45 protein-coding genes, 1 riboswitch and 1 other annotated feature are annotated in these 48,176 nt (G+C 44.7%); of the genes, 2 read left to right on the forward strand and 43 right to left on the reverse strand.

The genetic code is table 11. The features are described from left to right. The 26 genes from K6C05_RS06120 to K6C05_RS06245 all read right to left on the reverse strand — a co-directional run. Positions 1-564 (reverse strand): TonB-dependent receptor plug domain-containing protein (locus K6C05_RS06120; protein WP_296732540.1); only part of this gene is annotated, 564 nt, incomplete at its 3' end. 17 nt (positions 565-581) lie between these two features. Next, positions 582-1,529, reverse strand: a complete 948-nt coding sequence (locus tag K6C05_RS06125) for an ABC transporter substrate-binding protein (protein ID WP_296732636.1) — start codon at positions 1,527-1,529, stop codon at positions 582-584. 166 nt (positions 1,530-1,695) lie between these two features. Further along, positions 1,696-1,887: riboswitch (cobalamin riboswitch) on the reverse strand. A 101-nt stretch (positions 1,888-1,988) separates the two neighbouring features. Then, on the reverse strand, positions 1,989-3,581 hold the full coding sequence (gene hutW / locus K6C05_RS06130) for a heme anaerobic degradation radical SAM methyltransferase ChuW/HutW (protein ID WP_296732542.1): 1,593 nt from the start codon (positions 3,579-3,581) through the stop codon (positions 1,989-1,991). Between the two features lie 137 nt (positions 3,582-3,718). Further along, positions 3,719-4,549 carry an energy transducer TonB gene (locus tag K6C05_RS06135; RefSeq protein WP_296732544.1) on the reverse strand — a complete coding sequence of 277 codons (831 nt, stop codon included), beginning with the start codon at positions 4,547-4,549 and terminating at the stop codon, positions 3,719-3,721. Positions 4,550-4,554: 5 nt separating this feature from the next. Beyond that, a complete protein-coding gene (locus tag K6C05_RS06140; RefSeq protein WP_296732546.1) occupies positions 4,555-4,965 on the reverse strand; it encodes a biopolymer transporter ExbD in 411 nt (136 codons plus the stop codon). After that, positions 4,949-5,557: a MotA/TolQ/ExbB proton channel family protein gene (locus K6C05_RS06145; protein WP_296732548.1), complete on the reverse strand. Its 609-nt coding sequence runs from the start codon at positions 5,555-5,557 to the stop codon at positions 4,949-4,951. The genes K6C05_RS06140 and K6C05_RS06145 overlap by 17 nt, the downstream gene beginning before the upstream one ends. A 59-nt stretch (positions 5,558-5,616) precedes the next feature. Further along, the gene (locus tag K6C05_RS06150) at positions 5,617-7,713 is read right to left on the reverse strand and encodes a TonB-dependent receptor (RefSeq protein WP_296732550.1); all 2,097 of its coding nucleotides are present in this window, start codon (positions 7,711-7,713) and stop codon (positions 5,617-5,619) included. A 226-nt stretch (positions 7,714-7,939) separates the two neighbouring features. Next, a complete protein-coding gene (locus K6C05_RS06155; protein ID WP_296732551.1) occupies positions 7,940-8,491 on the reverse strand; it encodes a nitroreductase family protein in 552 nt (183 codons plus the stop codon). Positions 8,492-8,514: 23 nt separating this feature from the next. After that, positions 8,515-9,012 (reverse strand): preQ(1) synthase, encoded by a 498-nt coding sequence (gene queF / locus K6C05_RS06160; protein WP_296732554.1) that lies wholly within the window; start codon positions 9,010-9,012, stop codon positions 8,515-8,517. An 8-nt stretch (positions 9,013-9,020) separates the two neighbouring features. Continuing rightward, positions 9,021-10,667, reverse strand: a complete 1,647-nt coding sequence (locus K6C05_RS06165) for a GGDEF and EAL domain-containing protein (protein ID WP_296732556.1) — start codon at positions 10,665-10,667, stop codon at positions 9,021-9,023. 371 nt (positions 10,668-11,038) lie between these two features. Beyond that, entirely contained in the window at positions 11,039-12,973 is a 1,935-nt protein-coding gene (locus K6C05_RS06170) for a TRAP transporter permease (RefSeq protein WP_296732558.1), read from the reverse strand. A 2-nt stretch (positions 12,974-12,975) separates the two neighbouring features. Continuing rightward, a complete protein-coding gene (locus tag K6C05_RS06175) occupies positions 12,976-13,470 on the reverse strand; it encodes a DUF1850 domain-containing protein (protein WP_296732560.1) in 495 nt (164 codons plus the stop codon). Positions 13,471-13,573: 103 nt separating this feature from the next. Further along, the gene (locus K6C05_RS06180) at positions 13,574-14,524 is read right to left on the reverse strand and encodes a TAXI family TRAP transporter solute-binding subunit (protein WP_296732562.1); all 951 of its coding nucleotides are present in this window, start codon (positions 14,522-14,524) and stop codon (positions 13,574-13,576) included. Positions 14,525-14,848: 324 nt separating this feature from the next. After that, positions 14,849-15,592 (reverse strand): tRNA threonylcarbamoyladenosine dehydratase, encoded by a 744-nt coding sequence (locus tag K6C05_RS06185; RefSeq protein WP_296732563.1) that lies wholly within the window; start codon positions 15,590-15,592, stop codon positions 14,849-14,851. Next, entirely contained in the window at positions 15,585-16,784 is a 1,200-nt protein-coding gene (locus K6C05_RS06190; RefSeq protein ID WP_296732565.1) for a cell division protein FtsZ, read from the reverse strand. The genes K6C05_RS06185 and K6C05_RS06190 overlap by 8 nt, the downstream gene beginning before the upstream one ends. Positions 16,785-17,009: 225 nt before the next feature. Beyond that, complete coding sequence (locus K6C05_RS06195; protein ID WP_296732567.1) at positions 17,010-17,906, reverse strand: DMT family transporter; 897 nt, start codon at positions 17,904-17,906, stop codon at positions 17,010-17,012. A 143-nt stretch (positions 17,907-18,049) separates the two neighbouring features. Then, positions 18,050-18,874 carry an HAD-IIA family hydrolase gene (locus K6C05_RS06200; RefSeq protein WP_296732569.1) on the reverse strand — a complete coding sequence of 275 codons (825 nt, stop codon included), beginning with the start codon at positions 18,872-18,874 and terminating at the stop codon, positions 18,050-18,052. A 41-nt stretch (positions 18,875-18,915) separates the two neighbouring features. Next, entirely contained in the window at positions 18,916-19,302 is a 387-nt protein-coding gene (gene dhaM, locus K6C05_RS06205; RefSeq protein ID WP_296732575.1) for a dihydroxyacetone kinase phosphoryl donor subunit DhaM, read from the reverse strand. Between the two features lie 72 nt (positions 19,303-19,374). After that, positions 19,375-19,980, reverse strand: a complete 606-nt coding sequence (gene dhaL / locus K6C05_RS06210) for a dihydroxyacetone kinase subunit DhaL (RefSeq protein ID WP_296732578.1) — start codon at positions 19,978-19,980, stop codon at positions 19,375-19,377. A gap of 41 nt (positions 19,981-20,021) precedes the next feature. Beyond that, complete coding sequence (dhaK, locus tag K6C05_RS06215) at positions 20,022-21,011, reverse strand: dihydroxyacetone kinase subunit DhaK (RefSeq protein ID WP_296732581.1); 990 nt, start codon at positions 21,009-21,011, stop codon at positions 20,022-20,024. A 110-nt stretch (positions 21,012-21,121) separates the two neighbouring features. Then, positions 21,122-21,850: an MIP/aquaporin family protein gene (locus K6C05_RS06220; RefSeq protein ID WP_296732584.1), complete on the reverse strand. Its 729-nt coding sequence runs from the start codon at positions 21,848-21,850 to the stop codon at positions 21,122-21,124. A gap of 127 nt (positions 21,851-21,977) precedes the next feature. Beyond that, positions 21,978-23,477, reverse strand: coding sequence for a glycerol kinase GlpK (gene glpK, locus K6C05_RS06225; protein ID WP_296732586.1), 1,500 nt, complete (start codon positions 23,475-23,477; stop codon positions 21,978-21,980). 513 nt (positions 23,478-23,990) lie between these two features. Beyond that, positions 23,991-27,767 carry a phosphoribosylformylglycinamidine synthase gene (locus K6C05_RS06230; RefSeq protein ID WP_296732587.1) on the reverse strand — a complete coding sequence of 1,259 codons (3,777 nt, stop codon included), beginning with the start codon at positions 27,765-27,767 and terminating at the stop codon, positions 23,991-23,993. A gap of 31 nt (positions 27,768-27,798) precedes the next feature. Continuing rightward, a complete protein-coding gene (locus tag K6C05_RS06235) occupies positions 27,799-28,272 on the reverse strand; it encodes a YhcH/YjgK/YiaL family protein (protein WP_296732638.1) in 474 nt (157 codons plus the stop codon). A 236-nt stretch (positions 28,273-28,508) separates the two neighbouring features. After that, entirely contained in the window at positions 28,509-28,883 is a 375-nt protein-coding gene (locus K6C05_RS06240) for a P-II family nitrogen regulator (RefSeq protein WP_296732589.1), read from the reverse strand. A gap of 35 nt (positions 28,884-28,918) precedes the next feature. Continuing rightward, positions 28,919-30,310: an ammonium transporter gene (locus K6C05_RS06245; protein ID WP_296732591.1), complete on the reverse strand. Its 1,392-nt coding sequence runs from the start codon at positions 30,308-30,310 to the stop codon at positions 28,919-28,921. 586 nt (positions 30,311-30,896) lie between these two features. Beyond that, positions 30,897-31,124, forward strand: a binding site (T-box leader). Between the two features lie 37 nt (positions 31,125-31,161). Here K6C05_RS06245 and K6C05_RS06250 point away from each other — a divergent pair. Then, entirely contained in the window at positions 31,162-31,641 is a 480-nt protein-coding gene (locus K6C05_RS06250) for an Lrp/AsnC family transcriptional regulator (protein ID WP_296732593.1), read from the forward strand. Beyond that, a complete protein-coding gene (locus K6C05_RS06255) occupies positions 31,638-32,807 on the forward strand; it encodes an aminotransferase class I/II-fold pyridoxal phosphate-dependent enzyme (RefSeq protein ID WP_296732595.1) in 1,170 nt (389 codons plus the stop codon). The genes K6C05_RS06250 and K6C05_RS06255 overlap by 4 nt, the downstream gene beginning before the upstream one ends. An 87-nt stretch (positions 32,808-32,894) precedes the next feature. Here K6C05_RS06255 and K6C05_RS06260 read toward each other — a convergent pair whose 3' ends face one another. From K6C05_RS06260 to cysS, 17 genes are all read right to left on the reverse strand, one after another. Beyond that, positions 32,895-34,343, reverse strand: a complete 1,449-nt coding sequence (locus tag K6C05_RS06260) for an NADH-quinone oxidoreductase subunit N (protein WP_296732597.1) — start codon at positions 34,341-34,343, stop codon at positions 32,895-32,897. After that, positions 34,343-35,878 carry an NADH-quinone oxidoreductase subunit M gene (locus K6C05_RS06265; RefSeq protein WP_296732599.1) on the reverse strand — a complete coding sequence of 512 codons (1,536 nt, stop codon included), beginning with the start codon at positions 35,876-35,878 and terminating at the stop codon, positions 34,343-34,345. Before K6C05_RS06265 ends, K6C05_RS06260 begins: the two co-directional genes overlap by 1 nt. Further along, positions 35,878-37,776, reverse strand: a complete 1,899-nt coding sequence (nuoL, locus tag K6C05_RS06270; RefSeq protein ID WP_296732601.1) for an NADH-quinone oxidoreductase subunit L — start codon at positions 37,774-37,776, stop codon at positions 35,878-35,880. The genes K6C05_RS06265 and nuoL overlap by 1 nt, the downstream gene beginning before the upstream one ends. Before the next feature lie 14 nt (positions 37,777-37,790). Beyond that, positions 37,791-38,102, reverse strand: coding sequence for an NADH-quinone oxidoreductase subunit NuoK (gene nuoK, locus K6C05_RS06275; RefSeq protein ID WP_296732603.1), 312 nt, complete (start codon positions 38,100-38,102; stop codon positions 37,791-37,793). Further along, entirely contained in the window at positions 38,099-38,602 is a 504-nt protein-coding gene (locus K6C05_RS06280) for an NADH-quinone oxidoreductase subunit J (RefSeq protein ID WP_296732605.1), read from the reverse strand. The genes nuoK and K6C05_RS06280 overlap by 4 nt, the downstream gene beginning before the upstream one ends. After that, a complete protein-coding gene (locus K6C05_RS06285) occupies positions 38,599-39,003 on the reverse strand; it encodes an NADH-quinone oxidoreductase subunit I (protein WP_296732607.1) in 405 nt (134 codons plus the stop codon). Before K6C05_RS06285 ends, K6C05_RS06280 begins: the two co-directional genes overlap by 4 nt. Before the next feature lie 15 nt (positions 39,004-39,018). Next, positions 39,019-40,056, reverse strand: a complete 1,038-nt coding sequence (gene nuoH / locus K6C05_RS06290; RefSeq protein WP_296732609.1) for an NADH-quinone oxidoreductase subunit NuoH — start codon at positions 40,054-40,056, stop codon at positions 39,019-39,021. Positions 40,057-40,077: 21 nt separating this feature from the next. Continuing rightward, positions 40,078-41,175, reverse strand: coding sequence for an NADH-quinone oxidoreductase subunit D (locus tag K6C05_RS06295; protein WP_296732611.1), 1,098 nt, complete (start codon positions 41,173-41,175; stop codon positions 40,078-40,080). Then, positions 41,148-41,648, reverse strand: coding sequence for an NADH-quinone oxidoreductase subunit C (locus tag K6C05_RS06300; RefSeq protein WP_296732613.1), 501 nt, complete (start codon positions 41,646-41,648; stop codon positions 41,148-41,150). Before K6C05_RS06300 ends, K6C05_RS06295 begins: the two co-directional genes overlap by 28 nt. Before the next feature lies 1 nt (position 41,649). Next, positions 41,650-42,222, reverse strand: a complete 573-nt coding sequence (locus K6C05_RS06305) for an NADH-quinone oxidoreductase subunit B (protein ID WP_296732616.1) — start codon at positions 42,220-42,222, stop codon at positions 41,650-41,652. Beyond that, positions 42,213-42,566, reverse strand: coding sequence for an NADH-quinone oxidoreductase subunit A (locus K6C05_RS06310; RefSeq protein WP_296732621.1), 354 nt, complete (start codon positions 42,564-42,566; stop codon positions 42,213-42,215). Before K6C05_RS06310 ends, K6C05_RS06305 begins: the two co-directional genes overlap by 10 nt. 485 nt (positions 42,567-43,051) lie before the next feature. Beyond that, positions 43,052-43,798, reverse strand: coding sequence for an RNA polymerase sporulation sigma factor SigH (gene sigH, locus K6C05_RS06315; RefSeq protein WP_296732624.1), 747 nt, complete (start codon positions 43,796-43,798; stop codon positions 43,052-43,054). A gap of 112 nt (positions 43,799-43,910) precedes the next feature. Beyond that, entirely contained in the window at positions 43,911-44,441 is a 531-nt protein-coding gene (locus tag K6C05_RS06320) for an NYN domain-containing protein (protein ID WP_296732627.1), read from the reverse strand. Between the two features lie 34 nt (positions 44,442-44,475). Beyond that, entirely contained in the window at positions 44,476-45,363 is an 888-nt protein-coding gene (rlmB, locus tag K6C05_RS06325; protein WP_296732629.1) for a 23S rRNA (guanosine(2251)-2'-O)-methyltransferase RlmB, read from the reverse strand. 1 nt (position 45,364) lies between these two features. Then, positions 45,365-46,054, reverse strand: coding sequence for an FAD-dependent thymidylate synthase (thyX, locus tag K6C05_RS06330; RefSeq protein ID WP_296732631.1), 690 nt, complete (start codon positions 46,052-46,054; stop codon positions 45,365-45,367). A 16-nt stretch (positions 46,055-46,070) separates the two neighbouring features. Further along, positions 46,071-46,556, reverse strand: coding sequence for a ribonuclease III domain-containing protein (locus K6C05_RS06335; RefSeq protein ID WP_296732641.1), 486 nt, complete (start codon positions 46,554-46,556; stop codon positions 46,071-46,073). Between the two features lie 2 nt (positions 46,557-46,558). Continuing rightward, a complete protein-coding gene (gene cysS, locus K6C05_RS06340) occupies positions 46,559-47,998 on the reverse strand; it encodes a cysteine--tRNA ligase (RefSeq protein ID WP_296732634.1) in 1,440 nt (479 codons plus the stop codon). Positions 47,999-48,176 lie beyond the last annotated feature (178 nt).

The raw sequence follows: 48,176 nt of genomic DNA on the forward strand, positions 1-48,176 counted from the left end.
GGTCAGTTCATAATTGTGACTGCCATAGGAACCAGTGTTAATATCCAAAGTAGTTTCATGCTTGCTGCCCTTTTTGGTGATGATATTAACCACACCACCAATGGCATCACTACCATAAAGAGCTGAGCCGGCACCCTTTACAACTTCAATGCGCTCAATATTCTTTACAGAAGGAACTATCCCCAGGCTGGCACCGGCCCGGGTCATGGAACCCTGGTCATTGTTCAGGCGCTGACCATCAACAAGCACTACTACACGAGTATCACCGTTGATGACAACCTCTTGATCACCATTGGCATCACCATTGGTTACTACTATACCATTAACCTGTTGCAAAGCCTCTGCCACATCACTGTAATGGTTGGCCTCAATCTGCTCAGCTGTAATTACAGTTACATCTGCAGGAGTGCTCATACGGGGAGATGGCATACGCTCCGCCGTTACTACCACCTCTACCAGATCATCATCCTGGACTGCAGTCTCTGCCTGGCAAACTGCTGAAGCTGAAAATAATGCTCCCATTGCCAAAGTTGCCAATACCTTGTTTTTCAAATTCCTTTGCATTTTAACTACTCCTCCATTTAATTATCAACTGCTGTAAGATGCTCCTGAGGGCCCTGCCTGAAACTGTCACCATAAACACGATAGGCTATTTCCTGCACCCCAAAAACAAAATCCTGTGAGCAATTATATATATATCCTTCATCCGGCTCAATCAACATGCCATTTTTAATGGCATTGAGACTTTGCAGGGATGGATCATCAACATATTCAGCACGAACACTGCCAATATCAAGATTGCCATGATTATTATAGGAAGGCAAAAACATAATGTCCGGATTGATTTCCACCAGCTTTTCCTTGGTCATGACCTCGCCGCTTTTCAACCCCACTGCGGCCTGACCATTAATAACCCCGGCCAGCTTACAGGCTTCATCAAAGGTACACCCTGCCCCGCCATAATTTTTCATCAGGGAAATCAGTACTACGCTGCGGCGCTGTGAAGCAGGTATTTGTTCTACCTTGGCTGTGATTTCAGCAAGCTTTGCATCCATCATTTTCAGCAGCTTATCACCACGCTCAGCTTCTCCTGCTGCCTGGGCCAGCAATGTGATGGTTTCCTTGATATCCTGGAGATTGCGTGGTCCCTTGCACACTACCACAGGTATCCCCAAATCACGAAGTACGGCTACCCTGGACAAATCCCCCCAGTCAGGAATAATCACCAGATCTGGTTGAAAGGCTGCTATCTCCTCGGCAGATGGATATCCTATTTTATTAGGCACTTTTTTCCCAAGCTCCACAACATTTGAGGTGGTCGGATCATCCAGCAGGTCATTCACTGCCACCATACGGTCTGTTTCAACCAGTCCCAGCATGATTTGATCAGTCCCCAGGGACATGGTCAGAATACGCTTGGGCTTGGCAGGAATTGTTACCTCAGTCCCCTGGGCATCAATCACTGTATAAGACCCCGGTGCTGCTTTTTTCCCTGCATCACGGGTACACCCACTGACACAGGCAAACATCAACAGCAATACCGTAATAAAGGTAAATCTAACAATTTTATACACGCTATTCCCTCCTATGGCCATAATAAAAGGCCATCCATGAAAGGATGGCCGGTTTCATCACTTCAGCATATCAACACAATACTGCTTGATTGTGAATCCCCTCCCCATCCCTCGTAGGTCAAACGGTGATTGTCAATCAGGCAGTTCTCCTGGCTCTGGATCATTGCTTATCTGTGCCTTCCCAGGTCTCCCCAGTGACATTTGGTGCTTCTGCACCAATACAAATTTGCTCCCCAATACAGTGGCGTGACCGCTCCGGCCTTAAACCGGCTTTTCTATTAAGTCTTACGACACCTGATCCTTATTTTTTTAATCTGTTTCTCATGATATCATCATACAAATTTAATGTCAATAATAGCAAGAAAATACTTCTGTACCCTTTGGCACAGAAGTATTTTTACATAAAAATGAAATTTATTCAAGGGATGATAACATCTTGTCCCGCATTGCTGCAGGCATGGATGCCAACATTGTCTTCAAGGTATCCTTACTGGATTTTCTCAGCATCATCCTGACGGCTACCGGCATTTTTTTCAATATATTTTCACGACTTTCAGCTGTGCTTTCCGGCATCATTTCAGCCAGTACCTCATCCAGGGCATCATTGGTTTTACCATTGATTTCCTCTACCGGCATATCGGCTTCATCCTCATCCCAAAGTACCTGGGCACATTCCACAAGACTCTGGCTGAGGCTGACATACCAAAATTCTCCTGCCTTGGTCAGACGATATACTCCAAGATCCGCCTGCATCAATCCACGGCTGCACCACAGGGACAACACCCTTTCCAGCTCTGTCATGCGATGATCCATAACCATCAGGCCCCTGTAATCAACAAAGCCTTTTTCCAGATCACTTATAATCTTATCACCAATCATTCCCAGCTTTGTTGCAGCCGAATGCCCGGCCATCATGATAGGCTTCAGGCCTTTTTCCTGCACAGCGTTATAATCAGCCAGACTGCGGTGATTCATCCAGACCACGCCACCGAAATGGCCTCCTGCACCACAGCCAAAGGCATAAACATCAGCCCCGGCTTTGGCCATGGTATTATATAGGCTGCGCTCCCGTTTTGAGCGCCGCCAATGGCAAAGACTCAACCTTTCAACACCCTGGTCCAGCAAATAGTCCCTGGAAGCAACATACATATCTGCCTGCCCGGCAATATCCGCACATGGTGGAACCGTACCATTTTCTACTGCCTTTGCCAAAGCCCCTCCTGGGAAGATATTCAGCTGATACAGATCCATGCCGTCTACATCGGCCTCGGCAAGAGTTTTCACATCTTCAAGCCACATCTCCCTGGTCTGTCCCGGCAGGCCGAAAATCAAATCAACAATAACGGTGACATCATAGGATTTCAACAGGGCCAACCTTTTCAGCACCTCTTCCCTGGTGTCAATACGGCCTATGCGTTGACGCAGCTTTGTATTAAAGGATTGAACTCCCAGGGAAATCCGATTGACACCATTGGCCAACCAGACATCAATTTTTTCAGGAACCAAATCGTGAATGCGCCCCTCCAGGGTAAATTCGCACCCGGCAGACAGGGTAAAGGATTCCTTTATGGTCCCTAAAAGCTTCCCCGCATTTTCCGGTGATAGGGATGTAGGCGTTCCGCCACCAAGAAATACACAATCAATGACAGTATCCTTTATCTGGCGGCTGGAAGTCTCCGCCTTGATTTCAGCAATCAACGCCTCGACATATTTATCTTCCACTTCCTGTTTGCTGGCATTTTGATAAAATCCACAATACAGACATTTGGTCTGACAAAAAGGAATGTGAATATATACCACATGCTGCCTCATCTGGTCAGCAGCTTTTTTCAATGCCAGTTCATAGCTCTCCTGTTGTTTTTCTCCCGCTATCGAGTCTCCCATAAGACCGGCATGAACCACCCTTTTATTGGTAAAGGCTCCATGCAATGCGTCACTTGTATCGTTCCCCAGCAATACATCTCGCTTTTCGGGAGATAATCCATTCAAATATTTTTCTAAGTTCATGGGCTCAATCTCCTGTTACTAATATTTCCGCATAAACAATATGTATTTTGTTACATACATATTCAATAATCTGTATGCATTTCCTTCATTGACATTTAAAACTTTCACCTCTGTATGGAGGTAATATCATTCAATGCCTATGGCTGAAAAATAACATGTTTTTCAAAAGGAACCCGGATATTTACCCCCTGATAATAAATAGGTGCAAACCGCATTCCATATAAGGCTTCGCTGGCAGCTTCGCTGAATCCCAGATTTGGTGGATCAGACAGGATTGTTACACTTTCCACATTACCATCCAACCCTACCATGATTCTGGCCACTACCTCCACCACATCGCCATAGCCAATGCTGCGGGCCTCATCAGGATATTCGACATCCACATCCCTAAGAATCTGATAGCTTATCCCGGCTGCACTTGATGCTGTATAGGTACCATCACCATTAGGTGAAAATCCTGCCCCCAGTCCTGTTGATGTACCAGTGCCGGAACCACCGGAGCCATTTCCGTTCCCGGAGGCTGCTCCGCTGCCACTGCCAGTTCCGGAACCACTACCACTGCCTGTGGTTCCGCCACCACTGCTGCTGCCACCTTCCATGGCATCCAATGCTGCTACAGCTTCTTCAAGAGCGGCTTCAGCTGCAGCATCAGATATTTCCTGCTGTGGTTTTGCCTCGGCTGTATCCGCATTTCGTCCACGAAGCGTCTGCAGTTTTTCCACCGCAGCCACTGAAGCAGTCTTAATGGCAGGACCAACACTTTCCTGCTTGGAGCCACCACCGGCTGCTCCTGAGCCTCCGGCCATTTGCTGAGCGGTACTTTCTGCTACAAAGCTTACCTCTATGGCCGGTTTATCCTCTTTTTCGCCGTGCATCCATTGTATCCCAGCCAATGCCAACACGACAAAAATCAGGATGTGTACTCCCAGTGCCATTCCAAAATACTTATTCCATCTTTTTTTCTTCATAACTATCATCCCTGGGTATCGGTAGCAATATAAACCTTATTGATGCCAAGGTTTTTAATCATATCCATTACCTGAACCACCTTGCCATAATCTGCCTGAGCATCTCCCCGGAGAATAACGGATAAATTGCCTGCCTTTTTCTTCTCCCACAAACGGGCCTCCAAATCGGCCAGTGTGATTTTTTCTTTTTCATAGTATACGCCACCATCAGCAGTGACAGTGATTGGGATATTTTCTTCCATGCTGACCTTTGAAGTTGCCGCATGAGGAAGGTTAAGGGGCATACTCTTCTGTACCACCATGGTCAGCATACTCATCATAAAAAATACCAACAGAAAGAATATTATGTCGATCATCGGTATAATCATAATCTGAGGTTTTTCCTCACGGGAAGTTAAATCAATGCGCATCATCATTGCCTCCCGCTGCCAAATACATTGTTGATGCGTATTCTACATCAGCGATAATGGAATTTGCCCTGTGGGAAAGCCATGCATAAAGACACAACGCCATGATGGCTACCAGCAATCCGGTAGCTGTTGCTATCAGAGCTTCACTGACACCACCGGTAATGGCAAATGGCTCTCCATCAGATACATTCAATACGGAAAAGGACTGTATCATACCTGTTACTGTTCCCAGCAGTCCCATTAATGGTGCACAGGTAACTATGACACTGAGATATTCCAAATACTTGCGAAGCTCCAGGGTTTTGCGTTTGGCCACAGCCAAAACTATCTCTTCCCTGCCACCGCAGCATTTTTCTTCCTCCATGGCAGTAAGGATGACCTCTCCGGGAGCACCTGCCTCCTTGCACAATGACACTACCTGGTCCCTGTCCCCCTGCTGCATGCACTGATTTACTTTACATGCAAACTCATCATCCTTAAGCCCCTGCTTGCGGTAATATGCTGACCGCTCAAAGGCTATTGTCAATGCCACCAGGGATGCCAGCAGTATTGGATACATTACCAGTCCACCCTTTTGAAATAATGCTACAAATTCCATAATATCTCTCCTTGTATATTGATTAATAAATTTTTTGCCCTGACATAATACAAATGGGCTTAGAAGCTGTATCTGAATCCACCAAAGAAGGTACGGGTATTTCCAGGTACCAATGTGGAATAGCCGCCACTGCCACTGGAATATTCATAATAGGTTCTGTCAAGCACATTAGTGACTCCGGCATACCATTCAAGGTCCTTGTTCTGCTTGAATTTAAAGCTGATGTCCAGCAGGCCATAGGAAGGAACCATGCCATCTTCCTCCCTGTCCTTATCCTCTATAAAGAGGTTGTACTTGCCAAAGAAGGTAAATTTCAGATTGGCACTCCACTTCTTATCAAACTTATAATCAGCTATAATGGCTGCCTTATGGGTAGGTACTGCCTTTAAGCCACTGTTGGTAAAGTCGTATTCATCCTCACCGTGCGCTGCCATAAAGGCACTGCCTTCGGCGGTATAACCCCGCTTTCCACGCAGGTAGGTATACCCTTCTGACAGGCTGAGCTTGCCCAATCTCTGCTGGAAGGACAGCTCAATACCACGGCGTCTGGTGTTATACATATTGTAGGTCTTGTATTCCCAACCGTAGGTGTTTTTGAAGTATGGCCGCACCAGCTCATTTTTGGTTTCTGTGGAGAATAATGTCAGATTTACAGTGGATATACCCCATTTATCTGATAATCCCAGCTCCCACATGTCATAGGTTTCTTCCTGGGCACTGGTTGCCGCATATACCTTTTTGCTGGCGTCTGAATATACCTCATCGCAAATCTGAAGTCCATCAGGGGAAGTAAAGCCCCTTTCGTATCTGAGGAAAACCTTGCCCAGCTTGCTGTAGTTATAGCTTACAGAGAGTTCCCCGGCCGTATTCCAACGGTTGGAGGAATCTGTCCCTCCAATAGGCCTGGTCTTGGTTCCGCCATCCTTATCAAAAGACCAGATCAGCTTCTCCCGGCGAATTCCCTGGGTAAAGGTGAAGCGACCCCGCTTCATCTTGTTTAGTAGGTAAATAGCCTCAGTTGTTTTTTCATAATTGAAATCCATCTTCTTGCTGGTTTTGGTAGTCTGATAGTTCAGGTGCGATTCCTGTCTAAAGAGATCCAGCCCTACCAAAAGGGAATTATCCTTCTGATATTCGTAATCAAAGCGCATCCTGGTACCAAAGGAGGAGGTATTCATCTTTCCATCTATGAATTTGGTATTCATGTAATACCCATCAGTATAGAAAAAATCCCCACTGTATTTTAACTTGCTGCCAATATTCTGGTTATAGGTCAGATTATATGTATTGAGCAGCCGGTCACCATTCAGGTAATCACTGGCTTTGGCCGGTGTATAATTTCTGCCGTAGGCCTCGATTTTGTATCGCTGTACATTCATCAGGAATTTACTTGTTTCATCCAGATGACTGTATCTGAAGGTTACTGAATGATCCTTGTCGGCATCATAGCGAATGGCTCCATAGGCATAAATGCTGTTACGGAAGGTATTGACGAAATACAAATCCCGCATTAATCTGGAATACCCTGCCTGAACGGATAATTTATCGCCGATTTTGCTGCCATAATTAAAGGTTGTCCTCCAACCATCGGAATTCCACTCCCCGGTAATACTGCTTTTCGGCTTGTTCATGCTGCGAAGGTTTGTGGTAATATTGATAATTCCTCCGGCAGCTCCGCTTCCATAGATGACTGAACCGCCTCCCGGAATAATCTCAATTTTTTCAATCTGCTCCACCGGGACATAATCGTAATTGTTTGGCAAAGGATGATTTACCATGGTAGTAACCGGGGCGCCATCAATCAATACCTGGATATTTCTGGTGGCCTGTTCACTTCCCTGGCCTCTTATATCAATCTGCCCCCACCCAGTGCTGCCCACATTGATACTTGGCTGGTCCTTCAATACATCAGAAATGGTTTTATATCCCTTTTCTTCCATATCTTTTTTAGTTATGACAATTATCTTCTTTGTATCCCTTAATTTTTCTACCTCAACATAATCCGGGCGTACATAGCTATCCTTAAGGCGAATGCTCTGCTGCGAAGTTGTTGCATCAGCAGCTTCTGCATGAAGTAAATCACCACATAACAACAGATTACTGCCTGTCATAATCCCCAAAACCACCAAACCGGCTATTTTCCTTTTCTTTCGCATTCTCCAATCATCCTTCCAAAAAGTGAATTCAATTCATAAATAATAATGATTATCATTTACGACTTGTTTATAGTAGCATTAATGATAATCATTGTCAACAATGAAAAAAAAATAAGTCTCACTTCAAGTGAGACTCATTCAACAAGAAATCGCTTTTCACAGGAGGAATCATATAAAAATGCAAAAAAGATATCCCGGCATATAGCCGAAATATCTTTTCATAACATCAACGAATTATTTTTGCAACGTTCCCCATATAGGTAACCTTGACGCCATCATCATCTATAGGATAGCCAAAGCCACCAACACAAAGAGGTGTATATTCATCCGGAATCTGCAACAATTCAGCAATAGCAGTGGCATTATCCTCCATCAGGGATGCCCTGGTTCCCAGCCAGCAGGATTTAACTCCATAGCTGTCTGCCGCCAGCATCATACTGCCAAAAAGTGTATTTGCCGCATCTTCAGTATATTTTATGTCCCCACTGCCGGATATCACCAACAATGTGGAAATATTATCCAGAATCTTAATGACACTTCTGTTGGCCAAAAAATCATCTGTGCCATTTTTTATGGCAAAGAATTCACTGATTTCTGCAAAGCTTTTCATAATGACCTTGTTCTGTATTGCTGTAAAATACCATGCCCCGTTGCTGGCTACATTTGACAGCTGTTTCCCTTCCTCGAGAATAGCCATTAAATCCTCCTCACGGAGCAAGTTTGCCGAAAAACTATATACACTGCGCTTTAACAATATATTACGCATTAAACTGTTCATACTACCATCACCTTTCTCCGCAATCAACGGTTGTCAACCTTATCCATAAATGCCAAATCATGTTGCTCAAATCTGTGCCAGGCCAGTTTTTCAAATACAGTGCCTGGTCGACCATAATTGGCATATGGATCGATTGATATGCCGCCACGAGGAAGGAATTTTCCCCAAACCTCAATATACTTGGGGTCCATCAATTTAATCAAATCCTTCATAATAATGTTCACTACATCTTCATGGAAATCTCCATGATTTCTAAAACTGAAAAGATACAGCTTCAAAGACTTGCTTTCCACCATCTTTTTGTCTGGGATATAGGATATATATACTGTGGCAAAATCCGGTTGTCCTGTTATGGGACATAAACTGGTAAACTCCGGACAATTAAACTTGACCCAATAATCATTATCAGGATGTTTATTATCAAAGGTCTCCAACACTGCAGGATCATAATCAAAACCATATTTTGTATCATGATTACCAAGCAATGTTACAGCCGGCATATCATTTTTATCTCTACTCATAAACCCCTCTATTCACGGTCCTCCATAAAGTATTTTGACTCAAAATCCTCTGGAGATTCCGGACGGCCAAATAAATACCCCTGAATAGTATCTGCATGACAGATATCCCTCAGTAATTTGTATTCATCCTCGGTCTCAACACCCTCTATACAGCATTTGATATTCACACTGTGACACAAATCCACCGTAATCCCTACCAGCTGGCGGTCAAAATGATTATCCTCCTCGGTGATATGGGTAACGAACAGCCTGTCAATCTTCACAATATCACAGGACAAATTTTTAAGGTACGCCAATGAGGAATAACCGGTACCAAAATCATCCATGGCTATCCGAATACCACAGCTTCTTAACTTATCAAACTGCTGATTTATATTGCTCCAGTCAGAAACAATTGTTGTTTCTGTAAGCTCCAGAACTATAAGCTCCGGATTAAGATCATACTTTTTAAGACACTCTACAACAAAATCCTTGAAGTAGGCTTCCTTGATCTGCTCGTAGGAAAGATTGATACTGATGGTCATACCCGGATTAAACTTCTGCCATTCCTTGCACTGTCTGACTGCAGTTTCAAAAATCCAACGGCCTACAGGAATAATCATCTTGGTGTCTTCCAAAATACGGATGAATTCCATAGGTGAAACCATCCGACCTTTTGGATTACGCCAACGCAAAAGGGCTTCCGCACCAATAATCTTATTATTCTGTGCAGACACCTGTGGCTGATAAAACAGGGAAAATCCCTCAAAATCACTCTCAATACTAAGGCGCAAATCATCCCGCATGCTCAATGACCGTTTCCAACGATTATAGCTTTCCTTGGAAAAAATAACATTCTTATTTTTCCCATCCCGTTTTGCCAAATCCAATGCAGCCTCTGCATGCTTGTGCAGGACAAGATAATCCTTGCCTGCCTGGGGATAAAGCACTGTTCCTGAAGAAATCGTACAGAAAATATGCTTTCCTTCAATACTGTGGGGCCGGGAAAATGCTTTCTGAACATTTTCAAAAACATCAATGGCACCCTCCTGGCTGAGTCCAGGGCAAACCACAGCAAACTCATCGCCATCCATTTTATAAAGCATCAGCCCTTCCGGCAACACATCAGAAATATGCCTTGCCGCCAGCTTTAACACTTCATCTCCATAATGGCGATTATATGTCTCATTGACAATTTTAAAATTATCAATTCCGAAAACCATCAATGCCCCGCCGACTCCGTCCACGCGATATCGGTTCAAGGCTACCTTGACAGCATTTTCAAATTGGTATTTGTTCAGTAATCCTGTTAGCTCATCTGCATGATTGCGCTGCCCCAGTTTCTTAACTGTCCCTGCAAAAAGGAACGGCTTCTCAGTACGATTATCAAAGGCAAACTGCCCACGACAACGGACCCAGATATAATCTCCCTTACGGGTTCTGAGACGATACTCGTAATCATGACCAATATTTAACTTTCTGGATTCAGGCATCTGAATTGATTCAACAAAGCCATCCAAATCATCAGGGTGTACCAGCTTCGTCCAATATTTGTTCATATCATAGAAGCATTCACTGGGCACTTCAAAATCATTGACCATATTGGCAGAAACAATAACCAAATTTTCCTGAAGATCAGTTGCAAAGTAATAATCATCGGATGTACGCTGTATCATTTTGAAAAACAGCAATATCCTTCTCAGAATTGAGCCTGGCGGAATATTAGCCCTATTATTCATGTGCATCACCATTTTTCGATGTATTTTTACACCTTTCCTACCTACAATAATATACAAATTATGGTTTTTATTCAATATAATTTTAGAAAAAATCAGCCTGCCACAGTCCGTCCTAATCCCTGGGATATCACTGAAAACAACCTGCTCAGTCCCGGCTTTGCAAAATGAAACCCCCCGGCTGAAAAACAGCCGGGGGCTTAAATAACAAAAACAAATCGTAGCCAAGGGTACATCCATACTAAGGCAGCCGATGTCAATATCACCCATAGTGTTATCAGGCAGCGGAAAGCCTCAGGCCATAAACAGCCTCACACTGCTGAAGCCCTTGCCTTACGGCGTTTTTTCTGTATTAACAATATCACTATTAATATAATGACTCCAGGTATATCTGTAACGATGCCCGGGATAATCATCATTATTCCACCGACAAACATAATGATGCGCTCCAATGGATTGCAATGATCAGCAAGATATCCAATCATTGAGGCGCTCACTCCTACCATTCCCAGAATTGCCGTTACCGTGGAAAGAACCAGTCCGAATGCCGTTGCATCTATCATTAACAGCATTGGGGACAATACAAATATGTACGGTATGATAAATGCAGCTATGGCAAGCTTCGAGGCATTTACCCCTGTCATCAGCGGTTTTCCTCCGCTGATTCCCGAGGCTGCATAGGCGGCCAGGGCTACCGGTGGAGTTACATCAGCAATTATTCCAAAATAGAATACAAACATATGGGCTGCCAATACAGGGACTCCCATCTGAATCAGTGCCGGTGCCGCAATAGTTGAAGTGATAACATAGTTTGCCGTTGTCGGAACACCCATGCCCAAAATCAAAGATGTGATCATGGTAAAGAACATGGTCGGGAGCATCATGCCACCGGACAGTGCCAACAACCCGGAAGCCAGCTTCAGTCCAATACCGGTTTTAGTGACAACACCGATAATAATACCGGCAGACGCACAGGCAATAACAACCCCCAGCACATTACGGGCACCATTCTCCAGTCCCCTGACAATTTCCACCGGCTTCATGCGGGTAGATTTCCTGAGGGAGGATGCAACAATGGAAAGTAATATGGCTACCAAAGCTGCACGCATAGGAGTATATCCTGTTACCAGCAGATATACGATAACCACCAATGGAATCGCCAAATGCCCCCGTTCCTTAAAAATAATCCAGGCCTTTGGCAGCTGATCTCTTGGAACCCCCTGAAGGTTGTTGCGTTTAGCTTCCAAATGAACTCCCAGCCATAATCCGGTAAAGTACAGAATAGCCGGTATCACAGCGGCAGCTACTATATCAATATATGGCAATCCTACAAACTCAGCCATCAGGAATGCCGCCGCCCCCATAACAGGTGGCATCAGCTGCCCACCTGTGGAAGAAGCCGCCTCAACTGCTCCGGCAAATTCCTTACGGTAGCCTAGTTTCTTCATCATCGGAATGGTGAAGCTGCCTGTACCGGCAACATTGGCCACAGAGCTTCCTGACACCGTACCCATAAGAGCACTGGAAAGCACTGCCACCTTCGCAGGGCCGCCACTGGCCCAGCCTGCAATAGCATTGGCTATATCAATAAAGAACTTGCCCAGCCCGGTGGATTCCAGATAGGCACCAAACAATATAAACAAAAATATGAAGGTGGATGACACCCCCAATGGTATTCCAAAAATACCCTCAGTGGTGAAGTACAGGTGCCCCACCAGCTGTTCTACAGACAACCCCCTATGAGCCAGTACTCCAGGCATATACGGTCCGGCAAAGGCATAGGTCAGAAAAACCAATACCACCAAAACCATCGGGATACCAACTACACGGCGGGTGGCCTCTACTACCAGCAGTAAACCAATTACGCCGATTATCATATCAGTGGAATTTACCATACCGGCACGCATTGCCAACTCCCTGTACATAATGCATATGTAGGCAGGAGCAGCGGCACCCAGTATGGCCAACAGCACATCCAGGGGATGAACCTTGGTCCGTGACCAGCTCTTTCTGGTAGGATAAAGCAAATATGACAATGCCAGGGCAAAGCCCAAATGAACTGCTCTTTGAAGGTGCGCATCCAATACGCCAAAAATAGCAGTATATAACTGAAACACCGAAAATGTGATTGCTATCGCTGATACAATCTTGGCCATAAGACCTGTATATAGCATGGTATCCGACTCTTTATCGTACTTTTTCAGCACTTCGGCAGCCAGTTCTTTTTCATCTTTTTCTTCTGCCATAACTATATAATTCCCCCCTTACCTAAAAAGGATTTATATCTAGGTTCTATAATAATATCTATTTTCTGCCCGGCCTCAAACATTTCATACAGCCTGAAGGTCTGTTCATCAATACGGACAGTCAGCTCCGTTCCTACCCCGGTCCGCAGGTTCAATTCCTTAAAATGGCGATTCATGTCATCCATCACAAAGGCATTTCCCTCCTGGCGAAATGCGCCATCTGATTCCATAAACGGAAGCCCTACGCCAAAGGAATGATATCTGGTAGAATGCAACACAAAACCATCAAGCTCATCATCAGGAGTAAGAAATTCCTCCACCAATGTTTTTTGCACTGAATGTATAAAACTAATGGCCAGCTCAGTGTCCGATGTAACCTCCATAACCGCGACCTGTTGTTTTTCATTACCATATATACTGAGCACCGGCCTCGTAAGGAACCAGCCTAGCCACAACAGGGCAGCTGCCAACACACTGGCAATAATCTTATTTTTCATAATTTAAAAAAGGGGAGCTGCGGCAGACGGGAGAAAACGACTCCCTTTTCCACCATTATCCATTAATGGCGTCTGTAACAGCTCCCGTAGCTTTCATATTCTTTTATTCTTTAAAGAATTTTTCTGCACCAGCATTTACAGGAATTGGCATACCCTTTGTTGCACCTTCCTTGGAAATGGCCTTTGCTGCAGCATGAGCTGCCTGGATACGATCAAGATGAGTAAATAAAGCCTTAGTTATCTCATAACCAAGGGCATCATCAATCTTGTCAGTGCATACCAGCATGGCCATAACGGAGATTGCCTCAACGGAATCAGTCATACCGTAAGTACCTGCAGGAATAGTAACCTTGGTATAGAATGGATATTTTGCAATCAAGGCATCAGCTTTTGCTGCTTCAACAGGAAGAAGCCTTACCTTGTTCTGGGAAGCAATATCCTGTACTGCAGCAGTAGGATAACCGGCAGTAAGGAAGGCAGCATCCACAAGATCATCCTTCAAGGCATTGGCAGCTTCGCTAAAGGAAAGGAACTGCTCGTCGATATCATCATAGGTAATACCATAAGCAGCCAAAATCTGACGGGCATTTGCTTCAGCACCACTACCCATGGCACCAACTGCTACTCTTTTGCCCTTCAGATCTGCAATGGATTTAATACCCTTACCATCCAATGTAACAATCTGACAGGTCTCAGGATAAAGTGTTGCAATACCTCTGATATTGTCAACCTTCTTGCCTTCGAACATTTCTACGCCATTAGCTGCATAGTAGGTTATATCATTCTGAACGATAGCCAGATCCACCTGACCCTCTTTTAACATGTTGATATTTGCTACAGTTGCACCAGTACTCTGGGCACTGGCATTCATGCCCTTAATTTCATTATTCAGGATTTCAGACATTGCACCACCGATTGGGTAATATGTACCGGCTGTGCCACCGGTAGCAATGTTCAGGAATTTTTTACCACTGTCACCACCGCATCCTGCTACAAGTGCGATCATGGTCACCAACATGATACTGAACAGAGAAAGTTTGCCAAACATTTTCATTTCACATTCCTCCTTATACCGCAGATGTTAACTTCTCTCCAGGAAATAGCTTCCCATGAGCAATCCCTAAAAGGGCTCGGCCCTGTACTCCATAAGGCTATAGATATGACTATATGGAGAGTTCATCCTTCCTGAACAAACAATAGCAGGAAAAATTTTCCCTTCAGTTATATATTTATACCCTTAGAGCACTATTAACTTTTTTATATATAACATATAATATTGTAGCATAATATTATAATGTTGTCATAGTAAAAACAGCCTTTTTTTGAAATATAATGTATACATAGCGCGGACATTTACCGAAATAATTCCCATGAATACCTATTCCATCCCATCACTGCAAAGATCCTTTATGACCTCCCCTGCAGCAATCAGGCCGGCAACTGATGGCACAAAAGATACACTTCCCGGAACAGACCTCCTGGTTATGGTCCCTGATTCCGATTGTGCAAAATCAGGAGCCGGTAACGGCCTGATGGGTTCTTCTGTAGAATACACTACCTTCAACCCCTTTACCCCCAATTGTCTTAACTTATGACGCATGACTCTCGCCAGGGGACACACACTGGTTTTATAAATATCAGTCACCTGAAATCCCGCAGGATTGAGTTTATTGCCTGCCCCCATACTGCTGATTATGGGAATGCCACGCCTCTCTGCCTGTACTGCCAAATCAATCTTTGCAGCGACAGTATCTACTGCATCCACAATATAATCAATGGAGCCGTCAAAGAATTCCCCACTATTCTCCGGTAAATAAAACTCTGCCCTGGTCTCCACCTCTGCGTCGGGATTAATGGCCTTGATCCGTTCTGCCATAACCTCTGTTTTTAAACGGCCTACAGTATCACACAATGCGTGCAGCTGACGGTTAATATTGCTAATACTTATCACATCATCATCCACAAGGAGAAAATGACCAATACCACATCTGGCCAGGGCTTCAACTGTATAAGAGCCTACCCCGCCAATACCAAAAACCGCTACCCGACTGTTATGTAATCTAGAGAGAGCTGCTTTTCCAATAAGCAGCTCTGTCCGTGAAAAAATATTCTCTTTATTCATCTTTATCTTCCGCAGCAGCTTTGTCTGCAACAGTCTCAGCCACCACAGGCTTCTTTGGCTGCATGAAGCCCATGAGCTCCGGTCCCTTGTCTGCAACATTGCCGGCATCCTCAGAAGCAGCCTCTGAAGATTGCTCTTTTTTATTTGTATACAAAGGTGGAATTGGATTTTTCAGTTCCTTGTTTCCAAATTGGATTGGCTTGATTTTGCTGTTCTTTTCCGCAACAACAGCAGGATCAAAATTAGTTGCAATAACAGTTGCCTTCACACGGCTCCCCATACTGTCATCAACCACCAAGCCTATGATGTTCTCCACCTCAGGGTGAGTATTGTCATAAAGGAACTCATTGGCCTCCTTGACATCATACAATGGCAGTTTAGAACTGCTGGTAAGGTTGACTATCAAGGCCCGGGCCCCTTTTACTGATGTCTCTATAAGAGGACTGCTTATAGCCGCCTGAACTGCGGACAAAGCATTGGTGCCGGTACCCATACCCATGATGACATCACAGTCCTCGCCACTTTTAAAAATAGTGGTGACATCGGCAAAATCAACATTGATAATACCGGTATTCTGAATCATTTCCACAATACTGCTGATGGACTGACGCAAAACATCATCCACCATACCAAAGGACTCCCCAACGGATTTTTGACGGAATTCAGGAAGCCGCTGTATATTGTCATTTTTGACCTCGACCAGGGCATCCATGTGTTCCCGAAGAAGCTTTACACCGTCGCGGGCAATCTCCATTCGGCGGCAGCCCTCATGGGAAAACGGCATCGTTACTACACCTACGGTAAGGATCCCCATATCATGAGCTATTTTTGCCACCACCGGAGCAACTCCGGTACCTACACCCTTACCCATGCCTGCTGTAATAAAAACGAGGTTCGCACCATTAATGGCATCAGCTATTCTTTCAGCATCAGCTATGGCAGCCCTCTGACCTTTTTCCGGATCACCGCCGGTACCACGGCCTTTCGTCATGGCACTGCCAATCAAAAGTGCCGGAATCCCAACTGCATCCACTTCCCTTAATTGATGAATATCCGTGTTGACAGCCACCAACTGATTCTTATCCAGACCACTATCAGCCAGGCGCATCAAAACATGATTACCGCCGCCACCAATACCAACAATTTTTATGGTAACAACAGCCTCTGTTATTGCCGAACTCGCCTCCATCATTTAACAATCCTCCTTGTAGCTTCCCCCGAAAATATTGTACTGCAGGTATCAAGACAATCCCTGCCAAATCATTCTCTAATGACTATGCATTGCAACTATTACTGCATTTGCATAAAATACGACTTATCGAAATGGATAATCATCCCATCTGAAAATAAGTCCTATACGGGCATCCTTCATGATGCCCAGTGCACTCATCCAAGACAGAAGTCCAGGCACGGTTCACTATCCTACGGTCCCGGAAGAATGCCAATTGTGCTTTAATATTATACGCCCCTGGGTAACAAGCATCCCCAAAAGCATTAATATACATCCAAATATTTCTATACTCATCATTTGCTCATTAATTATGAGCCAGCCACCTAATGCCCCGAATACTGATTCAAGACTCATTATGATAGCTGCATGGGCAGGCTCCGCATATTTTTGCCCTACAATCTGCAGTGTAAATGCTATGCCGGACGACATAACACCTGCGAAGACAATAGGAAACCAGGCATCCAAGATATCCTGAAAAACAACATTTTCTGTTGCAAAGGCAAATATTCCATTAAGTGCAGTACAAACAATAAGCTGCGCAGTGGAAATTTCCATATTGTCCTTTTGGGCTGCAAACCGACCGATATACATGATATGAATTGACCACAATATGGAACAGACAAAGGCCAGCACATCACCGTAGTTAAGGGAGAAATCCCCCTTTACTGAAAGGCAGTACAAGCCTGCCAATGCCAATATTGCACCCAACCAATTTTCTGTTCGGACAATCCTGCCAATAATAATCGATAAAATCGGAACAAAAATAATATATAAACAGGTTATAAATGCCGTCTTGCCTGCCGTGGTGTACTGCATGGCACACTGCTGAAAGGCTGACGCCGTAAACATGATAACACCTGCACCCATACCGGCTTTCCAGCCTGGTGAATACCTGCTGCTTGTCCTGTCCTGTCGCCGGTGAAAAAAATACCATACAGGAAGAATGGCCGCCACACCTACTGCAAAACGGGAAAACCCATAAGTAAAGGGGCCTATATTATCCATTCCCACCAACTGGGCCACAAAAGTAATGCCCCAGATAAAGGATGCCAATAACAGGCATAAACTGCCTTTTAATCCCAAAATATACTCCCCCTAACTACTTAATTATAGCATATTTGTAAACAAAAAAAAATTGCATTACCCATGTAATGCAATTTTTTTTGCCCGTTTTCCCTTAAGCAAAGATGATGAATATTGCCTGAATATATTTTCACTCCATAAAATCAGTTCACACCATCAATAACCTTCAAGGCATCCAGTATCTCACCTACATTTTCGGCAATAACGGTAGGCTTCACATCAGATTCTTCAACAGTCTGAAGAGTTGATTCTCCTGAAAGCACCAAAATCCCACAGATTCCGGCATTAACGCCAGTTTTTACATCTGTATAAACCCGGTCTCCAACCATGGCAAACTGCTTTTTCTCAAATTCATTGTTGAACTTTTTGAAGGCACTCTCGATAATTTCCTTGTTTGGTTTGCCAATTACCTTCGGGGATACACCAGTGGAAGCCTTCATCAATTCGATCATTGACCCGGTATCCGGGATATAAGTATTTTCCATAGGACAGTTGAAATCAGGATGTGTTGCAATAAATGGCACACCCTGTCTCAGGAATTCACAGCCTACTACCAATTTATGATATGTAAGGGTCTTATCAAAGCCTAAAACCACATACTCAGGATTTTCTTCTGTCAATTCAAAGCCCCAGCTCTTAAACTCTGATTCCAGCTCAGGGGTCCCCATGAGGTAAACCCTGCTGGCCCCAATTGATTTTAAATAAATGCAGGTTGCTTCTCCTGATGTCAGGATTTCATCAGGTTCAGCCTGCACACCCAATTTCTTGAGCTTTTCCACATAGCTTCCCTTATCCTTGGAGGAGTTATTCGTTAAAAAGATAAACCGCCTGCCGGAGGATCTGAGATAATCCAAGAAATCCTTGGCTCTTGGCAGTAATTTATCCCCCAAATAAATAGTTCCATCCATATCCAGGAGAAAAACCCTGATATCCTTTAACTTTGCAACCTTTTCTTCAAAGCTGTCCATAAAACACTTATACCTCCTATATTAAGATGACTATACTCATCTCATTTTTCAATTTTTTTAGTGTCCCTTGCTTCATCGACCTTTTCCTGCAGCTCCTCCAAAGGAGTTCCCAGAGAGGCTTCCAAAGCCACAACAACGCCGCCTTCCACAACCGGTCCGTCAAGCATCAGGATCTTACGGCCTTCCATTGACTCTATAACCATCTCGGTCGTCATGACAGCACTACCCATATCCATTAAAACGGCTACCCCGTCATCTGAATATACTTCATCTATCGCATTAGAAATCTTTTCAAAACTGGTGCCCAATCCACCATCATCCAGGCCACCTGCTGCCACAATATGCGCATCAGAAGCCATGAGCTTTGCCAGCTCCACAACACCTTCAGCCAAAGTCTGGCTGTGGGATACAATCACTACGCCAACCATTTCACAATCTCCCCATACCTAAACATATAGAACCTGGGGGCACTGCCCCCAGATTCAATATATTAAATGTGCTTAAATATTATCCAGCAATACCTGCAGTATGTATAATGCAGATGTTGCCCCCGGATCCTGATGACCTATACTGCGGTCGCCAATATAGCTGGCCCGTCCCTTGGTCGCCTTTATTGTTTTGGTGTACTCCACACCGGTTTCGGCTGCTTCAACAGCCTTGGTCAATGCGGTCTTCATATCTTCCCCGGCCTCTACGCCGCTTTTCAGGGCATCATAGGCAGGACAAAGTGAATCCAGCATGGTCTTTTCACCGGTTGTGGCCTTACCACGCATCTGAATACCACCAATAGCTGCTTCCATTGCAGCCACCAGATCCTTTTCATCCATCTCATTCTTGCCTGATAAAACGCTTCCGGCCTTCATATATGCTGTTCCATACAATGGACCGGCTGAGCCTCCTACAGTGGATACCAAGGTCATACCAGTAGTTTTGAGCAGGCTTCCAATATCCTTGCCGGACATTGCATCCAGCTTGGCAACAACTGCATTGAAGCCCTTTGCCATATTCACGCCATGGTCACCATCCGCTATCTCATTATCAAGCTCGGTAAGATAATCCTTTTCCTCATCTATCTTGGCAGCAGTAGCCTTCAAGATATCAATCATCTGATCATTCGTAATCGTTTCAAACAGCTCCTATCTAGTTATCAGCGCTTAAGGGCAGGGGTATCAGCCTTTGCATCATACAGTGATTTTAATTCATCATCAAGACGCAACAGGGTAATGGAGAAGCCTGCCATTTCAATGGAGGTCATATAATTCCCAACCATGGTATCGTAAATCTTGATACCCTTCTTGGTGAGATAATCATTTACATAATTATTAACTATATAGAGCTCCATCAAAGGAGTACCGCCCATACCATTTACAATGACAGCCACTTCCTTGCCTACATAATCGATATCATCCGTAATCTTGCCCAACAGCTCCTCACTGATATCATTTGCAGACTTCAGGGCTTCACGGCTTGTACCTGGCTCACCATGGATACCGATACCGATTTCCATCTCATTATCTGCCAGTTCAAAGCCAGGTTTACCGGCTGCAGGCATGGTGCAGGCAGTAATAGCCATGCCCATGGTACGAACATTTGCAATAACCTTTTCAGCAACGGCCTTAACTGCTTCCAGATCAGCACCTGTTTCAGCCAATGCACCGGCAATCTTGTGTACTAGAATGGTACCGGCTACGCCACGACGGCCAGTGGTATACAGACTGTCCTTAACTGCAACATCATCATTAACTACTACATAGTCAGCCTTGATGCCTTCGTCTTTGGCCATATCAATTGCCATTTCAAAGTTCATGATGTCGCCGGTGTAGTTTTTGACAATACACAGTACGCCCTTGTCAGTAGCTACAGCCTTAATAGCCTCATAAATCTGATCTGGGGTAGGAGAAGTAAATACAGCACCTGCTACAGCACCATCCAGCATGCCTTCCCCGACATACCCGCCGTGTGCTGGTTCATGGCCACTGCCACCACCGGAAACGAGAGCCACCTTACCTTCTTTCTTGTTAGCTCTTACCACAACATTACCGCAATCCAGCTTACGGAGTTTGTCCGGTGCAGACTTAACCAAACCAAGAATCATTTCTTCTTCGACATTTTCAACTGCATTAATAATCTTCTTCACAACAAAAACCTCCTGAAAAGTTGATAAATAATACTGCCTCTTTAATAAAATCATCCCCACCCATGCAGACACAAGTGGGGATGTTTTTTTGTAATCTTACATGAATGTTATCAGATTATACCAGTTGCACTTGCTACTACATAGGCCAATACACCACCGCAAAGTGGAGCAACTACAGGAACCCAAGCATAGCCCCAGTTGCCATCACCCTTGTCAGGAATAGGCAAGATTGCATGTGCAATTCTTGGACCAAGGTCACGAGCTGCGTTCATTGCATAACCGGTAGGACCACCAAGGGAAAGACCAAGTGCCCAGATCAGCATACCTACAAGATATGGGCCAAATCCAGGAGCAAGACCCATTTCTCCACCTACACCCTTGGAGAAGATACACCAGATACCGAACATCAGGAAGAACGTAGCGATAAGCTCGGCAATGAAACCGGTCATGTGGTTACCTGCTGCATTACCGGTGGAGAATACACCCAGCTTGCTGCCTTCAGTCTCAGCCCAATGTGGGAGATATGCGAGATACACAATGATTGCACCAACAACACCACCAAGAATCTGGATGATGGAGGTAGCACAGAACTGAGGCCAGGTATATACACCAGCCAAAGTCTTTGCAATGGTAACGGAAGGGTTCAGGTCAGCCTGAGGAGCACCCAAAGCTACAGAAGTGTAAACACCAAACAATACTGCGAAACACCATCCGGTGGTTGTGCAAATCCAGCCACCACCATGACCACAGGTCTTGGCCAATGTCATATTGGCATTAACACCGCAACCAAATACCATCAGAACCATAGTACCCACAAACTCGCCTAACAAATTGTCCATCTTTTCATCCCTCTTTCTAAAAAATAACATGAATTATTGCTATAATCCAAGCCTGGTACCGACAACCCCAAAACCGCCGGCACCAGACCATGAATCCAATACATAAAGACTTCAGCCTATGGCTTTATCAGTCCTCATCCAGCCAATGCATGGAATGCTTAACAGCCTTCTTCCAGCCCTTGTAGAGCTTGTCAGCATCTTCCTTAGGCATTACAGGCTCGAAACGAACATCCAGCTTCCAGGCAGTCTTCAGTTCTTCCTTGTTGCTCCATACGCCTACAGCAAGACCAGCAAGATATGCTGCACCCAGTGCAGTAGTCTCAATAATCTGTGGACGGTCTACAGGAACGCCGAGGATATCAGCCTGGAACTGCATCATCAGGTTATTGGCAACTGCACCGCCATCAACCTTCAGGGAAGCCAGCTTAATGTTGGAATCTGCTTCCATTGCCCCCAATACATCCTTGGTCTGATAAGCCAGGGATTCAAGAGTTGCACGAACGATATGAGCCTTGGTAGTACCACGGGTAATACCGATAATCATACCGCGGGCATTCTGATCCCAATATGGAGCACCGAGACCAACGAATGCAGGAACAAGGTATACACCTGCAGTATCGCGAACCTTCTTGGCAACCCACTCGGAGTCAGGAGCAGAATCAACCATGCGGACACCATCACGGAGCCACTGAATAGCAGAACCAGCAACAAAGATGGAACCTTCAAGAGCATACTCTACCTTACCATCAAGTCCCCAGGCGATGGTTGTAACCAAACCATTCTTGGAGTCATAGATGTCAGTACCGGTATTCATCAGCATGAAGCAGCCAGTACCGTAGGTGTTCTTAGCCATACCAGGTTCGAAGCAGTTCTGACCAAAGAGAGCAGCCTGCTGGTCACCGGCAGCACCGGCAACAGGAATAGCAGCACCCAAAATGGAAGGAATTGCCTCACCATATACCTCAGATGATGGATGAACCTCAGGAAGCATGCACTTAGGAACGCCAAGATATCCAAGGAGTGCATCATCCCACTTCAATTCCTTGATGTTATACATCAAGGTACGGGAAGCGTTGGAATAGTCGGTAACATGTGCCTTACCGCCAGTCAGCTTCCAAATAAGCCAGGTATCAATAGTACCAAAGAGCAACTCGCCTTTTTCCGCACGCTCACGAGTGCCTTCAACATTCTCAAAAATCCAGGTAATCTTGGTTCCTGAGAAATAAGCATCAATGGTAAGACCTGTCTTGGACTTAAATTCCTCAGTAAGTCCCTTGGCCTTGAGCCCATCAGCAATGCCTGCAGTCTGACGGGACTGCCAAACGATTGCGTTATAAACCGGACGGCCTGTATTCTTGTCCCAAACTACTGCCGTCTCACGCTGATTGGTGATACCAATTGCTGCAATGTCGCTGGCAACGAGACCACTCTGCTCAAGAGCTTCCTTCATAACTGTAGTCATTGTGCTCCAGATTTCATCAGCATCATGCTCAACCCAACCTGGCTGTGGGAAAATCTGAGTAAATTCTTTCTGGGAAACTCCTACAATCTTGGAATTCTCATCAAAAATGATTGCTCTGTTACTTGTAGTTCCAGCATCCAACGCCATTACATACTTCTTTGCCATTAATAAAATCCCCCTCTAATAAAAATCAATAAGCTGAATGAACCTCCTGATTCATCAGCAAACCCCTTGAGTCCCAAACGCATATCACAGCACACCGGCAATTACCGTACTGAATCAAACCATTTCGACCTATGATTCCAGCAACAGAGGCCTTATTCAGCTATATCCCCCCAGCTGACATGAACCGAAGCAATTTCCGGCAAAGCCTTATTAAAATGCCCCCACTGTGAAATGAACTGTAATTCTCCCTAATCATGACAGTCCTCGCGCTATCAACTCTTCCTTCGCGTATGATTCGCCACACTTATATATTTTTCCTTCTATTTTTTTCAAAATTTATAAATTATTTTCACAATTTTTCATATCCATAAATATATTAATTTGTTTTTTAATATTTCTTATAAAAATAAGGTTTTATACTGACTCGACACCCTTAAAGTTTAAAAAAAACATTACCCGAATTTCAAATCATAAAAAAAGTGGGAGCATAAAACTCCCACTGAAAAATGTATCTTATTTGTAATACTTGATTCCTGCCTCAAAAATCAACTGATTCTGATTGCCCGGAACATTGACAGCCACATTATCACCTATACGCTCAGAATGGCCCATTTTGCCCAGGACTCGTCCATCAGGACTGGTAATACCCTCTATGGCATTAATTGACCCGTTAGGATTAAATGGCACTTCTGCAGAAGGAGCACCTGTTGCATTGACATATTGGGTAGCAATCTGGCCATTGATACGCAACTTGGCTATTACTTCCTTGTCAGCCACAAACCGGCCTTCACCATGGGAAACAGGGATGGTAAAGGTTGAACCAACCTGAACATTATTGAACCACGGGGAAAGATTGGAAACCACCTTGGTCCTTACCATACAGGATACATGACGGCCAATCTGATTGCGGGTCAGGGTAGGCGACGCATCAGTCAGGTCACGGATTTCACCATAAGGAACAAGTCCCAGCTTAATCAAAGCCTGGAAACCGTTACATATCCCCAGCATCAAGCCATCCCGTCTGTGCAGCAGGTCATGTACGGCTTCTTTGATGCGTGGATTGCGGAACATGGCAGCAATAAATTTTCCTGAACCATCCGGTTCATCACCACCGCTAAATCCTCCTGGCAGCATTATAATCTGTGATGACTTTATCCCCTTGACAATTGCCTCAACAGATTCTTCTACGGCGGATGGAGTCAAGTTTCTTATTACCAGGGTCTGCGGATCTCCACCAGCCCGTTGGAAAGCCCTGGCAGAATCATATTCGCAGTTCGTACCTGGGAATACCGGGATAAACACTTTTGGTTTTGCAATGGAAACCGATTTATTTATGCGGTTGCCATTACGGAAAATAAACTCATTGACGGTTTTATCATTATTTCTCACATTGGTAGGGAAAATCTTTTCCAATGGAGAGGTATATGCTTTCATGGCATCCTGCAGGGTTATAACGGCCTTTCCACAAACGATGCTGGTAACAGCAGTGGTCTCACCCAGTTCCCTGTACCTTACGCCATCCAATGCCTGCTCAATATCAGCATGCTCAGCAACCTCAATGACCAGCGCACCATAATCTGCCCTGAAAAGATCATCCTTGGAAATATATTTTGAGAACTTGAACCCGATGTTATTGCCAAGACACATTCTGGTAATAGCGGCAGCGACTCCGCCTATTCTAACACTGGATGCAGAGAATACCTTTTTATCAGCAATAAATTTGCTTACCTTCTGATAAGCCGTCTTCAGATAACGGAACTGCGGCATATCATATTCGTCCTTTGGAGCCTCTATGTAATACACCTTGTTCCCCACATATTTGAATTCCGGTGAAATCGCATTATCCGCATTCATAACATCCACGGCAAAGGAAACCAGTGTAGGTGGTACATTTAAATCCATAAAGGTACCTGACATGGAGTCCTTTCCGCCAATGGCAGGAATTTCCAGCTGATGCTGGGCCCACAAAGCACCCAGCAATGCGCTGAATGGTTTTCCCCATTTTTTTGGATCTCTGCCCAGGCTTTCAAAATATTCCTGGAAGGTCATGCGGATGGTATCTGCCCGGCCTCCCAGGGCAACCATCTTGGCTACGGATTCAAGCACAGAATACACTGCACCATGGAATGGGCTCCACTCCATTAGATATGGATTATAACCAAAAGTCATGGCCGTAGCTGTTGTTGTTTCACCATCCAAAACCGGCAGCTTGGCAATCATTCCCTCGGTTGGAGTCATCTGATTTTTACCACCAAATGGCATCAATACAGTGTTGCCCCCTATAGAGGCATCAAATCTTTCTGCTAGACCCTTCTGACTGCACACATTCAAATCCTTCAGGTTTTCCAGCCATGATTTCTCTATATCACTTCCCAAAGCCTCAATTTTCTTTGGCAGGTGATGGAAATAGCATTCACTCTTTGATGGTGCTGCAAGCTCTACCCCAATGTGCTGTTTAACGCCATTGGTATCCAGGAAGTCCCTGCTGAGGTCCACTATGGTATGGCCACGCCACTGCATAATGAGCCTGCGGTCATCCGTAACAACTGCAACAACAGTAGCTTCCAGATTTTCCTCATCAGCAAATTTGATAAAGGAATCCACATCATCGGAATCCAGTACTACTGCCATCCGTTCCTGGGACTCAGATATAGCCAGTTCTGTCCCGTCAAGGCCCTCATATTTTTTCTTTATCTGGTCAAGGTCAATAACCAGGCCATCTGTAAGCTCACCGATTGCAACGGAAACACCGCCTGCGCCAAAGTCATTACAGCGCTTGATCATTTTGCTCACCACAGGATTGCGGAACAGACGCTGTATTTTTCTTTCAGTAGGAGGATTACCCTTTTGAACCTCTGCCCCACATGATTTAAGGGAATCAGTGGTGTGTTCCTTTGATGAGCCAGTAGCACCACCACAGCCGTCCCGCCCGGTACGGCCACCTACCAGAACGATAACATCGCCTTCCTGAGGCACTTCACGCACTACATTTACCTTAGGCGCAGCAGCGATTACTGCACCTATCTCCATTCTTTTGGCCATAAAGCCTTCATGGTAAACTTCAGCTACCTGTCCTGTTGCCAGACCTATCTGATTACCATAAGAACTGTAGCCTGAAGCTGCCCCAAGAGTGATTTTCTTTTGTGGCAGCTTGCCTACCATTGTTTCTGAAATAGGCCTGCGTGGATCTGCCGCACCGGTAACCCGCATGGCCTGATATACATACGAACGACCGGAAAGCGGATCTCTTATTGCGCCACCCAGACAGGTTGCTGCTCCACCAAATGGCTCAATCTCAGTTGGATGATTATGGGTTTCGTTCTTGAACATAACCAGCCACTCTTCATTCTTGCCATTAATGTCAGCATTAACAACAATACTGCAGGCATTAATTTCCTCTGACTGATCCAAATCATCCAGCTTGCCCTGTTTGCGCAGGGCTTTCATGCCAATAACAGCCAAATCCATAAGGGACATATCCCTGTCGGCATCCCCATAAATCTCGTTTCTGTCGTCCTGATACAGGCGATAGGCCTTAGCCATAACAGGGGCATAGGCTCCCTGTTCAATATCCACCATATCAATGGCTGTAGTAAAAGTTGTATGACGGCAATGATCTGACCAATAGGTATCTATTACCCTTATTTCTGTGATGGAAGGATCCCTGTGTTCCATATCACGGAAATAGCTCTGACAGAATTTCAGGTCCTCAAAGCTCATGGCAAAGCCCCGTTGTTGCATAAATGACTGCAGCTCACTCTCTGATAATGAGGTAAATCCTGTGATAATCTCCACATCATCCGGAGTCTCAACGGCCATGTCCAGGGATGCAGGCTTCTCAAGACTGGCCTCCCGACTTTCAATGGCATTTATATAGTACGCCTTGATTTTATTCAGGGTTTGATCATCAATGTCACCGACCAGCACTACTACACGGGCAGTGGCAATCACCGGGCGTTCCTTCTGGGTTACCAGCTGAACACATTGGGCAGCAGAATCCGCTGTCTGATCATACTGACCAGGCAGATATTCAGCCGCAAAAACCCTTGACTTAGGAAACTGTGGCAAGTTTTCTTCATAGATAACATCAACAGGTGGCTCAGAAAAAACTACTGCTTTGACTGCGGCATATTCTTCATCACTGAGCCCTTCAATATCATATCGGTTGAACAGGCGAACCGCCCTCAACCCGGTAAGGCGAAAGCTCTCAATAAGGTCATTGCACAGTTGCTGGGCAGGAATATCATAAAACCCCTGACGCTTCTCCACATAAATTCTTCTTACAGTCATTAATCATGCCTCCAAAATATCTTTACTTACACTATTTAATGTAATCAACAGCAATTTTCACAACGACCTTGGTAACAGGCCCAACCTTTCCTTCAATTGCACCACACGGATGATGGACATCTGCAGGATAAAGAACAGCATACGCCCCTTCCTCAAGGATGACACTGCTTCCCGGTACCAGTCTTTCATAAAAAATAATGTCCTTATCTATATCATACTTGGTATTTGCCTTAAGCTCCGGATTCAACGGGCACCAGCCCAGTTCTTCCCTGCCCTCCACAATATACTGTATATCCACATACTGTCTATGTGCCTCTGGCTTGGAAGTTCCTGGCAGCTTTGTATTGTATCTTTGTAAAATAGCATAGCTGTTCTTACCATCAATTGGATATATTCCGTCCTCCATGGTTTTAAAATCATGCTCATATAAAAAGAACAAAGCTCGCCTGATTGCTTCCGGGAATTTGGTAAAGCCTGCCGTGGCCTGACTAATTTTTCCAATCACCAATGTCATCTACTCCTTTAACAAGGTAAGCATAACTATTCCATCTTATTGTACCCAAATCTTTATTTTATTGCAATGACTGAAGCCAAAGTAGCTTAAATTGATATACAAATTCCCGGATTTACCTACCCCCATATCATTACTATTACAGGGATTACCACAAAAATATGAGTCCCCTCATATCCTGCAGCCAACAGTGACCACACAACATGAGAGGACTCTCATATATACATTCATCAATTATCAGGACACTCGCCGGGAATATCCTTGATAGCGTCTTCCTTACGCTGACCGGTACGGATGCGGACAGCATCTGCCAGTTCAATAACAAATATCTTGCCATCTCCCATTTTACCGGTACGAAGGACCTTTTCAGCGGTATCCAGTACCTTTTCAACCGGGATTTCACACACTACTGTTTCCACCTTGACCTTTGGCACCAGATTAACATCATAGGCCCTTCCACGATAAACCTCCTTGTGCCCCTTCTGCAGGCCACAGCCATAAACCTGGCTTACTGTCATCCCCAGGACACCAATATTGTTAAGAGCTTCCTTCAGCTCTTCCAGCTTATTAGGTCTGGTAATAATTTCAATTTTTGTTATACTCATCCGTTCCACCTCACTGACATATAGTCATAAAAACATTACCATACCGGATCATGCTTCAGATCATGTGCCGTTAAAAGACCTTCTTCGGATGCACCAAAATCCGGAGTACCGGCCATCACAGCTGCAGCATATCCACGCTCACCGTGCTCGGCTATGTCAAGCCCAACAATTTCCTCGGTCTCGTCTGCCCTTATAGCAGTGAAATAATCAACGATTTTATATAGTACATAAGAACCGGCAATTGCCAATACATAAGCTGCCACCACAGATATCAGCTGTGCGGTCAGGAGCTCGGTCTCTCCATAAAAGAGTCCATTTGCACCGGCAGGGTTTACGGATACAGTCGCCCAAAGGCCTGTGGCAATAGAGCCCCAGGTACCACCAATCCCATGGATACCAAAGGCATCCAGTGAATCATCGTACCCAAATTTTTCCTTCAAAATTGCCACAGCCCCATAGCAAATGGCTCCACCAATCAGACCAATCATGATAGATGGCATGGGCTCCACAAAACCGGCAGCCGGTGTAATGGCCACAAGACCTGCAATAGATCCGGAAACAGCTCCCAGCACAGTTGGCTTGCCACCTCTCAGCCATTCAGGAATGACCCAGCCTAAAACACCTGCAGCGGCCGCAGCCTGAGTAACAATAAAGGCATTGGCAGCGAGATCATTAGCTCCCAGTGCGCTTCCTGCATTAAAGCCGAACCAGCCAAACCACAGAAATGCAGCACCCAAAACAGTCATTGGAAGATTATGAGGTACCATGGCTGACTTGCCATAACCCCGTCTCTTACCCAAAAGCAGGCATATAGTCAAGCCGGAAACTCCGGAAAGAATATGGATTACAAGGCCACCGGCGAAATCAAGGGCACCGAGCTGGGCCAGGAAGCCACCGCCCCATACCCAATGTGCCATCGGATTATAAATGAATATCGCCCACAACAGCATCAGCAGGGCAAATCCGGCAAAGCGCATGCGTTCAGCAAAAGCTCCTGTAATCAGTGCCGGAGTGAGGGCTGCAAACATGCACTGAAAGGCAACAAATGCCAGTTCAGGAATTGTCTGTCCCTCCATTAACCGCAGTCCTATCCCCGAAAGCCCCAGCTTGTCAAAATCGCCAATCAGGCCATTTATATCTGTACCAAATGCCATAGTATAACCAAGTAAAACAAATTCCACAGAAATCATTGCTAAAATAAAGAAGCTCTGCATTATGGTAGATAAAACATTTTTACTACGTACCATTCCCCCGTAAAACAATGCCAGGGCCGGTGTCATAATGAATACCAGAGCTGCGCTTATGAGTACCCAGGCTGTATCGCCGGCATCAATTACTGCAGCCGATGAAGGATCTGCAGCCATAGCCCTGGAGCACATCATTACCAGCGAACCGGAAAGTACCGCTCCTGAAATTAACCTTTTCATAATAATCACCCTTCCTACAGCGAAAAAGGCGCCTGTACAGAAATGTTCCTTTCCTGTACAGACGCCTTTGTCCCGCTCATTAAATTAAGAATACCAAAAAAGAAGAAACATAAAAACGCCAATGCAGTCTTCTACAAGCTACATTGGCGCCGTTGCCTCTTTTCTTTTGATATGGTCATTGTAAAGGCAAATAACCATAATGTCAATATTATCTTTTTTGTATACATGTATACATATATTGATCTTGTCAAGGGAAGTCAATTTGTCCCTCCATTTAGAAAGCAAAGTCTGCCCTGATGGCAGGATAAATTACATTCGTCATTTTATCTCCAGGAGGGCAATAGCATGCCTAATTTTATTCTGTGAAGAAATGGTTTTGATGATAAAAAAATTATTAATTAAGGATATTTTATTTTTTTGTTAATATTATTATACAGTGTAAAATATTCCCTTGAATGATAAGTATTTAACGGAATACAGGTAAAAAATTATACCCTTATTACCCGCCATTCCATGCTCAAGGCCATGTAATCAGCTTGCCAAAGAAAAAACATTGTGATATATTATGTCCATTAGAATTTTATATGATAAGGTAATGATTGAAAAAGTATGCCTACAGGATGATTCAGAGAGGTGATGCATGGTGCGAATCACTATTATCCATGGGCAGAAAGCTATTCATGAACTGCAGCTCAGTAGATCCAACGAGATTGAAATGCTGCCGCTGGCCCGCGATATCGGCATTAAGAGTGGCCGGGGCAACTTACCGGCTGACTAAGGTGGTACCACGGGATATTTTTACCTCGTCCTTTACAGGATGAGGTTTTTATTTTTGTAAAGGAGACTTGATTATGCGTGAATTATTGGAGCTTTTGAAACACGATGCACGCCGTCCGGCCAGGGAGCTGGCTGCCATACTGAATATCAGCGAATATGAAGTAGAGCAGAAAATGGCACAGTTGGAAAACGATAAGATTATACTCAGTTATAATACTCTGATAAACTGGGAAAAGACCGGAGAAAATACCGTTACCTCCATTATCGAGGTCAACCTCACTCCCCAGCGGGAAGTAGGCTTTGATGCCATAGCAGAGAGGATTTATCGCTTTGATGAGGTACGCACTGTTTATCTTATGTCCGGCAGCTTCGATCTGCTTGTGATAATAGAAGGAAAATCCATGCAGGATGTGGCCAATTTTGTAGCTACCCGCCTTGCTACCATTGAAGGTGTGACCCAAACACGCAGCCATTTTCTTCTAAAGCCTTATAAAAAGGATGGTATCATCATCAATGACAAGGAAAAAGACCGTAGGCTGGTGATGAGCATATGATAAACTGGAACGACAGGATATCACCTGTAGTAAAAAATGTACCACCTTCAGGCATAAGAAAATTTTTTGATATTGCCTCTGAAATGGAGGATGTTATTTCACTGGGTGTAGGTGAACCGGACTTCATCACCCCATGGTCCATCCGTGAAAGCTGCGTATACGGATTGGAACAGGGATATACCTCCTATACGGCAAATCGTGGATTAATGGAGCTGCGGGAGGAAATATGTATCCTGCACAAAAACCGTTTCGACCTGGATTATGATCCCAAAACCAATGTACTTGTCACTGTAGGTGTAAGTGAGGCTCTGGATATTGCCATGCGCACCATCCTTTGTCCAGGAGATGAAATACTTATCCCTGAGCCCTGCTATGTATCCTATAAGGCTTGTGCTACCCTGGCAGGAGGAATTCCTGTACCAGTAGCAGCCAAGGCCGCAAATGATTTCAGGATTACTCCTGATGACCTGGAGCCACATGTTTCCCCAAAAACGAAGGCCCTGCTTATCGGATATCCTAACAATCCAACCGGTGCGATTTTGTCCAAGGAGGAGCTGGAGGCTATTGCCCGTTTTGCCATCAAACATGACTTGATTGTAATATCCGATGAAATATATGGTGATCTCACTTATGGCGGAGTAAAACATATATGCTTTGCCGGGCTTCCTGAGATGAAGGACCGGACCATCCTGTTAAATGGTTTTTCCAAGGCCTATGCAATGACAGGCTGGCGCATTGGTTATGCCTTATCAAATCCGGATATAATTGCCGCCATGACAAAAATACATCAATACACCATGCTCTGTGCACCGATTACTGCTCAAATAGCAGCTGTTGAAGCACTGCGTCACGGCGAAAAGTACATGCGCAAAATGGTATCAGAATACGATAAACGGCGCCGCCTGATATACGACGGCCTGCAAAATGCCGGGTTAAAATGTTTCGAGCCAAAAGGGGCTTTCTACATTTTCCCTGATATTACTTCCACCGGACTCACATCAGAGGAATTTGCCGAGAAAATCCTCATCCAGGAGCATGTAGCGCTGGTACCAGGAAATGCCTTTGGTGAAAGCGGTGAGGGCTTTGTCCGCTGTTCCTATGCCACTTCCATAGAGCAGATTTCTGAAGCTCTTGCCAGAATAGAACACTTTGTTAACAATCTATGATATATATCAATACAAACATAATGCAGCTGCAACAAAAAGGGTCAGTGACGATTTATCGTCACTGACCCTTTTTAATTAACCCGATATTTACTGCAGGAAGGTAAAGGAAGCCAAATTGGTGAGATGTGCCAAAGGTTCCGGGCATACACCAAATATGATTGTAGCCAGAACGCTGATCACAGCAGCAGCTCTTGCTGCTCCTGAAATAACAATCGGTTCACCGTCCCCCTCATCGAGGTACATGGCCTTGGTAACCTGCAAATAATAATATACAGATATCATGGACATAATAAAGCCCACAAAAGCCAACCACAGGTAGCCCTGATTTACAACAGCCGTAAACAGGTACAGCTTACCGGCAAAGCCTGCTGTAGGTGGTATACCGGCCATGGACAGCAGTGAAATGGTCATAACCGCTGCCATAACAGGAGCTGATTTTGCCAAACCTGCAATAGCTTTATAATCAGAACCGCCCCTATGCTGCTCTACCAGGGACAATGCTGCAAACGCACCAACATTGGCGAATACATAAAGCATCCCGTAGAACATTACTGCCTTCATCCCAGGATAATCAGCAGCGACTATACCTACCATCATGTATCCGGCCTGTGCTATAGAGGAATACGCCAGCATGCGCTTAACATCATTCTGACGGATTGCCATTATATTACCGCCGATCATACATATAGCCGACAGCACCGCCAAAATTGGCAGCCAGTAAAAGCCTATCAATGGGAATGCCACATAGAGCACCCGCATAAACACAGCAATACCCGCAGCCTTTGATCCCATTGCCAGCATGGCAGTGATAGGTGTAGGTGCCCCCTGATATACATCAGGTGCCCACATATGGAACGGAATTACTGACAGTTTAAAGAAGAAGCCAATCATGATCATCGTGGCGCCTGCCAGGCCAATAGCGGAGAACAGATGCTGATTGCGGAACATATCATAAAAATGTATGCTTCCGGTAGCACCATAAACCAAACTGATACCATAAAGCATGATTGCCGTTGATACAGACCCTACAATCAAATATTTAACGGCTGCTTCACTGGAATTATTTGAGGATATTCTGGCACCTACCAATATATAGAAGGAAATAGTCATTAATTCCAGGCCAATAAAGGCAGTCAGGAAATCATTGGCAGAAGCCAACACGCACATTCCCAGAAGAGCCGTCATTAAAAGTGCATAAAACTCGCCCTTGTAGCGAAGCACATTCTGCATATAATCCAGGGAAAACAGCATGGTGAATATGGTAGCCACAATAAACAGCTGTTTGAAGAATATGGCATAATTATCAACGATATACAGCATATCATTGAAATATCTGGTGGCTGTTCCCCCATCTGCAATAACAGATTCCGGAACATACATGGTGAACATGTATGCCACCCAGCCGGTCAGGGCAAAAATCAAAACCCCACCTATACTCTTACGGGATTCATCCTTGGGTAATACAAGATCCATGACAATGGCAAAGAGACCAAGGACCAAAATAAAGATTTCTGTACTGATTACTTCAAAATTCATTATCTGATCCCCCCTATATATGCAGGTGCATCTGCAATCTGCTCAAGCCATGGAATCAACGATTCCGTACCGCTTCCCACCATACCCATAAGGGCCTGTGGGAAAATACCAAAGCCAACCAGGGCAATACCCAAAATAATCAAAGGCATCATTTCTACACCCTTGGCATCCTTATACCTGTCAAACATGCTATCACGCGGGCCAAATAATACTTTAGCTAATACGCGCAAAGTATAGAGTGCAGTGAAAATTATTCCTGATATGGCCAACACGGCAAATACAGGATACACACCAAAAGAACCTACAAAAATCGTAAACTCAGGTATAAATCCAATGAGACCCGGAAGACCAAGAGATGCCATACCTGCCAGCATAAAGCCAGTAGCAACTCGTGGCATCTGATGGGCAAGACCCCTGAGCTCCGTTATGCTTCTCATATGAGTCTTCTCATAAACAAAGCCGATCATTGCAAAGAACAATGCACTCATTACACCGTGAGCAACCATATTGGCAACTGCACCGCTTACAGAAATAACATTTAATGCTGCAAAACCCAGCAGTACATATCCCATATGTGATACAGAGGAATAACCGATAACATATTTCAAATCCTTCTGGGCAATGGCAATATATGCTGCATACATAACATTAATCATGGCCAAGCCGGCTATTAAAGGAGCCCAAAACTTAGCCCCCAGCGGCAATACAAGAAGACCAATCCTTATCAGACCATAGCCACCGATTTTTTTCAGGACACCGGCATGGATCATGGAAACCGCAGTAGGAGCTCCGGCATAACCATCCGGAGACCAGCTGTGGAACGGAAACATTGAAAGCAGGGAACCAAACCCCAACAATAGCAATAAAAAGGCAAAAATCTGGAATTCCTCACTGAGAAGGCCCATCTGTCCGGCAATAGCCAGAGCCTGCATATCGAAGGTACGGATCCCCAATACTGATGAAGCTGTGAGGTAAAGTGCAACCACACCAACCAGCATAAAGGCTGATCCCATCAAAAGATAAATGGTGAGCTTCATACCGGCGTATTCCTTGCTGACTCTTTTGGTAGAACCCCATATTATTACCATTATGTAAATCGGGATAACTACCACTTCATAGCACAGCAGGAAAATGAACAGGTCCGTTGCAATAAAGGTCCCTGTAACACCTGCAATAAGAATCATCAGCAGAATATAAAACTCTTTTGGACGGTTGGTAATATTCCATGAGCTGTATACAGCTGCCAGACCTATAAGGTCAGTCAGCAGCAGCATAGGAAGGGATATTCCATCCACACCCAAGGCATAATGAACACCTAAGTCCTTAATCCAGGGAATGCTTTCACAGAACTGCATCCCCCCCGCATTCATATCATAGTTGAAAAATGCGTATACGGTCAGTGCCAAAGCTACAGTCATGGCACTGGCAGATATAACCCTTACTGACTGTGCGGCCTTTGGAGAAACAAAACACATAAGAACAGCAGCGCAGATTGGTGCCAACAGGACTGCTGTCAATAATGGAAAGCTAGTCATTATAATGCACCTCCCAAAACTGCAAGATAATAAAGGCTATATGCCACCAGAATAACTACACCACAAATGAATATTCCGGCATAATGCTGTGCCTGTCCATTTTCAGCCTTGCTCAGCAAGCTGCTGATGCCTCCCACCAGTCCGGCCAGGCCATTGATAACACCATCCACGATATAAATATCAATCCAATAGAATACCTTGGCAATGCCATCAACTACTACTTTAATCAGGGCAGCATAAATCTCATCAATATAGAATTTGTTGTAGCTGAGCTTATACAATATACCGCACTTTTCAGCAATGGCATCTGAACTCCAGCGCCGGGCCACATAAATATTCCAGGCAATAGCAAAGGCAATCAATGAGAGTATGGTCGAGGAAACTGCTATAGTCATATCAATTCCCGCCTCGTGGGCAGCCCCGAATCGTACCCATTCGCCAAAGCCACAGACATGCCCCCAGAGGCCACTGACAACAGCCAGTGCACTGAGAACAACCAATGGAGCAAGCATCAGCCAGGAAACCTCATGCGCATGCTCATAGGATTCCTCGCTGGCCGGTTTGCCAAAGAATGTAACAAACAGCAAACGGGCCATATAGAACGCGGTCATAAATGCTGTAAGAGTTGCCAGCACATACAATGGTGTGCTTACAGAAGCGGTGGCCACGATTATCTCATCCTTGGAGAAGAAGCCGGCAAATGGCGGTATTCCTGATATTGCCAGGACACCAATTGTCATGGTGGCAAAGGTTATTGGCATCTTGGATTTCAATCCGCCCATTTTGAATATATTTGCTTCATCCTGCATTGCATGCATAACTGCACCTGCGCACAGGAACAACAATGCCTTGAAGAAAGCATGAGTCATAAGGTGGAAGAAGGATGCCGTCAGTGAGCCAACACCCAGAGCCAGCATCATATATCCCAACTGACTTATTGTGGAATAAGCCAAAATACGCTTGATAGCTGTTTGAGTAAAAGCAATGCTGGCAGCAAAAAATGCTGTAAATCCACCTACCCAGGCGATAACATTCATTACCTCTGGAAGCTCATTGAACATGAAGAATGCCCGGCCAACCAGATATACACCGGCTACAACCATGGTTGCAGCGTGAATCAGTGCTGAAACCGGAGTAGGACCCTCCATGGCATCAGGCAGCCACACATGAAGTGGGAACTGACCGGATTTACCAATCGGACCAACAAATATAAGCAAGGCGATAAAGGTCATCATCCCTGTTCCTGCTGACATGATATGGGCAGGAATTATTTCCTTCAGGGCCATAAAATCAAGAGTCCCAAAATTCAACTGCAGCAGCAGAATACCCAACAGTAAACCGAAGTCACCGACACGGGTAGTCATAAATGCTTTCTTGGCAGCCTCCCTGGCAGATACCTTATAATAATAGAACCCAATCAGCAGATACGAACAGAGTCCTACCAGCTCCCAGAATACATACATCTGAAGGAAGTTGACTGCCAATACGAGCCCCAGCATCGAGGCTGCAAACAGTGACAGGAAGGAGAAAAATCTTCCATACCCGGGATCACCCTTCATATATCCGCAGGAATAAATCTGTACCAGCAGGGATACTGTGGATACCACCATCAACATCATCGCTGTCAGCGGATCTATCAAAACACCCATGGAAATATTGACACTGCCTATATGCATCCATGATAACTGCTGAACAAACGGCGTCTCAACAGTTATTCCATTGTTAACAACTGCATAGGTAACTCCGGAAGACAGCAAAAAGCTGATGACACTCATGGTCACTGCAATGATTGCAGACAGCTTACCATAAGCACGGGTTACCATTCCGATAATTACAAAGGCGATTGCTGGTAACAATGGGATCAGCCAGGCATGTTCAAGTGCAAATTCATAAAACATCTTCGAACCCCTCCTTAACCCTTCATATTATCCAGCTTATCAACATTGATAGTCTGTCTGTCATTGTATATCCTATAGGCCAAGGCAATACCAATTGCTACCTCAGCCACACCCACAGTAATGGCAAATACGGTCATTAATTGACCTGTAAGATCAGATACCGGGGTATAGCGGTTAAAGGCAACAAAATTAATATTGACAGCGTTCAGCATAAGCTCAACGCCCATAAGTATGGCAATGATATTGCGCTTGGACAATACGCCATAAAGGCCGATGGCAAACAAAATTGCCGCCAACAGCAGGCAATGATATAAACCGATACTCATGCTTTGCCATCTCCCTTCGCCAAGATTATCGCGCCCAAAAGCGCAGCCAACAACAGAGTTGCTGCTATTTCAAATGGCAGGATATAAGTGTTGAGCATCATATCCGCCAGTCCATTTACAGTATCAGGTGATATGAATTCTCCTGCCGGAACAACAGAATTCATAATAACCAAAAACATAATGGCCAGGAATAACACAACCAGTGCTAATGCCGGCAAGCTTCTTACATTGAAAGGATTTCCCGGCGCACCGTCCTGACGTTTTGTAAGCATGATACCCATTACGACCAGAATAGCAACGCCACCGGAGTATAGCATAAATTCCATGGCACCAAGAAAATCAGCATTTAACCAGATAAACAATACACCTATGCCAATAAAACACGCAGTCATCAGCAATGCACTGTGTACCAGATTTTTGCTTAAAACCACACCTAACGCTGTGCCAAGAATAACCACAGTCACAGCATAAAACACCAGGGTTCCCAAAATCTCACTCATTGCTGTTCCCCCCTGTTCTTTGCTTCAACTACGGCATCATAGATCATATCTTCCTTGAAATAGGAAGAACCCTCATAATTCTTGTCCCAGCTCAACGCCTTGACCGGACAGGCCTCAATGCACAAATCGCAATACATGCAACGGCCTATCTGGTGCTTGTATGATTCCATATGTCGTTTTTTATCTTCATCTACAGACACTGTTAAATCCAATGCAGCATTTGGACATCCCATTGCACACAGCTTACATGCAATGCACTTTTTATGGTCCAATACCAGATGCCCGCCACGAAAGCGTTCTGTCATTGGCAGCTTCTCTTCAGGATAATATACAGTTTCCTTTTTGCCAAACCAGTGGCCCCAGGTAACCCTCAATCCTGCAATAAGTCCTTTGCCCCACATAATTGAAGTCTCCTATCACATAATATTGTAAATATAGATACCTACACCAGTTAATAAAACATTTATCAGAGCTACCGGAAGCAAAACCTTCCAGCCAAAGCTCAACATGGTATCAATTCTGAGTCTTGGGAAAGTCCAGCCAACCCACTGATAAAACAGTACGCAAATAAATGTCTTAATCCAAAACCAACAAAAACCAGGAAGGAAATCAGGACCGTGCCAGCCACCTAAAAACAAGGTGGTAGTCAAAATTCCAATGCACATGAGATTGGAAAATTCTGCCAGGAAGAACAATGCCCAACGCATGCCTGTATATTCTGTAAATGGTCCGGCAATAATTTCTGACTCACCCTCAACCAGGTTAAATGGAGGGCGATTGCTCTCCACCAGGGCAGTAACTATATAAATCAGAAATGCCAGTGGCTGAAGTACAATAAACCACACATTTGACTGTGCTTCAACAATGGCACTCATCTTTAAGGAACCGGTGAGCATTACTATACCCATCAGTGCGAATACCATAGGAACCTCATAGCCGAGCATCTGTGCCACAGTACGCATACCACCGATAAGTGAATATTTGCTGTTTGAGGCATATCCACCCATCAGGAACGGCAATACAGTCTGGGATGTAATAGCTATCAAAAGAAACAGCCCCACATTCACATCTGCCAAAATAACCCCATCGTCAAAAGGGAAAAAGGCGTATATTAACGCCGAAGGAACCAACAAAAGAATCGGGGACAGCACCCAAAGCCACTTATCGATGCCCTTTGGTACTATATCCTCCTTGTCCATAAGCTTGAGCATATCAGCCACTGACTGCAGCAGGCCACCCGGGCCTACACGGTTAGGACCAATACGCACCTGAATAAATGCACAAATTTTTCGTTCTCCCAAGGTAAACACCAGGGCTGAGGTAGCCATTATTACCAGAAGAATACTTGCACATATTATCGTCATAATAATATCAACTATGATCGGAATGCCCACCAGGGACATCAGAACCTCACGCAGCCCTTGGGCTGCAGAGTATATAATTCCGCTATGCATATTTCCACCTGCCTATTAAGATTAACAATCTACCTCACCCATCAATGGATCAATGGTAGCAAATGCTGTAACGGCATCTGCCAACAGCATGCCCTGACACATACCATCCAGTGCCTGCAAATTAACAAAGGATGGGCGGCGTATATGAACACGGTATGGTTTGGTAGATCCATCACTTACAATATAGAAGCCAAGCTCACCACGGGTATTTTCCACGCGGTGGTATGCATCTCCCTTTGGTGGTCGCAGTACCTTAGGTACCTTGGCCATCACAGGGCCCTCAGGCATGTTGTCCAGGGCCTGTTGGATAATATTGGCACTCTGCTGTATTTCCTTGAGCCGAACAATATATCTGTCCCAGTTATCCCCCTGTTTGCCCACAGGAATTTCAAAATCAAACTTGCCATATGCGCCATATTTATCGATCTTGCGGATATCATAATCCACTCCACTGGCTCTGATATTCGGGCCTGACATGCCATGCTTCAGTGCAGTCTCCCGGGTAATGATGGATGTTCCCTGCATACGGGCCTGGAAAATTTCATTACCGGTAAAGATCCTGTCATATTCATCCAGCATAGCCGGTACATAATCAATAAATTCCTGGGCACCCCTGAGGAACTCCTCCTGGGCATCGGCAGCCACGCCACCGATACGGATATAATGGGCCGTCATGCGGGCACCACATATGATATTAAATAAATCCAAGATTTTTTCTCTGTCACGGAATGCATAAATCATTCCTGTAGCCGAACCTAAATCGTTGGTAAGTGAACCAATAAACACATGATGACTGGCAATACGATTCAGCTCAGCACAAATAACGCGAATATATTCCGCCCTTTCAGGCACCTCAATGGCTGCCAGTTTTTCCACTGCCATACAGAAGCCCAGGTTATTGTTCATTGCTGATACATAATCGAGCCTGTCAGTATAAGGCACACATTGTGCGTAAGTGCGGGATTCCATCAGCTTCTCAATGCCACGATGCAAATAACCCATCACCGGCTTTGCACCAACTATTTTTTCGCCATCCAGCTCCACCTGTACCTGGAGTACACCATGAGTACTAGGATGCTGTGGCCCCATATTTAAGACATACTTTTCTGTTTGTGCCACGTCAGTACTCCTCCTTCAATTCTAGGTTCCAAAGGTACAAAATCCTTTCTGAGCGGATGTGCCTCATAATTATCAGGCATTAAAATTCTGCGCAGGTCAGGATGATGCAGGAAGGTTATACCCATCAGGTCATAGGTTTCCCTTTCTTCAAAATTAGTCCCTTCCCAAATCTGGGTCATAGATTCTACCTCGGGATTATCATGCTCCAGCTTCACCTTGACTGTAACCCATTTATCAAAGCGACGGGAATAGAGGCTGTACACCATCTCAAAATATTCCTTGTAATCCACTGCAGTAAGATTGGCCATACGGTCAAAGGAATATGTAGGGTTTTCCCGCAAAACCTTCATCATGTCAAGGAGCTGATTCTTACCTATATATATGGCAGGCTCAGCTTGTTCAGGATCATATTCAGCAGTATCAAACTGTGCCTTTAATAAATCTAAATTTTCCTTTTCAAAATAAGTTCCCATATTATTCCGCCTTTTCTTCTAAAGCATCTACCGGTTGTGTCATGCTTCGCAGATTTTTCAGGCTTGCAGCCTTCGCTTCCTTCGCTGCATCCCCAAGCTCAGGATGGCGTATCAATTTTTGCAGCTTGAGCATGGCATCTATCAAAGCCTCCGGCCTTGGAGGACAGCCAGGAAGATATATATCTACCGGCATGATCTTATCAAGGCCTGTAACAACAGAATAGGAATCTGAGAACGGCCCCCCGGCAATGTTGCAATTACCCATGGCAATGACATATTTAGGTTCAGGCATCTCTTCATACAGACGAATCAATGGCGGTGTCATCTTCCAGGTAAGTGTCCCCGCAACAATAAGCAAATCAGACTGTCGTGGACAGGAACGGAAAACCTCATAACCAAAACGCGCCAAATCAAATCTGGAAGCTGCTGCACACATCATCTCAATGGAACAGCAGGCAAGGCCGGATGACAACGGCCATATGGAGTTTGATTTTCCCCATTTAAAAAGTGCATCCACGCTGGTAACAATAACATTGTCCTTCAGCACTGGTGGCACAACATCTATTATTTCCATGACAGAGCCCCCTTCTTCCAGGCATACCAAAGGCCAACGGTTAATATACCCACAAATACCAGCATTTCAATCAGGGCAAACAGTCCCAGCTGGCTGTATTTAACGGCCCATGGATACAGGAATACTGTTTCCACATCAAACAACAGGAATACAAGAGCATACATGAAGTAACCAATATGGAACTGCACATTGTTCTTGCCTATTGTGTCTACACCACACTCATAAGGTATATCCTTTTCGTCAGTAGGCTGCTTTGGCTGAATGATATTCGCAATCACAATAGGTGCAATTGGAAAGACCAATGCCATAAGGAAAAATATTCCCAATGCTGCATAACCATCCATAAATAACTCCTCCTTAACCATATTTGGCATATAATAACATCATATTTGCTGAATAAGAATATATTTATGTTACAATAAACACCATTAATAAGAAGTATAATATACCAACTGTTACTTTTCAACATTTTTGTATGTACTTTTGTGTATTTTTATACCGCCTTTAATCAGGTTTTGCCGGTGACAATCTCCCACCCTGTCAGCGTTTTACTAAAAAAATACTCCAATTACGCTGTTTACATCATTTTGCGTCAAATACAAACAAATTGCAGACAATAGTAATTATAGCACAACGCAAAACCAAAAAGAACCCTGTGACCCACATCCCGGCACAAGCCAGTCCCCGAGCCACAGGCTTTTCATTTGGGATAACAGAAGCTGCCGCTTCACATGATGTCCGTATGGGCAGGAGACTGTTTATCAAATTTCGCAGTAATCCGGCCTGCCGGAAATTAATTCAATTTTTTGAACAGCAAAAAAGGGATGCCTTATTGCACCCCTTCGCCTTTCTTAATATCAGAAAAAACACGGCCCTTGCGCTTAATTGCAGTAAGCCCCCGATATATAGTTCCAATATCAATTTCACTACCGTTAACCTCCATATAGCGCTCAATCTTGCGTTTTACACGCTGCAACGCATTATCAATGGATTTAACATGACGCTCTAAATCAACGGCAATCTCCTGATATGATTTTCCATCCAAGTATGCCATCAGGACACACCATTCCAAATCGCTGAGGATGTCCTCCATCTTGGCCTCGATGTCAATGAACTCCTCACGGCTTATAAGCAGCTCCTCCGGATCTGTTACCTTGGCCCCGGACAAAACATCCAGCAGTGTCCGATCTGAATCCTCATCATAAATAGGTTTGTTTAAGGATATATAAGAATTCAGCGGAATATGCTTCTGACGGGTGGCAGTCTTTATGGCAGTAATGATCTGCCTGGTCACACACAGCTCAGCAAAAGCCCTGAAGGAAGACAGCTTATCATTGCGAAAGTCCCTGATAGCCTTATACAGGCCTATCATACCCTCCTGAATAATGTCCTCTCTGTCAGCACCTATAAGGAAGTATGATCTGGCCTTGGCCCTGACAAAATTTCTATATTTATTTATCAAATATTCCATCGCTGTGCCATCCTGATTGTCCTGAATTTTCAAAATGACATCTTCATCTGGAAGATTTACATAATCATCAAAGGAATCATCCCAGGTTAAGAGGCTATTATCCATGAATCAGTACCTCCAAAAACATGTAAAGCTATAAATATTTCACAGCCAAGATAAATTATAACCCTCTCAATAAAATTAATCAAGCATTCACTTTACAGGTACAAAAAGGATTTTATTTGTTTTTTCGCAATGCATCCAATTTGGCCATTGTTTCCGAATCCAGATTATTACCGATTTCATTTCGTGAAACCGGTAATTTAACATCATCCAAATACCTTTTGCGAAGGTCTTTTTTTGTAGCTTTGACAATTTTATGAAATTCCTTGGAAGGGTGCCGGTAGGCCCCGGCTCCCAGGATCATGGACTGCTCTGCTCCATCTGATGTGACGACATGCACTTCCTGTCCCTGCTGGACAGCCTCGTAAGCCCTACGCTCAATATAGCTGTCAGCCGTTTCACCCATACCGGTATATACTACATTGAACTGAGGATTGATCACCTCGATGTGTTCTTCATCATCGGTGAACAATGCATCAAACACTACGGTCATAACATATTTTTCATACGCGCCATATTCAAGCAGCATGTGCACCAGCATATCCCTGGCCTCAGACAGGTTATCTCTCAGTTTAATAAGCTCCGGCCATGAGTTAATAACATTATATCCATCAATGATGTAATATTCTCTTGCCTTTTTCCTCATGAAAAATCCCCTCAGCTTAATCCATATCCGAATTTCAGTTTTTTCTCTGGTATCTTCGCTGTTTCATGGTCTCATACATAAGAATGGAGCCTGCCACAGAAGCATTGAGGGAGTTAATTTTCCCCACCATTGGGATTCTGACCACAAAATCGCACTGCTCTTTTACCAGTCGTCCCACTCCATTGCCTTCACTGCCAATTACAAGCAACAACGGCCCTGTCATGTCTGCCTCATAATAATCAGTTCCATCCATGTCCGCGGCCGCTACCCAAAGTCCCTCATCCTTTAGGGCACGGATAGTCTGAACAACATTGCCTATCCTGGCAACAGGAACATGCTCAATGGCCCCGGCAGATGTTTTGGCTACAGTAGCTGACAATGGGCAACTGCGCCGTTTTGGAATGAGGACACCATGTACTCCTGCGGCATCAGCAGAACGCAATATCGCCCCAAGATTATGGGGATCTTCAATTTCATCCAACAGCAAAATAAACGGAGCTTCCTTTTTATCCCTGGCAATCTGCAGTATATCCTCAACCTCCACATACTGTACGGGAGAAACATATGCCAGCACCCCTTGATGCCGCATGCCCTTGGCGATATTATCCAGCTTGTTGCGCTCTGTAAACTGGATATTTATACGCTTGCTACGGGCCAAAGCAACAATCTCCTTGATTGATCCCTCATTGGCACCATTGGCCACCATCATCCTGTTAATACTGCGGCTTCCCTTCAAGGCTTCCAGCACAGCATTACGCCCTACTACTATGTCCTCAGATACACTCTCACCCTCATGGCCGGCCCTGTCACCTGTCCGGCGGTCGGACTGCTGGCGATTGTTTTTCACCATGTATTCCAATCGGCTGCCCTTATGCTCATTAAGGGCCTTGTCCCTTTTATCCTGTTTGTGTCTGTAATCCATATTAAACTACTCTCATTTTAATCATTTCAGAAAATCTGCCACAGGTCATGGTGCCTTCAGGGCACTGCCCCGTTGCCACACAGGAGGCTCCCGCATTTTTAAACAGCAGTGGTGCAACCCTCTTGACCTGTTCAAGCATTTTATAGGCCAATTCACGAATCTCCCATTGGGCACGATTGCAACAACGCAAATTAAAGAAATGCATCAATGACCGGGCATTCATGGTGACCAATATCTTGGTTTCGGTAGAGTTGGACAAAACATAGCGTGCATCCTCCTTTGGAATACCCATATCTGCCAGCTCATTATATGCACGCTGTATATCCGTCATAAGAGCCTCAAATCTGGCCTTGGCCTCCGGCTTCTCTGCAATACTTGGTGGCAATATATATTCAAAGTTATGTTCTGCCACATATCTCTGTGATTGCTGGCTGTATGAAGCTATACGGTGACGCACCAGCTGATGTGTCAATACTCTTGATACTCCCTCAATGGCAAATGTAAAGGACACATGCTCCATAGTGGAAGCATGTCCCACCTGCACTATTTTTGACAGGAGCTTCTCCACCTGTTCATCAGTCATCCTTTCGGCTAATTCCTCAGCCCCGGAAGCTGAATAACACAATCTGGCAGCCATAGCCACTACACGCTCTGGTTCCGGAGTATACTCAAGCAATTTTACTTTGATCATAAGACACTCTCCATTACTATTTATTAGAAATCTCAACCATCATGGCCTTGGAAATCACCCTGAATGACTCCTCGGCCAGTTCATATAAACGGTCAGTTCTTTCCAGCAAATACAAATACCCCAGCAAAGCCTCAAAGCCTGTACTGGAATGATATTGGGCCACACTGGCGCTTCGTGGTGCATGACTTTTTGCATTGCGCCCACGCCTGTATACGGCCTTTTCCTCTTCGCTCAGCATCGGCTCTATAGCCCTGTAGGCTTTATCCTGCCATACGGCCGACACTATCTGTGCACTAAACTGATGCAAAACCTGCACCTTGCTCTGCTCATATGATAATATCCTGCCCCGGACAAAGAGATGGAAATACGCATCACCTATATACGCCAGCACCAAAGGATGCAGGCTTTTAGGATCAACATCATCATATCTTTGCTGTACTCCACCACTTCCATCCGGAACAAACATCATATCTACCAATTTTCTTAAATGTTCAAATGTCATTTTTACGCTTTCTTCCACTTGGTTCCGGCAGCAGAATCCTCCAGGACAATGCCCTTTGCCTTCAAATCATCCCTTATTTCGTCAGCCCGGGCCCAATTTTTGTTTTTCTTTGCTTCAGCTCTTTCACTGATCAGAGCTTCAATCTCAGCAGTGGAAATCCCCTCTGAGGAGGCATCTGCCGGCATCTCAAGGGAGCCTTCAAAAATGCCAATTACATCTGCCATTTTGCCGTATACATCCATAAGCCGGGCAAAATGTACTGCATCGTATTCTGCCCCCTTATTTATTACATTATTGGCATATACATTGATTTCCTTGGAAAGGGTAAACATATAGCCAATAGCCAGGGCGGTATTAAAATCATCATCCATTGCTTCATAGAAATCATTCATGGCACTCTGGGCAATATCTGACAGATTGGTGTGTTTTTCTGTTGTTCCCTCTCTGCCAAGAAGCTCACTTCCCAAATCATATGCGTTTTTAAGACGCATCAGGCCTGCCTGTGCTTCCTTAATCCTGTCCTCACTGAAATCCAAAGGACTTCTGTAATGGGTCCGAAGGATAAAGAATCTCACCACTTCCCCCGGATATTGCTTCAAAATATCCGGAACGGTAATAAAATTGTTCAGTGACTTACTCATCTTTTCATTGTCAATGGTAATAAATCCATTATGGAGCCAATATTGGGCAAAGCTGTGAAAATCACCGCAGCAGCATTGGGACTGTGCAATCTCATTTTCATGATGCGGGAAAATCAGGTCACTGCCGCCGCCATGAAAATCAAAGGTTTCTCCCAAATATTTCAATGACATGGTAGAGCATTCAATGTGCCAACCCGGGCGCCCCTTGCCCCAAGGGCTTTCCCAATAAGGCTCATCAGGCTTTGCTGATTTCCACAATGCAAAATCCATGGGGTTATGCTTGCGGGTATCGACTTCTACCCGGGCTCCGGCCAACATGTCTTCAAGTTTTCTCCCTGACAGCTTCCCATACTGAGGGAATTTTTCCACGCTGAAATAAACATCCCCATCCACGACATAGGCATAGCCGTTATCGATGATTTTTTGCACCATGCTGATTATATCGTCAATATGCTCCGTAACCTTTGGATAGATATCTGCCCGCTGGACATTCAGTGCATCAATAGCCTTAAAATATCCATCGATGTAGCGGTCGGTAATCACCTGCCAGCTGACCTTTTCGGAATTGGCTGCCTTGATGATCTTATCATCCATATCGGTAAAATTCTGAATATGCTTTACCTCAAAACCACGATGTTTAAGATAGCGCTTAATAACATCCCAGGTCACAAAAGGACGGGCATTTCCTATATGGGGATAATTATACGGCGTTACTCCACATACATACATCCCAACCTTTCCTGGCTCCTGGGGAACAAATTCTTCCTTTTTGCGGGTCAATGTATTATAAACCTTAAGCATATGTAACTCTTACTCCTTTATTGATACATTTTCCAAAAATATAACGAGCTTTAAGATGTCCCCTTCCTCTTTAGGTGGGGGAAAACAAACTACAACAGCTGGCGAGCATATCTCCCAGCTCGTTGAAACGCTAATTGGAAGATTTTTCTTCTAAAGAAGAAAAATTTGAACAATGGCG

The sequence above is a fragment of the Anaerovibrio sp. genome (assembly GCF_024697385.1).
Taxonomy (GTDB): Bacteria; Bacillota; Negativicutes; order Selenomonadales; family Selenomonadaceae; genus Anaerovibrio.

Excerpts from the sequence above, each read along its gene's own strand:
- nuoK (WP_296732603.1), bottom strand. The coding sequence starts at position 38,102 with ATGAGTATCGGTTTATATCATTGCCTGCTGTTGGCGGCAATTTTGTTT.
- K6C05_RS06335 (WP_296732641.1), bottom strand. The coding sequence starts at position 46,556 with ATGACATTTGAACATTTAAGAAAATTGGTAGATATGATGTTTGTTCCG.
- dhaM (WP_296732575.1), bottom strand. The coding sequence starts at position 19,302 with ATGGTTGGCGTAGTGATTGTATCCCACAGCCAGACTTTGGCTGAAGGT.
- K6C05_RS06285 (WP_296732607.1), bottom strand. The coding sequence starts at position 39,003 with ATGTGGGGCAAAGGACTTATTGCAGGATTGAGGGTTACCTGGGGCCAC.
- K6C05_RS06240 (WP_296732589.1), bottom strand. The coding sequence starts at position 28,883 with ATGAGTATAACAAAAATTGAAATTATTACCAGACCTAATAAGCTGGAA.
- nuoL (WP_296732601.1), bottom strand. The coding sequence starts at position 37,776 with ATGTTTTATGAATTTGCACTTGAACATGCCTGGCTGATCCCATTGTTA.
- K6C05_RS06260 (WP_296732597.1), bottom strand. The coding sequence starts at position 34,343 with ATGAATTTTGAAGTAATCAGTACAGAAATCTTTATTTTGGTCCTTGGT.
- K6C05_RS06305 (WP_296732616.1), bottom strand. The coding sequence starts at position 42,222 with ATGGAAATAATAGATGTTGTGCCACCAGTGCTGAAGGACAATGTTATT.
- K6C05_RS06150 (WP_296732550.1), bottom strand. The coding sequence starts at position 7,713 with ATGCGAAAGAAAAGGAAAATAGCCGGTTTGGTGGTTTTGGGGATTATG.
- dhaL (WP_296732578.1), bottom strand. The coding sequence starts at position 19,980 with ATGATTGATATCTTGAAGGCTACTGCTGCCAAGATAGATGAGGAAAAG.
- K6C05_RS06310 (WP_296732621.1), bottom strand. The coding sequence starts at position 42,566 with ATGGATGGTTATGCAGCATTGGGAATATTTTTCCTTATGGCATTGGTC.
- K6C05_RS06155 (WP_296732551.1), bottom strand. The coding sequence starts at position 8,491 with ATGAACAGTTTAATGCGTAATATATTGTTAAAGCGCAGTGTATATAGT.
- sigH (WP_296732624.1), bottom strand. The coding sequence starts at position 43,798 with ATGGATAATAGCCTCTTAACCTGGGATGATTCCTTTGATGATTATGTA.
- K6C05_RS06245 (WP_296732591.1), bottom strand. The coding sequence starts at position 30,310 with ATGAAAAGGTTAATTTCAGGAGCGGTACTTTCCGGTTCGCTGGTAATG.
- K6C05_RS06185 (WP_296732563.1), bottom strand. The coding sequence starts at position 15,592 with ATGAATAAAGAGAATATTTTTTCACGGACAGAGCTGCTTATTGGAAAA.
- K6C05_RS06230 (WP_296732587.1), bottom strand. The coding sequence starts at position 27,767 with ATGACTGTAAGAAGAATTTATGTGGAGAAGCGTCAGGGGTTTTATGAT.
- K6C05_RS06125 (WP_296732636.1), bottom strand. The coding sequence starts at position 1,529 with ATGTTTGCCTGTGTCAGTGGGTGTACCCGTGATGCAGGGAAAAAAGCA.
- K6C05_RS06175 (WP_296732560.1), bottom strand. The coding sequence starts at position 13,470 with ATGAAAAATAAGATTATTGCCAGTGTGTTGGCAGCTGCCCTGTTGTGG.
- hutW (WP_296732542.1), bottom strand. The coding sequence starts at position 3,581 with ATGAACTTAGAAAAATATTTGAATGGATTATCTCCCGAAAAGCGAGAT.
- rlmB (WP_296732629.1), bottom strand. The coding sequence starts at position 45,363 with ATGGATTACAGACACAAACAGGATAAAAGGGACAAGGCCCTTAATGAG.
- K6C05_RS06190 (WP_296732565.1), bottom strand. The coding sequence starts at position 16,784 with ATGATGGAGGCGAGTTCGGCAATAACAGAGGCTGTTGTTACCATAAAA.
- K6C05_RS06165 (WP_296732556.1), bottom strand. The coding sequence starts at position 10,667 with ATGATACAGCGTACATCCGATGATTATTACTTTGCAACTGATCTTCAG.
- K6C05_RS06170 (WP_296732558.1), bottom strand. The coding sequence starts at position 12,973 with ATGGCAGAAGAAAAAGATGAAAAAGAACTGGCTGCCGAAGTGCTGAAA.
- K6C05_RS06255 (WP_296732595.1), top strand. The coding sequence starts at position 31,638 with ATGATAAACTGGAACGACAGGATATCACCTGTAGTAAAAAATGTACCA.
- K6C05_RS06135 (WP_296732544.1), bottom strand. The coding sequence starts at position 4,549 with ATGAAGAAAAAAAGATGGAATAAGTATTTTGGAATGGCACTGGGAGTA.
- K6C05_RS06180 (WP_296732562.1), bottom strand. The coding sequence starts at position 14,524 with ATGAAAATGTTTGGCAAACTTTCTCTGTTCAGTATCATGTTGGTGACC.
- K6C05_RS06220 (WP_296732584.1), bottom strand. The coding sequence starts at position 21,850 with ATGGACAATTTGTTAGGCGAGTTTGTGGGTACTATGGTTCTGATGGTA.
- K6C05_RS06200 (WP_296732569.1), bottom strand. The coding sequence starts at position 18,874 with ATGGACAGCTTTGAAGAAAAGGTTGCAAAGTTAAAGGATATCAGGGTT.
- queF (WP_296732554.1), bottom strand. The coding sequence starts at position 9,012 with ATGAGTAGAGATAAAAATGATATGCCGGCTGTAACATTGCTTGGTAAT.
- K6C05_RS06140 (WP_296732546.1), bottom strand. The coding sequence starts at position 4,965 with ATGATGATGCGCATTGATTTAACTTCCCGTGAGGAAAAACCTCAGATT.
- K6C05_RS06320 (WP_296732627.1), bottom strand. The coding sequence starts at position 44,441 with ATGAGGAAAAAGGCAAGAGAATATTACATCATTGATGGATATAATGTT.
- cysS (WP_296732634.1), bottom strand. The coding sequence starts at position 47,998 with ATGCTTAAGGTTTATAATACATTGACCCGCAAAAAGGAAGAATTTGTT.
- thyX (WP_296732631.1), bottom strand. The coding sequence starts at position 46,054 with ATGATCAAAGTAAAATTGCTTGAGTATACTCCGGAACCAGAGCGTGTA.
- nuoH (WP_296732609.1), bottom strand. The coding sequence starts at position 40,056 with ATGCATAGCGGAATTATATACTCTGCAGCCCAAGGGCTGCGTGAGGTT.
- K6C05_RS06145 (WP_296732548.1), bottom strand. The coding sequence starts at position 5,557 with ATGGAATTTGTAGCATTATTTCAAAAGGGTGGACTGGTAATGTATCCA.
- K6C05_RS06265 (WP_296732599.1), bottom strand. The coding sequence starts at position 35,878 with ATGACTAGCTTTCCATTATTGACAGCAGTCCTGTTGGCACCAATCTGC.
- glpK (WP_296732586.1), bottom strand. The coding sequence starts at position 23,477 with ATGGCAAAGAAGTATGTAATGGCGTTGGATGCTGGAACTACAAGTAAC.
- K6C05_RS06300 (WP_296732613.1), bottom strand. The coding sequence starts at position 41,648 with ATGGGAACTTATTTTGAAAAGGAAAATTTAGATTTATTAAAGGCACAG.
- K6C05_RS06280 (WP_296732605.1), bottom strand. The coding sequence starts at position 38,602 with ATGAGTGAGATTTTGGGAACCCTGGTGTTTTATGCTGTGACTGTGGTT.
- K6C05_RS06250 (WP_296732593.1), top strand. The coding sequence starts at position 31,162 with ATGCGTGAATTATTGGAGCTTTTGAAACACGATGCACGCCGTCCGGCC.